Here is a 57671-nt window from a genome sequence, read left to right as displayed (position 1 = left end):
ATTGACGTAGGGGACGACTGTATCGCTATTAAGGCGGGGACCGAGGATACGGAAGCCCGGGTTCCTTGCGAGAACATCACGATTACCAACTGCACGATGATTCACGGGCACGGAGGTGTTGTGATCGGGAGTGAAATGAGCGGCGGCGTGCGGAATGTCGTCATTTCGAATTGCGTGTTCAAGCAAACCGACCGCGGCATCCGCCTGAAATCCAGGCGCGGACGGGGCGGAGTCGTCGAGGATATTCGGGTGAGCAATATCGTTATGGAGGACGTCATTTGCCCGTTCATCCTGAACCTGTATTATTTTTGCGGACCGCGAGGCAAAGACCAATACGTATGGGACAAGCATCCGCATCCGGTTACAGAGGAGACACCATGCTTTCGCCGGATTCATTTCGCGAACATTACCGCGCGAAGGGTGCATGCCGCCGCCGGATTTCTGTATGGGCTGGCTGAGCAGTATGTTGCGGAGGTGACCTTTGATCAGATCGATATTTCGATGGCTGAGAACGCTACGCCCGGACAGCCGGCGATGATGGCGGGCATCAAGGATATGAGCAGCCGGGGCTTCTTCCTCGGGAACGTACGAGATATCCGCTTCCGGAACGTAACTGTGGAGAACCATGCAGGGCCGGCCTTTTATGTCGAAAATGGCGAACGGGTCACTGTGGAGAATTGCGAATCCCGGAATACGAAGCAAGCAGAGCGGTTGCTGGAGCAAGTCACCTTGCCTCCCCAGGAGAGCTTGGGAGGAACCGGAGATTGACCTGAAATACGGCTATGGTGAGATGCTGGGGTAGAGCTCATGCATATAAAATAAAAAGTTATGGAGGGAGCCATCTTGATTTCGGATAACAGAAACACAGGAGTAATCCGCAACCCGGTACTGCCGGGCTTTAACCCGGATCCCTGCATTATACGGGCCGGGGACACTTATTATATTGCCGTTTCCTCGTTTGAATGGCTGCCAGGCGTCAGGGTGTACGAGTCGGCCAACCTGGCGGAATGGGAGCATTGCACGGATATTTTGACGGACCAGGTTCAGCTGCAGGGTAATCCGAAGAATTGCAGCATCTGGGCGCCGCAGCTCAGCTATCATGACGGCTTGTTCTATCTCATGTATACGGATGTTAAGAGCACCAAGCGTCCTTTTAAGGATTGCCATAACTATTTAATTACCGCCCCCTCCATCCATGGGCCTTGGTCGGAGCCGGTTTATCTGAACAGCAGCGGCTTCGATCCGTCCCTGTACCATGACGAAGACGGCCGCAAGTGGCTGTTGAACGCCCTGTGGGATTACCGCATTACGGAAGGCAATAAATCGAGCGGTATCGTCATTCAAGAGTACGATTCGAAGCAGCGGAAGCTGATTGGAGCGCCGCAGAAGCTGTTTGACTGCACCCCGCTGAAAAAGACGGAGGCCCCGCATATTTATAAGCGTAACGGCTACTACTACCTCATTACGGCGGAAGGAGGCACAGGCAGCGGCCATGCGGTGACCGTCGCGCGTTCCAAGGAACTGCTCGGGCCGTACGAGGTCGATCCGCTTAACCCGATGCTGACCTCCAGCGGCAAGCCTGAAGCAGAGCTGCAATGCGCTGGCCATGGCAGCCTGGTGGAGACGCCCGAAGGCGAGTGGTACATGGCTCACCTGTGCACCCGTCCGCTGGAAGGCCAGTATGCCATCCTTGGCAGGGAAACGGCGCTTCAACAGGTGTATTGGGATGAGGAAGGATGGCTTCGGTTGACCTTCGGCGGCAATACGCCGCAAGTAGAAGTGCCGCTGCCTAAAGGAGCGGCCATCAAAGGCGGGATTCGGGCAGAAATTGTGGATGAGTTCAACGGTACTAAACTGCATCCGCGCTGGAATACTCTCCGAATCATGGCAGATGAAAGCTGGTGCTCGCTCTCCGAGCGCCCGGGCAGCTTGCGAATTCATGCAGGCGAATCCGCCCAGAGTTTGTTCAGCCACCATATCGTGGCCATCCGGCAGACGCATAAGTCCTTTCGTGCCGAGACGGCATTGGATCATGAGCCGACGCTGTATTTGCAAATGGCGGGATTGATGCTGTATCTGAATGAGGACAATTATTGGTACGCCTATGTGAGCCATGAAGAGGGACTAGGCAGGGTGCTGAGACTGCTGCGCTGCGAGCGGGATGAATTTACCCTTGAGCCCGTCATAATCGATTTAAAGGAAGGACCTGTTCGCTTGGCCGTGGAAGTATCCGGAGTCAACGGCCAGTTTTTTTACCGCGGAGAAGGGGCAGCAGCATGGCAGCCGGTTGGACAGCCGCAGAACATCAGCTTTCTGTCCGGCGGATTTACCGGTAATTTCATCGGCATCGCTGCCCACGATATGAATCAGTTTAAAGGCAGTTATGCCGATTTTCATTATTTCCGGTATGAAGGCCGGGACGAATAGACCGCCGAAAAGGCTCTGAGATGCAGCAAAGCTGTCAGAGGACAAGTCCTTTGACAGCTTTTTTAATCAAACTTGGACGGGGGAACGTTATAGTATTTTTTAAAAGCCTTCGAAAACGTAAACGGATCGGGGTAGCCAAGGAGGCTGGCAATTTCCTGAATCGTATATTTTTTTAAGTTTAGATAGTCCCTCGCCCGGTTCATCTTAATTTGGTAAATATATTGTCCCGGAGTAATACCCAATGTCTTTTTGAAATAAGTGATGAAATATTTCTCGGATATGCCGACAAGCTGGGCGAGCTCACTCATTTTAATCGATTTGTGCAGGTGGCTGTGAATATAACTGAATACCGGCTGCAGCACGTCCAAATTCCGCTCGGCTGTTCTTGGCCTTCTCCCGTTCAGAAATGTGCCGGTATATCGGTCTTGTCCATAGAGCTCAATGATTTTGGCGATGACAGCCATTAGACAAGCTTTTAAATATAGACGGTTCCCCGGCATGTTGTCTAACTGATTCGATTGCATGAAGGCTTTGCCGAACAGGATGGTTTCCTCCCGAATCAGCTGCTCCGGTATAATTCCCGAGAGCGGAAAGTCGCTCAGAATTCGCTGCTGGTTGCCTATTTCGAAGTCGAAATGCACGTAAATAAACCGGCACCCCTGATCGGTGGTAGAAGCCATATAAGGAATTCCCGGATAAAAAAAGACCACATCTCCTGCTCTGGCCTGATGTTCGATTCCATCGATACGAATCGTAACGATTCCGGATTGTATGAACCAAAGATCGTAGTCGATATGCGCCTTATGCTCGACCCACTTCCCGTCATGGGCCAGCGCAAAAACAGACTTCATTCGCAGCGAGATCAATTCCGACAGCTCATTGAGAATGCCCATGTCCTTCATTTTCATATTCATTGTCATCCCTTTACTATAAGACATATTTTAAATAATCATAGTATAACATTGAAGTTGCTGCTCATAAATAATCATACTATTTGACATAAACGTAAAACTATCTCATATTCTACTTTCGAAATCCGTCTCCTATAATGGGGTCATCACCCATAAGGAGGGTTTGTCATGATAGATTCTAAAGTATCACATCCGAAGATCGTCGTTATCGGGGCGGGAAGTTTATTTTTCGGGCGTCAATCGATTTGGCAGATGGTCGACTCTAAATACTTGAATCAAGGAACACTTGCTTTGGTAGATACGGACGAAGAAAAGCTGTCCAAGATGGTCAGGCTTGCTGAAATGGTGGCCAAGGAGAACCATGTGCCCCTTAAAGTGGAGGGCTCGACGAATCAGAGAGAGGTACTGAAGGATGCTGATTTTGTCGTCCTCAGCTTTGCTGAAAACACTGTAAAATACCGCGGCATCGATTGCCAGGTTGCTTTAAAATACGGAATTCGCATGTGCTCCGGGGATACGATCGGCCCAGGCGGGATCTTCAGAGCCATGAGAGAGCTGCCAGTCATAATGGAATGCGTTAAAGACATCGAGGAGCTTTGTCCCGATGCGTGGGTCATTAATTATATCAATCCTTCTGCCGTCCACGGCATCGCTTTAAGCCGGTATGCGCCTCAGCTGAAAACCTTCGCCCTTTGCGATAGCCACCATATGCCGCATAAGAAAGCTTATTATGCCATTCGGGCAGGCATCATTGAGGATATTAGCGAGTTCAATGAAGAGATTGATCAGAAATTTGATTTCCGCATTGCCGGCGTCAATCATTTCACCTGGCTGCTAAAAGCCGAGTATGATGGAAAGGATGTCATGCCTAAGATAGCTGAGTCGATGAGAATATCGGCGGGAACGGAAAACGATGGCGGGGATACAGGCGCAAAAGCGCTGTATAACGATGCCATCACGTATGAGCTCTATCACATTTTCGGGTATATTCCGACATGTACGGCCCACACGAAAGAATACGTCCGCTATTGGCAGGGACTGGGCAAGACGGAAGACACCATTCCGCCTTTATCGATTTGGGAAACGGAAGACCGGTATCAACGCCATGAGGAGATGTGGGAGCAAGTGGATAATTTCCTTTCCGGTAAACGTCCTATCGCTGACTATATGGCATCATTCGGGCCCGACCACGCCACGGATATTATCGAAAATATGGTGGGCAGCTTGGGCAAGCGGTTCTTTGTTAATACGCTCAATAACGGGGCGGTGACGAACATGAATGACGACGCTTTCCTAGAATTGTTATGTGAAGTGAATATGGACGGAATCAAACCCCTGCACGTGGGTGAGATGCCGCGGGGAATCCGGGGCATGCAGGAGCTCGTGCTGGATACGCACGAACTGACGGCGGAGGCTGTTGTAGAACGAAGCTTCACGAAATTGAGAAGAGCGATGCTAACTGATCCGCTGGTAAATTCCATACATGATGCAGATATGATGATTAAAGAGCTGCTGGAGTTGGAAAAGGAGATCATCCCGGGATATTGGTACGAGTAATTGGAGTAACGTGGGAATGTTCCTAAAATACCTGCATAAGCGGCTTAAAAAACTTCATTCAATTCCTGAAGCCGCGATGGTACGCTTGGAACAAGTTGTTGAAAAACGGATACCGTTTAGAAACGATTCCATGACGAAAGGCAGGAACAATCCCATGTTGAATGATACGGAACGGCAATGGCTGGATGGCGTCATCAGGAAACTGACACAGAAAATGGACGTGGTCAGCGAGCGTTCCCGGAACAAGATTCCTTATACGACGATTAACGGTGTGCACGACGATCGGGGCGCCCATAATCCTTCGGGCGATGACACAGACGGCATTTGCTGGTGGACCAACGGTTTCTGGGGAGGCATGCTGTGGCTTATGCACCATGAAACCGGCAACGAGAAGTACAAGGAGATCGCACAAATCTCCGAAGCCAAGCTGGATCGGTGCTTTCAAGAATTTTACGGTCTGCATCATGACGTTGGCTTTATGTGGCTGCCAACCAGCGTGGCGAATTACAAAGTGACGGGAAACGCGGAATCTCGAAAGCGGGCGCTCCATGCTGCGAATCTGCTGGCAGGCCGCTTCAATTTGGCAGGGGGCTTCATTCGCGCATGGAATGACCTGGAGGAAGGCGATACGAGGGGCTGGGCGATTATCGATTGCATGCTCAATATACCGCTCCTGTATTGGGCCACCGAAGAGACGGGGGATCCGCGATTCAGGCAAATCGCAATGAGGCACGCAGATACGTCTATGCAGGCCTTCGTTCGTCCTGACGGCTCTGTCAATCACATTGTCGAGTTCGATCCTTTTAAGGGGGGAGTCGTAAGGACGCACGGCGGCCAGGGCTACGGGGAAGGCTCTTCCTGGACGCGCGGGCAGACCTGGGCTTTGTACGGCTTCATGATGAGTTATATTCATACCGGAAAGGACGAGTATTTGCAGACGGCCAAGCGGGTTGCGCATTATTTTATGGCCAATATTCCAGAGGATGGCATCATCCCGGTCGATTTCAGACAGCCGGAGGAGCCAAGGCGGATGGACGATACGGCAGCAGCCATTGCGGCATGCGGATTCATCGAGATCGCCAAGGCCGTCGGCGGGCATGAAAGCCGCTCTTTTGTGGCGGCCGCGCTGAAGCTGCTAAGAACGCTCGATAAATCGCGGATCGATTGGTCGGCCGATACCGACCACTTCCTGCTAAATGGTTCCGGAGCCTATCATAGCGATACACATCATCAGGCGATTATTTACGGTGATTTTTACTTTATGGAAGCGATATTCAAGCTGAAGGGCAATGATCTTTATTTGTGGTAGATAAAATGTTGAAGCTATGCCGAGATGTTTATCGGCAGCGACAGGGTTGAAACGGTAACTGGACTAATAAGCCTAAAAGGCAAGGGGCTGTTGAATAAGTGCCTAAAATGAAAGCCAGATGGGAAATGCGATGTTTTCTGTCCGGCTTTATTTTACGCATTTATTTGAAGGAAAGTAGCTAGACGTATGCCTGCTATTTTCAGTAGATTGTGGGCTAATACTGCGTTCCAAACAATTGAATAATGGCAGCAACTTGAAAAATTTAGGTGGAGGAGGTATGGAGAGGATGATGCAAAGTTCAGAAGAAGCAAGGAGTGGAGGGTAAGGAGGGGTGCAGACTTGCTTGCGGAACTGAGCGACGTTATTCAGCGAAATATAGCCATTTTTGAAGGCTAACGGAACTGTAAGCCGTTAATGACTGCCATTCACGAAGTTTTGCCACCAAAATAGGCAAATAACGTCTCTGAGTTCCGTAAGGAGTACATTATTGCCAAAAATCATTGAAATAAGGCTGCTGATTTCCGTTACTGTCACCTAAGTCCAAGGCGATGCTTCAATCATAATCCAACATACTGCCGAGCCCTAGAAATAAAGCAATGCCTAAAGGTAGTATGAGACATCGACTCTGCCGCTCCGCGACTTGGGCGCGCGGGGGCTAGCCTCGCAACCCCACAGTCACACAGTCACACAGTTTCTCAACCCCGCAACCCCGCGGCCCCTACCACCAATAACAGCCCCATTCTGTCGTTTTGCCTTCGAGTTTTTATTCGGGAGCTTAAAGGAGATTTGGGAAAAAGCCCCGTCCCGCTATTCGATACTATTCAATGCTATTTGATGCCGCTCGATGACCCGCGCGGAATAAATTGGGTATCTACCTTGACCTTCGTCTTCACCGGCTGGGGGGATTCGATCGATTGAATCATCAGGTCAACGGCGAGTTGAGCCATCCGTTCTTTCTCGACATGGACGGTGGACAGCTCCGGCGATACGATCCGCGCTTCCGAAATATTATCGAATCCGACGACCGACACATCCTCTGGAATACGGTAGTTAAGCTCGCCTAACGTCTTGATGGCGCTGATAGCAATATAGTCACATTCGCAGAACAAGGCTGTCGGCATAGGTTTGCCAGAGGCCAGGTAGGCGGAGAGCTGACTTTTTAATTCATCCTGGGAGGATAGGATCGTGGGGGCTACGGCAAAGAAGCCGTCCCCGGCCACCTCCAGCTGGTGATCCCGAAGAGCGGCGAGGAAACCCCGCTTGCGGTCTTCGAAATTATGGATTCTCACGTTGGAGGCAATGTAGCCGATATTGCGATGTCCTAACCCGGCCAGATGAGCACCTGCCTGATAAGCACCCATGACATTATTGATTTCGATGAAGTGAACCGGAAGCGTCTCGTAGCAGGTATCGAGCACGACGAGCGGAGCAGTCAATTCATTAGCGATTGCCGCTATTTGTGCTTGACTCAGGTTCGTTCCAAGCAGAATGACGCCGTCGCTTCTTTTTTCCTCCACGATGGTTTTAATTTCCTCGACATAATGCTCCGGCTCTACCGAAGAGAACATGAGCGAATAACCGTAGCTCCGGCATCGTTCCTCGATGTATTGAATCAGCTCGCGAAAAAAAGGCTGTTGATAATATTGTTCAAGCACGATGCCGGAATTGGCGAATGCCAAAAAGAGTAACGTTTTGAGCGCCTGCTCGGGCGCTGCCGATTTGGATTTCGGGGAATATCCATGCTCTTTGGCGATTTGCAATATCCGCTCGCGTGTTTCCGCGCTGATGCCCTGTTTTCCGCTTAGCGCAAATGATACAGCCGCTTTGGAAACCCCGGCGATTTTGGCGATATCCTCCATTCTCACAGTTCAGAATCTCTCCATTCCCATTCAATTGTTTAGTAGGTTTAGTTTACACATCTCTAAAAAAATTATCAAGCTGAGGATAGTTGTTAACTTAAATGTTTAGTTAATTAAACTTAAAATAAACTAAAATTCAGTGAATATCGTTGACTAATTCCTAAACTGGTGGTAATTTTAACTCATAGCGATGAAAAATGACTAAACTTTACTCATCTAAGTTTAGTCAACGAACTTAAATTTGTTTAGTTTATTTAGTTCGACAATACCTGAGGAGTGAGCCGGATGAAGAAATTGAAATTGGGATATGCCCCTACACGTCGTTTTACGTTCAGTGCGGAGGATGCGTTCAAGTACAAAGTAATGATTAAGGAGAAGATCCAAAGCTTTGGAATGGACTTCGAGCTCGTAGATCTTGAAGGAATCAATGAGGAAGGGCTGCTGTACGACGATCATATCGCTGCGGACAGAATTGTAGAGCGGTTCAAACGCGAAAATGTCGATGCCGTCTTTTTTCCGCATTGTAATTTCGGGACAGAGGATACGGTGGCGAGGGTAGGCAAAGCGCTGGGCAAGCCAGTGCTGCTGTGGGGGCCGCGCGATGAAGCGCCGCTGGAGGACGGCATGCGCCTGCGCGATACGCAGTGCGGGCTGTTTGCGACCGGAAAGGTTCTGCGCCGTTTTAATGTGCCGTTTACGTATGTGACGAACAGCCGGGTCGATTCTCTGGTATTTGAGCGGGGATTTACGAATTTCGTAGCCGCGGCGAACGTGGTGAAGCAGTTCCGCAATCTGCGGATTTTGCAGATTGGCCCTAGACCGACATCGTTCTGGACGATGATGTGCAATGAAGGCGAATTGCTGGAACGGTTCGGCATCGAGCTTCATCCGATCACCCTGATCGACATTCAAAGAACATCGCAGCGGATCGAGAAAGGCAGCAGCTCAGAGCTGGCGGAGGCGATCGATTATATTAAAGCAAAGCTGGATTGGTCGGAGGTGACCGAGGAAGACGTTCGGCGGATTGCCGCTTTGAAGGTGGCGATGAAGCAGTACGCCGTGCAGAACGGATGCTCGGCCATTGCCATTCAATGCTGGTCGGCCTTGCAGGAGGCGATGGGCATCATGCCATGCCTTGCCAATGCCATTCTGACCGACGAGCAAATTCCAGTAACGTGCGAGACGGATATCCACGGGGCGATCACCTCGGTGATGGTGCAGGCTGCAACGATGAATCAGCTGCCGACTTTTTTTGCCGACCTGACGGTTCGTCATCCAGAGAATGAAAATGGGGAGCTATTGTTCCATTGCGGCAATTTTCCGGTATCGCTGTCTGTGGAGGAGCGGCCGAAGCTATCCCGGCATTTCCTGTTTGACGATCATGCCCCGGGGACGCATGAAGGCGAAATCAAAGGCGGCGGCATGACGCTGGCTAGATTCGATGGCGATCATGGGGAATATCAATTGTTCCTCGGCAAGGCTCGCGGCATTCAAGGGCCGTATACGCGCGGTTCTTACGTTTGGGTGGAAGTGAACGATTGGCCGTTATGGGAAGAAAAGCTGGTCAAAGGTCCTTATGTGCATCATTCGGTAGGTATACATGCCAACGTTATCCCGGCTTTATATGAGGCATGCAACTATATTCCCGGCTTGACGGCGGATCCCGTCGATCCGACAGAACAGCAAATCCAAGCCTGGCTGCGCGGTTCGAATTTATAAAACATCATGAAACAAGGAGGCGGCGGTGAAGATGGAAATTATTGAATTGAAAGCGAAGGCGGCGCAAATACGCATGGATCTGCTCCAGATGATTCATGGAGCCAAGGCGGGACATACCGGCGGATCGCTAAGCAACGCTGATATTTTGACGGCGCTTTATTATCGAGTCATGAACCTCGATCCGGCTCGTCCAAAATGGGAGGATCGCGATCGTTTTATAGCGAGCAAAGGTCATGCGGTGGAATCCTTATGGTGTATTTTGGCGGATAGAGGATTTTTCCCAAAAGAAGAATTAGAGACATTCTCACAGTTTGGAACGCGGTTAATCGGTCACCCGAATAATAAAGTGCCTGGGATTGAGATGAATACGGGAGCCCTGGGGCATGGCCTGGCGATCTCGGTGGGCATGGCACTGGCCTCCAAGCGAGACGGACGCGGCTACCGGGTATTCTGCCTGATGGGCGATGGGGAGCAAGCGGAAGGCTCCGTATGGGAGGCGGCAATGGCGGGAGCTCATTATAAGCTCGATAATTTGGTTGGCATCATTGACCGGAATGGGCTGCAAATCAGCGGCTCCACGGAAGAGGTTATGGGACTCGATCCGCTGGACGAGAAATGGGCGGCCTTTGGCTGGCACGTCATCTCAATCGACGGCAATGATATGGAGCAGCTCGTGGATACATTGGAGGCAGCTCCGACCGTTCCAGGAAAGCCAACGCTCATCATTGCCAATACCGTGAAGGCGAAAGGCATTTCCTTTGCCGAAAATGTGCCGCATTGGCATCACCACGTGCCAAGCGACGAGGAGCTTGCGCAGGCGTTGGCCGAGTTGTCCGCGGTTTTGGCTGGCTATCAACAGGAAGGGCAGGTTCGATAACAATGGGGAATAAAATTGCTAATCGTCAAGTCATTTGCGATACGCTGCTGGAGCTGGCGCAGAGCGATCGCGACATTATGGTGCTGGCCAGCGATTCCAGGGGCTCGGCGGCAATGGGGCCGTTCGCGCAGGACTATCCCGAGCAATTCGTGGAGGTCGGCATCGCGGAGCAGAACATCGTCGGCATATCGGCGGGGCTGGCCCACAGCGGGAAAAAGCCGTTCGTTACTTCGCCCGCCTGCTTCCTCTCGATGCGAAGCATCGAGCAGATTAAAGTGGACGTGGCTTATTCGGCAACGAATGTGAAGCTGATCGGAATCAGCGGCGGGATTAGCTACGGGGCGCTCGGGATGTCCCACCATTCCGTGCAGGATTTGGCGGTAACGCGAGCGATTCCCGGCCTTGCGGTCATTCTTCCGGCGGATCGTCATGAGACGAAACGGATGACCGAGGCGCTCGTGAATTATGAGGGCGGCGTCTATGTTCGCATCGGGCGAAATCCGGTAGAGGATGTTTACGAATCCGCGGATTATGACTTCGTCATCGGCAAAGCCGTTACGATGCGCGACGGCTCGGACATAACGCTGATCGCCGCAGGGGAAACGGTGCGGATTGCGCTGGATGCCGAGGTCAAGCTGAAGGAAGCCGGAGTTTCCTGCCGGGTGATCAATATGCATACGATCAAGCCGCTGGATGAAGAGGCGATCATTAAGGCAGCGAGGGAGACGGGCCGTATTATTACGGTGGAAGAGCATAGCGTACACGGCGGCCTTGGGGCTGCGGTAGCGGAGGTCGTCGTGCAGCATCATCCGGTGCCGCTTCGCCTGCTGGGCATTCCGGATGAACCTGCGATTGCCGGGAAAACGAAGGAAGTCTTCGAACATTACGGGATCAGTGCGGAGAACATCAAGAACCTGGCGCTGGATATGCTGGGACAATAGGAGCCAGGGGCGATGACGAACAAACAAGGATATTTGCTTACTATAGATCAGAGTACATCGGGAACGAAGGCGCTCATCATTGACTCGGCGGGGGCAATCATTGCCAAAAGCTCGGTGGAGCATAAGCAGTATTACCCCTCCCCAGGGTGGGTGGAGCATGATCCTATGGAAATTTACGAAAATGTGCTGCGCGCTTCCGAGGCCGTGCTTCAGCAGGCTGGCATCGAACCGAGCCGGCTTGCAGCCCTCACCCTGACGAATCAACGCGAAACGGCGGTGATGTGGGATCGGGCTACGGGGCTTCCGGTATGCAATGCCATTGTCTGGCAATGTCAGCGCACGGCAGAACGCTGCGAGGCGTTAAAGGCAGCGGGTTATGAAGAGATCGTAAGAGCGAAGACAGGGCTGATGCTTGATCCTTATTTCTCGGCGGCAAAATGGCGCTGGATACTGGAGCAGGTGCCTTATATCGACCGCCTGCTGGAAGAGGGACGTTTGCTGGCAGGCACGATGGACAGCTGGCTGCTCTGGAAGCTGAGCGGTGGAGCGGTTCATGCCACGGATTACACGAATGCGAGCCGAACTTCGCTGTTCAACATCCACGAGCTGCGCTGGGACACTGAGCTGTGCGAGCTGTTCGGCGTGCCGATCGAGCTTTTGCCTGAAGTGAAGTCATCCGATGCGGTATTCGGGGTAACGAATGCGAAGGATTCACAGCTGTTGTCCTACCCGATACCGATTGCCGGGATTATCGGCGATTCGCAGGCTGCTCTGTTCGGACAGCACTGCTTCGAGACAGGTATGGCCAAAGCGACTTATGGCACGGGGACATCTGTGCTGATGAATATCGGCGAGAAGCCAGTCGCCGCAGAGAATGGCCTGGTGCTCGCGATCGGCTGGAGCATCGGCGGGAAAGTAACCTACGCCCTGGAAGCCGTCATTCGTACATCGGGGGACACGATCAAGTGGGTTCGCGATAACTTGGGCTTGTTCCATACTTTTGCCGAGCTGGAGGAGCTGCTGCTTCAGACGCATCATAATGAAGGCGTTTACCTTGTTCCGGCCTTTGTCGGGCTGGGCGCGCCATACTGGGAGCCGCAGGCCAGGGCGATGATATCCGGAATGAGCCGGGGGACGGGCAGACCCCATATTATTCGGGCCGCGATCGAGAGCATTGCTTACCAGGTTCGGGACGCCATTGAGCTTATTGAAGAGGGGGCGGGAATTCCTCTTAAGATGCTCCGCACCGATGGGGGAGCTTCCGACAACACCACTCTCATACAATTTCAGGCGGACATGCTGGGCTGCGGGGTATCCAAGTCGGATGTTGCTGAACTATCGGCTTTGGGCTCGGCTTATATGGGCGGGCTTGGCATTGGAATCTGGGGTTCGCTCAGTGAAATTGCCAAGCAAATGCGAAAATACGAGATTTACATGCCTTTAATGGATCAGTCGCAGCGGGCGCAAAATTACGAGGGATGGAAGAGGGCGGTGGGAGTTGTGCTGCAAGACAGTGCCGCAGCTGACCGTTCGCCTATCGCCGAAGCTTCTGAAGCCGGTTCTAAAAAAAGCATACCATGCTCTTAAAAAGCAGCATACCTCCGCCCATTGCTCCATGATACAGTGAAAAGTGAAACCAAGTGACATGAAGAATGACCTCATGTTTCAAAGTGGTTTCACTGAAAGGAGCAAGCAAATGACAAGCATTATCAATCCTGTGATCCGAGGATTTAATCCGGACGCATCGATGATTCGCGTGGGGGAGGATTACTATCTTGCCACCTCTACCTTCGAGTGGTTTCCGGGTGTGCAAATTCATCATTCCAAAGATCTGGCGCATTGGCGGCCTTTGACGCGTCCGCTAAGCACCGTGTCTCAATTGGATCTGCTTGGAGCACCAAGTTCTGGAGGGATATGGGCGCCGGCGCTCACTTATGATCAAGGAACGTATTATTTAATGATTACGGACGTAAAAAGCCGTAAGGGTGTATTTAAGGATCTTCATAATTATTTATTGACGGCTACAGATATTAAGGGCCCCTGGTCAGAGCCGATATATTTAAATAGCAGCGGATTTGATCCGTATTTATTCCATGATGATGACGGACGGAAGTGGCTGCTGAATATGAAATGGGATTTTCGCAAGGGAAAAGATCGGTTTGCCGGCGTAGTCATGCAGGAGTATTCGCCTGAAGAAGAGCGCCTTGTCGGGCCGGTTCGTACGATCGCGACGGGGACGGATATCGGCGTCAGCGAGGGGCCGAATATGTTCAAACGAGACGGCTGGTATTACCTTCTGCTTGCCGAAGGAGGCACAGGCTGGAACCACGCAGCGACCCTGGCTCGTTCCCGCCGTATCGAAGGGCCTTACGAGTATGATCCAGAATATCCGCTCATCACAACGGTGAACGATCCGGACTATCCGCTGCAAAAGGCTGGGCACGCCGCGATTGTCGAGACGCAAAATGGAGAATGGTATATGTCCTTCATTTGCGCACGCACCCTGCCGGGACGCAGGCTGTGCCCGCTTGGCCGGGAGACAGGCATGCAGAAGCTGGAATGGACGGAGGACGGCTGGCTGCGGATCGCCGGAGGCGGACGTTTGCCGCAGCTCGAGGTAGAAATACCGGATCTTCCACTTCATCCTTTCCCGTCGCTTCCCGAGACGGATCATTTTGAGGCATCTGAGCTCGGCATTCAGTACCATACGCTCAGAGTTCCGGCGGACGAAGAATGGCTTAGTCTCACAGAGCGTCCGGGGTATTTGCGGATGCGCGGCCGCGAATCGCTATACTCCTGGTTCAGGCAGAGTATGGTGGCGAGACGGCTGGAGCACTTCGTATGCGAGGTGGAGACCTGTGTCGAGTTCGAGCCGGAGCATTTCAATCAAATGGCCGGATTAACCTTATACTACGATGACCGCGATCATTTCTATTTGCGGGTCAGCCATGATGAAGCGATTGGCAAGCATGTGGCGCTGACATTATCAGATCAAGGCAATTATGATGAGCCGGAAGGCGCTGTCGTCTCGGCGGAGGGCTGGAAACGGGTATATTTGAGAGCGAATATCGAATATGATGCGATTCAGTTCAGTTGTTCCCCTGACGGCATAAATTGGATCTATGTCGGCAGCCTGCAGGATTTGGGGCAGTTGGCCGATGAATATGAGGGAAAGCTTGGGTTCACGGGTACCTTCATCGGATTATGTGCTCAGGATTTGTCGGGAACGAAGCTGCATGCAGACTTCGATTACTTGCGCTATACGGGCAGGGAGTAATCTGGTTGAGGATTTCTACGCCAAGCTGGCTTTATTTGCATTACCCGGGTCCGACAAAAAATAGGATGCTAGACTAAAAAGCTGCCCTAAGTCTATACAGATTTTATAGACGAGGAGCAGCTTTTTCGTGTTAAAACAGCTCTACGGTTTGCCTGCAACGACGCCTTGAAGAAGCATAAATGGCATCAAGCAAGCCCATGGAATAGGCGGTTTCCTGCAGCGGGACGTAGCTGCCATCGCCGTAGGCAAGCTTCCGATAGAATTGGTCGATCAGTCTGGCATGGCCTTGCCCCCAATAGGATTTGCCGACGGCTGGCTGTTGATTCGCGCTGAATACATCGCTTTCGAGCCATTGAACATCCCCGCCGCTGACCAGCATAAGCTGGTTATCCATGTAGCGCAGCAAGCCTTTCTCCATATGCATTTCAATAAAAAAGGGACTGTTCTCGGAATGCCCGTTCGTAGCATAGAACATTCCGGCCTTGCCGTCCTTGTAATATAAAGTGGCTTCGGCGGTATCCTCGACCTCAATGATGTCCTGCAATACCCGCGTGTCGATATTTCCTTGAACCGCTTCAATCTCGCCTCCGAGATAGTACAGTAAATCCAGCATATGCACGGCCTGATTGATCAAGAGGCCGCCGCCTTCGGTTGCCCATTTGCCGCGCCAGGAGTCGGATCGGTAGTAGTCCGCCGTTCGCCTCCAGGTCAGGAACCCTTTAATGCCGAGCATTCGTCCAAGCGTACCCTCCGCAATCAGCTGCTTCGCTTTTTCGATGGACGGGTTCAATCGATTTTGCAAAATCGCGCAGCAGGCCACGCCGGAAGCTTTCACAGCATCCGCTACCTTGCGTGCTTCAGCGACGTTCATGGCCACGGGCTTTTCCAGTACGATATGCTTCCCGGCCTCGGCCGCCTGAATGGCCATTTCTGCATGCAAATGATGCGGGGTGCATATATGCAGGCTGTGAACCGCCGGGTCGGACAAGACCTGTTTAAAATCGGTATATACCCGGCAATCCTCCTTGCCAGCCAGCGTCTCGGCGCGCTCCTTGACAATATCGCATGCGCCGAATATCTCGGAGGCTTCCGATTGCCTGATGGCTGCGGCATGTACTGGGCCGATTGCGCCACAGCCGACAATGACGGCATTCAGCTGGTTCATCTTAGGAGAATCCGAACTTGTGCAAATTGTTATAGCTGATTTTCAAACTATCGAACGCGTCTGTCGGCCCGTCATCCCGTTCGATTAAATACCATTTGACTCCTGCCTCCTCGCAAGCTTGCAGAATTTCCGGCCAATGGAGATTGCCCTCCATAATCTCGGTCATGATCTGCTGCGAATCGATGATCGTCAAATCCTTCAGGTGGATGGCCTCGACTCTGTTCTTCAGCCTGCGAATCCAGGCGCTGGGGTCGCCGCCGCCCACCTGTACCCAGTAGGTGTCCAGTGTAAATAGGAAGTTCTCCGGACTTGTCTGTTCAATGAGCACATCCATGCCGAGCTTTCCGTTGTAGCTTTGAAATTCCCAATGATGGTTATGATAGCTGAACTTTAGTCCGTTTTGCGCCAATTCATCGGCGATCGCCGAGAATTTCTTGGCGAAGGCGATGTAGCCCTCGGCGCTATGATACTCGGCAGGTAATCCGCCCAGCCCCGCCAGCCCGCAGCCCAGCGTATGATGATCACGGATCACGCCATCCAGATCGTTGATGAATCGGTCATAAGGGATATGGGTGACCACAACTTTCAAACCATGGCCGCGGGCGATCGCCGCCAGCTCATCGACAGGGATATGCCAAATCGCGGATAACTGAATCGTCGTATAGCCCATTTCTTTAATTTTTCGCAGTGACTCATCAAACTCATTTGGCGTTCCGGCAAAATTCCGAACTGTATATAATTGCGCGCCTAGAATTTTCGTCATTGACGAAACCTCCTTTAATGTGCTGCCTTCAGTTTCCTATCCCAACTAATGCGTTCCCGACACGTCGACGACCTTTTGGACGACGTTCTTCTTTACCGTGGAGCTTTTAATTCTCTCCTGCAGCAGCTCATAGAAATGCTCGTGATCAAAGCGGTCAAGTTCTGCCCAGTCATCCGTCCAGGTTGAATAATGGATCGCATTCGAAATGAGCAGGCCGTGAATGCCATCCTCCCCTGGTGCAAGCAGCTTTTCACCCTGTAGAATCGCCTTTGCGAAGTTTTTAAATATGCCGATGTGCTGTTCACCACCGTCCCCCGAGACGGGAATTTCGCAGCGCCAGCATTCCGGCTTCCGGAACGGATCTACGTTCAGCCGATTATGCTCCCGTTCCGAAATGCGGTTCCGGTCAAACGTGATGCGATTGTTCTCGACGACGATTTTGCCCATATCTCCGGAAATCTCCAGCCGGTTTGTGCCTGGTGCCTCGCCCGTTGACGTGATATAGACGCCTGTTGCACCGTTTGGATATTCCAGATAAGCGGTCACATCATCCTCCACTTCGATGTCGTAATATTTGCCGAAGCTGCAGAAGGAGCGGATTCTGCGGGGCATGCCGAGCATCCAATGGAGCAAATCCAGGTTATGCGGGTTTTGGTTGATCAGCGTGCCGCCGCCCTCGCCTTCCCAAGTGGAGCGCCAGGAGCCGGAATCATGATAGGCCTGCGGACGGTACCAGTCCGTAATGATCCAGACGACTCGCTTAAGCTCGCCTAATTCGCCGCTTTGCACGAGTTCTCTCACTTTCTGGTACACGGGATTTGTCCGCTGATTGTACATGATGCCAAAAACTTTGTCCGACTGCTTCGCGGCCGCGTTCATCTCCAGCACCTGCTTCGTGTATACGCCGGCTGGCTTCTCGATGAGCACATGCAGGCCGCTGGCGAAGGCTTCAATCGCAAGCGAAGGATGATCATAATGAGGGACGGCGATTAAGACGGCATCGATCAGACCGCTTTCGTACAATTCCGTTGCATGTTCGAAGACGGCCACTCCCGGCAGATTCTCCTGCGCCCATGTCCTGCGCTCTAAGTTAATATCGCATACTGCGCCAAGCGTCATGCCCGGTACCTTGTGCTCCCGATGAATCCGCAAGCTGTGGGACATGCCCATATTGCCGATGCCGATGATGCCGAGGCGTACATTTTCCATGAGGATACCCTCCTTTAAATATTGTTCAGAATCGATATTAAGGATGAATGAGCTAATCTGAAGGTGTGAAGCCCGCTAGCTTCTAGCGTATCGGTCAGCGGAGCTTGCTCCAGCTCGGCCAAGCCTTGAAAACTGCCCAAATGCGGCTCCAGCGACAGGAAGCCTTCATATCCGCCAGCCTTCAAGCTTCTCAGCACATCCTCAACCCGCCCGTCTCCCATGCCTGCGGGAACATTGCTGCCATCGTCGAGTGCATCCTTGATATGCACATACCGGATATAAGGCTCCAGCAGCTCGAAGGCTGCCGGATATACCTCGCAGCCGCATTGCACAAAGTTGGCTGGATCGAAGGCGCTGGCGAAATGCGGAGACCGGCAGGCCTCCATCAGATCAAGGCAGCGCTCGGGACTGTCACCGTAGATGTCCTTTTCATTCTCGTGGAGAATCGTTAATCCGCTGCCCTCGGCGGCCTCGAGAATAGCGCCGACCCGCTCGATGACTTCGTTCCGGTACAGGGCAGGATCGCTGCCCTCCGGCATATAGAAGCTGAAAATGCGCACAAATGGACTATTCAATGTGTTAGCGGTTTCAAAAATCCGTTTGGCCATATCCAGATGAGCCCCAAAGTCTTCCGAAATGCTGATTTTGCCGATCGGTGAACCGATGGAGGAAACCTTGATCCCGTAATGGGCAAGCCTATGTTTGACCTCTACAATTTCTTTGTGTGACAGGATGGAGATGTTCTTTCCGTTCACGCCTCTTACCTCGATAAAATCGATGCCGAGTGCTTGTAATCCCTTCAATTGCGTCTCAAAATCCGCATCGATTTCATCAGCAAAGCCTGAAATCATAAATTTGGCCATTCTGATCTCACCTCTTCTTGGAGATTTCTACTTCAATTTATCATTAATATTTTCTAAGTTCTTCCCGATAATTGTTTGAAACTATGCGAATCTTGCTATATGTTTAGGGTGAGGTGATTTCGATGGAAGCAGGTCAGCAACGGAAATTTCATTATGCGGCTGCGGACAGTTCATTTTTTTATCACCATGCCAGAGACGAGCAGCCCAATCCGCTGGATTATAAACTCCATTATGAGAAGGGCTACGAAATATTTATGTTTATCAACGGTGCAGGCAGCTTTACGATTGAGGGCAGCAAATACGACTTGGAGCCCTACTCGATTCTAATGATGAATTCGAATGAGCTTCATGTCGTGAATATCGCTGAACACCTGCCGTATGAGCGGATCGTTTTAAGCATGGATGCCAATTTTCTGCCTCCCTTTATGGCTGGCGGAATCGATTTCTTTCGTACGATCAAATTCCGCAAGCTGGGGGAGGATAATCAGTTAAGCGCAGAGATCGTTAGAGCAAGCGGGCTGCTTGACTTGTTCGGTAAGCTGCGGCAGGCATTGGAGCAGAGGAGCACCGAGCATGAGATGGTTGCGAAATGCATCATTGTGCAGATTTTATCGGCAATCAATGATCTGGCAAAAGCGGATTTGCCGAGCAGCAGCAAGCTAAGGGATGACAAGGTCAGGGCTGTATTGGAGTATATTAATGCGAATTTGGAGGAGCAGCTTATGCTGGATGCGCTGTCGGAGAGATTTTTCGTCACGAAATATCATTTATGCCGTATTTTCAAGGAAACGACCGGATTTACGATTAATCAATATATCACTTATAAAAGAATCCAATTGGCCGATCAACTGATGATGCAGGGCTTTACGCCGACCCAGGCCTGCTTCATGTCTGGATTTAACGGCTATTCGAGCTTCTTCAAGGCCTACCGCAAGCTGACCGGAGGGACGCCGAGAAGCGGAAAGCCGCAATAACATACAGGTCAAACTAAAGAAACTGCACATGGGTCTTAAAAAACTGCATTCCGGTTGTGAACCATCATGTTAAAGTGGATTTAATGAGGTTCGGCCGTATCCCATTCCTGAAATTGTACGTTGAAATAGCATTGTAATTGTCGTTCTTATGGCACGCCGGAAGAACTCGTTGTTATATAATTAAAGTGAGCTTTAACACCCCAGCCCGCGCAGAAGGAGGAAGATGGCAATGAACATTAGGGTGTTGTTGGCTGATGATGAGCCGGTCATTTTGCGGGGATTGAAGAAGCTAATTTCGTGGGAAGAGCTTGGGCTGACAATCGTTGGGGAGGCCAATGACGGAAACGAGCTAAGACAGCTCATTCAGACATGTAACCCGGATTTAATCATTAGCGATATAAGTATGCCCGGCTGCAGCGGGATCGATATCATTCGGGAAATCCACGAAAAGAACCAACAAGTCAAAGTCGTATTTATTAGCGCTTATCAAGAGTTTGCCTATGCCAAGCAGGCGATTCAATACGGGGCGCTTGAATATTTGGTCAAGCCGGTAATTAAGGCCCATTTGGAAGAAGTGGTTACGAGAGCAGCAGCGTTAATCCGAGAGGAGACGGAGGGCGAGCGGGCAAAGGAAATGCTTGATCATTATGAACGGAAGAATCGCACCGTAACGATCGAGGAGCTGCTCGATGGCCTGACGGACGGCAACCGGAGAGCGGCAGCCGAGCTGATTCATTTGGGCGCTATCGCCGTCAGCAAGTATACAACAGTATGTCTACTGGAGACGGATGCGGATCTTAGCGGGGCTTCGCACTGGGAGGAACGGGAGCGCAAGCTGGTTCATTTTGCACTGAACAATATTATTAAGGAAACGATAGAAGAAGCTGCCGGAAATGCGCTTATGTTTCATAAAGAAGGGCAATTTGGCATTTTGGTTCAGCACGAAACTCCGAGGGAGCCGATTCAGCTAGCGGAGGATCTGCATGGGAAGATCAATAGCTATTTGAAGCTGAAGGTATCTATCGGTATCGGCGGCGCGGTCTCCGACACCGAGGAAGCAGAGCATTCGTACCGCACCGCATTGAAAGCGCTTAGAAGAAAGTATTTCGTCGGCTTGAATCGGGTCATTGAAAATGATCGATGGGATTCCGAATCTTCTAAATCTCCTAGATCTCTTGGCCATACCTTAATCGAACTGCAAGGATCTTTGGTCAAGGCATTGACCTCGCAGCAGAGAGAGCAGATTGGCGTACTAACGCAGCAATTACTCAGCTTAATTAAGCAGCAGGCCGGTGGAAGCAAGAACGTGGCGGTATCAAATGTTTATAACATGATTCTGGTGCTGGAACAGGAGATGTCCCATATCGGGGTTTCAATAGATCAAAGCTATCAGGAGTCTTCGGCGCTGCTTGACCGGTTATCCGCCCATTGCACGTATGAGGGCGTGGAGAGGGAAGTCGAAGCCCTCGTGCAGCAGATTTATGAGCAAATCGCCCGTAAACTGACAAATAAGGAAGCCGTGCAGCTAGGAGAGATTAAAGCTTATATCGAGGAGCATTACAAGGAGAACATTACACTGGACTCCATGGCCTCGATGATTTATATGAACCCCTACTATTTCAGCAGCTTCTTCAAGAAGCATACGGGGCAGAATTTCAAGCAGTATTTGACTGAGGTCCGCATGAAGCATGCAGTTCGTCTGCTGCTTGAGACCGACATGATGATTTACGAAATCTCCGACCGCGTAGGTTATAACAATGCCAGACATTTCAGCGACATGTTCAAGAAAATGTACGGCAAGCTGCCGCAGGAGTACAAGCAATCCGCTAAAGTCGAATAGGAGAACTGCATATGCGTTTATGGGGCCGCAAGTTTACTAGCATTTTCGTTAAATTTTCAGCGTCCTTTATTTTAGTCGGGCTTATTCCGCTGTTTGCCCTGAGCTTGTTTTCGGTGAATACATTCACCGGATATGTAGAGCGCTATACGACCGGCAATTTGCAGCAGATGGTATTGTATATGAGCTACAACCTGAATTCAGCATTTAACCAATACAACGAGGTATCCAAGCTGATGTACACTGGAAGGTATGAGGGGTATGTCGAGAGTTCAAGTCAAAACCAGACTTACAATGTCAATGAGCTGGAGCAGATCAACAGCATTCCGGTCGATTCATTTTTGAAGACGGTGTTGTATAGCGATACTTATATTAGCAGTGTTTATTTTGTCCGCGAGAGCGACGGGAAGCTCTATTACCAAGAGAAGGAGAACAAGGGACTGGCTGCGGAGCTTCTTCCACATGAAGAGTGGCGCGAGCAAATGAGCGGCAATCCTTCCAAATTGGCGATATTTCCTACGCATTCCGACGGCTATTTTCCGACCTCTGACCGGAAGGTATTTACGATCGGCCGTAATTTAATCGATATTTCCGGCCGTGTTACGGCAGAACCCAAAGTCGTAGGCACTTTATTCATTGATGTAGACACGGTTATTTTCGATCAGTTTCTGAAGGAGCTGAATTTAGGGGAGAAGGACGAACTGTATTTGCTCGATGGAGAAGGCAAAGTATATTTCAGCAATAAAGAGCCCGCATCGGCGGACGGAAAGCGGCTAGTGTCAGGGTCGGATCAAGGGATGATGGTCATGTCGGAGCCAATCCCGTTTCTTGAGGGCAGCTTGACGGCCCGTATTCATCGCGATTCGCTGTTTGAGCAGCTGTTTTCTGTGCGCATGACGATCTTTATCGCTATCGCTCTGTGCTCCATAGCCCTCATTATTATGGGAACCTGGTTCTCCAGGCGGCTGTCGGCTCCAATCCTGACTCTGATGAGGCAAATGAGCAAGGTCGAGTCTGGAAACCTGAATACTCAGGTCGAAATTCAGAGCAATGACGAGTTTGGCAGGCTCAGCTATAGCTTTAATCGAATGGTCGAGCGCCTGAAGGCGTATATCGATGAGGCTTATGTCGCCCAGATCAAGCAGAAGCAGACCGAGTTGAATGCACTAAAGAGCCAGATTCGTCCGCATTACCTGTATAACACGCTTGAGGTCATCCGAATGAATGCCGTGGACAAGGATCAGGATGAGGTGGCGGACATGATCCTCTCCCTCTCCAATCAATTGAAATACGTGATCGATTACGGCGAGGAGAAGGTTAGCCTTCTTAGCGAGCTGGAGCATTTGAAGGACTATTTCTACATTATTTCGGTTCGATACGACAAGCGCTTCGAGCTTCATTGCAGCATAGAGCCGGAGGTGGATTTGAACTGGCCAATATTGAAGCTGTCCCTCCAGCCTCTCGTGGAGAATGCCATTCAGCATGGGCTCAAGCAGAAAGGCAAAGGCACGGTAGGGCTGACCGTGGAGAAGCACGGCGACACGCTTATTGTTACTGTGTATGACGACGGAATTGGGATGGGCCGGGAGAAATTAGAGGGTATTCACATGGCTCTGAACGATCCAGAGGCTCCGGGGAAAAACGTCGGTCTGAAAAATGTGCATGAACGGATTAAATCGGTATTCGGCGAGCAATACGGCCTGACGATTAACAGCAGGGAGCATGTCGGCACATCCGTGCTTCTTGCTTTTCCGATTGCTGAGGAGACAGTCTAGCGTCTTTGGCGAATGAGAGGATAATCCTCTCGTTCGCTTTTGTTTTCTCTTCTTAAAATTGAGCATATGGCGCTTAAAAAAGTTCATTCTAATCCAAAAATGGGGATGCTATGCTGTTATCAAGGGAAACGCTTACAGATGATGCGCACATCCGTCACCCGTTTCCGTCTAGAGGCAAAAGGGAGGTTATCTCAAACTATGTTTAGAAAAACATTGCTGAAACTATCCGTACTATTATTAGTGGCGACAACGATACTGACCGCTTGCGGCGGCAACAATGCAGGCGGCAATCCCGCTAACACGACGGGGAATGGCGCTGCAGACGATGCGAAGAAAGAGGTTGCATTTACGATAGGTTATGCTTCCGGCGACCCGGCGACGAAAAAAGCGATTGCCGATACGGTCAAGAAGTTTATGGAAGTGAATCCTCATATCAAAATAAAGGATTTGAGCGAAACAACGTCATCGGCTTACCTGGATTGGTTGAAGACTAAAGATGCCGTCGGCGAATTCCCGGATCTCGTAGAAATGCGGGACACGGAGGTGTTCGCGGATGCTGGGAAAATTGTAGAGCTGCCGGCAGATTTGCTTGATCTGTTCGAGGCGCCGCCTGAAGTGGATGGCAAGGTGTGGAATGCTCCGATGCAGGTCAATGCGCCGCAAGGAATCATTTACAGCAAGAAAGCTTATGCCGATGCCGGCGTAACTGAATTGCCAAAAACCTATGACGAGTTTATCGAAATCCAGGAAAAGTTGAAAGCGACCGGAATTTCTCCGATCGTCGTAGGCGGCAAAGATATTTTCCATATGGGCTTCTGGGTAAATAAGTTCCTTATCGATGCTGTATACGCTGAAGATCCGGATTGGAACTCTAAGCGTACGGCGCAGCAGGCTAGCTTCACCGAGGACAAAGTAGTTCGAGCCATGACGGATTTTAAAGATCTGTTCCAAAAGTATGTCGATAAAGGCTGGTTGAGTACGGGAGATAACCAGACAGCTTCGATCCTCGTTAGCGGCAAAGCGGCGCAGTTGTACTCGGGAACCTGGATGTTCACGCAAATTGCAGAAGCGGATCCTAATTTTGAATTCGGGTTCTATGCTGTTCCTGACCGCGAAGGGAAAATAAATGTGATTGGGCTGCCATCTCCTGCCGGCTGGTCCATTTCGACGGAAGCGTCCCAGGATGCGGATAAGGTTGAAGCGATCAAGGAATTCATCCGATTCTTCTTTGAGCCGGAAAATTATTCGAACTATTTGGCAAGCATTAACGCGATTCCCTCAACTAAAGCAGAAGTGACTTATGAGACCAGCGAGCAAATGCAGGTTGCGCTCGATCTGATTGCTGATCCGACTGTAAATAAATCTTTGGCGATCAACAATTGGTGGGGCGACAATTTAATACCTCCGCAATTCCGGAACTGGTACTATAAGCTGCTCCAGGAGCTTGTTGTGAAGGACGGGGACGTTGCGGATTACATGAAGCAAGCCGATACGGAATATGACAATCAAGTGAAAGCGAACGCTATGTAAAAGCAAGATGCTGAGGAGCGGAACCTCTTCGGGGGTTCCCTTTCTTTTCATACGAGCGATTGAGGGAGGGAGAGGAGAAACTATGGCTACACCTACCATTAAAAAAAAGAAAACGTGGCAGCCTTACGCATTGTATTTCATCCTGCCATCATTTATATTGTACACCCTCTTCGTGATTGTTCCGACGCTAGGAAGTGTATATTACAGCTTCACCTCTTGGGATGGCATCAGCTCTGATGTTCGATTCATCGGATTGGCCAACTTCGTGGAAATTTGGAATAGTCCCAGGGTTCACAATGCATTAAAAAATACGATGGTATTAACGATTAGTCTTGTTATTCTTGAAAATATCGTCGCCATTCTCTTGGCGGTTTTCGTCGATAAAGTACGCTGGCTAAGTAAAATTTTCAGAAGCATATTTTATTTTCCGACCCTGCTAAGCGGCATCGTCATGGGGTTCGTCTGGGCCATGATGCTCAACTACAACTTCGGCGTCGTGAATCAAATGTTGGACAAACTCGGATTAGGCGCATTCGCCGTAGATTGGCTGGGCGATCCCAAATATGCCATGCTGGCCGTCATTTTATCTACCGTATGGAAGGGCGCAGGCTATTATATGATTATTTATCTCGCAGGTTTGCAGGGCATTCCGCAAGAGCTCAATGAAGCGGCAAGCATCGATGGAGCCAACGGCTGGCAGCAATTCCGTCATATCACCTTCCCGCTCCTGGCCGGATCGGTTACGGTATGTATGGTTCTAGCTATGATTAGCGCCCTGAAAATATTCGACCAAATCGCAGTCATGACCGACGGCGGTCCTGGTTTTGAAACCGAAACATTGACGTATCTCATCTATAAAGTAGGCTTCGGCGAATTGCGGCAAGGATTCGGCACCGCACTGGCGCTGGTACTGTTCTTCATCATATTGATCATTACCGTGTTCCAGGTGAAAGTCCTCCAGAAGAGGGAGGTTGAAATGTAATATGACACTGAAAACACGAAAAACACTCATAAATTTGAGCATATTCCTGATCACGCTGGTGATCGCCGTCATTTTCTTCTTTCCGATCTTCTTTAATATTATGTCGGCCTTTAAGAGCAACGCCGAAATTATGCGCGACGCGATCTCTTTTCCGCAATCGTTATATTTGGACAGCTTTAAATATTTGCTGACGGAAACGAACTATCCTTTAGCGATCGTAAACAGCTTGATTCTGACTGTCGTTTCCATCCTGTTCCAGGTGATTATTATCCCTATGGCAGGCTATGCGATCCAGCGCAGAAATACGAGATGGACTAGATTTATGTTCGTCTACTTCCTGGCCGGGATGATGATTCCGTTCCAGGCTTATATGATCCCTTTGTTCAAGGAATTGAAAATGCTCGGCCTGTACGGCAGCTTGGCAGGCCCCATCATGATTTATATCGCCGGGGCGGTCGGCTTCGGCAGCCTGCTGTACTCCAGCTTCGTCAAAGGTATTCCGCTTGAAATCGAAGAAGCGGCTGAAATCGACGGATGCTCCAAAGTAAGGACGTTCTGGATGATCGTATTCCCGCTTCTGGGGCCCGTTACGGCGAGCATGGTTGTGCTGAACGGACTCGGGATATGGAATGACTTCCTCATGCCGATGCTGGTACTTCCGTCTGGCCAGCCGAAGACGATGGTTGTGGAAATCTATCGTTACATCGGTGAATTCTCCTCCCGCTGGGATATGATTTTTGCGGGGACGACGATGTCGGTCGTACCGGTGCTCCTTGCCTTTATTTTTCTGCAAAAGTATTTCGTCAAAGGCATTGCCGCAGGCGCAACAAAAGGATAGGGGCGGGAAACATAGAATCATCGTTTAAATACAGCCGGGTATTTCTACTCCGGCTGTATTTCTTAACTAGCAAATAACTATGAATTACTGGGGGATACAGATGAACAAGACCGTAATCTATTCAGCACCCGAAGGAGCCGTTGGTTCGAAGGATTATCGCGTTCGTGCGCGGGCCAAGGATGGAGATTGGCAGGAGCTGTTTCTTTATGAGGTAAAAGTGGACATGCATCACGTTCGTAAGGCAGCGATGACCTATTTTGACCGCGAAGGCATCGTTGAAGTGGAAATTGAATGCTTGTTTACCGACATACGTTCCGTGGTCATCCGCCCGCTCTCTGCGCAAATAAAGGCAGACCACGAGAGCGGGATCATCCGTTTTGTGGTCGACCGTTCCGTGAAATTATCAGTGGAGATCAATGGCGAACGGTTTCGCAACCTGCATCTGTTTGCTGGAGAACCGGAACAGGATGCTCCCCAGCCGGATGATCCCGGTGTAGTCGTATTAGAGCGGCCGGGAAAAACGGCCGTTCATCGTGCCGCGGATATATGGAGATTGCTTAAGACGCCGCTAGACAGCTCGGGACAGGAGCCTGACATTCTATATTTTGCCCCGGGGCTGCATTATATCGAAGAGACGATACTGCGGATTCCGTCCGGGAAAACGGTCTATATTGCAGGCGGTGCTATCGTTGTGGGCTCGCTGGTTTGCGAACATGTACAGGATGTAACCATTAAAGGAAGAGGCGTTCTGTATTTATCCGAGTATCACAGATACTCTGCCTTCCGCGGCATCCGTATCGGGTTCTCGCGTAATATCGAGGTTGAGGGGTTAATTCTCATAGACCCTCCTCACTACAGTATTTATATCGGGAAGTCGAGGCAGATCCGGATCCGAAATTTTAAATCATTCAGCACAAGAGGCTGGTCGGATGGCATCGATATGATGGCCAGCTCGGATGTTGAGATCGATGATGTGTTCCTTCGTACCTCGGATGACTGTATTGCCATTTACGGAACCCGCTGGGATTATCGTGGAGGCACAAGCGGCGTAAAGGTCCGCAATTCGGTATTATGGGCCGATGTGGCGCACCCGATAATGATTGGCACGCATGGCGATTACGAAAAGGAGGGGGATACGATCGAAGATATCGTGTTCGAGAATTTGGATATTCTTGAACATCATGAGCCCCAAGAGAACTATTGGGGAGCGATGGCGATCAATGCGGGTGATAAGAATACTGTCCGCAACGTTCGATATGATGATATTCGCGTGGAGCCTTTTGAATTGGGACAATTGATCGATATTCGGGTGGTGCATAATCCCGATTATAACCCTGCGCCGGGCACACGCATTGAGAATATTACATTTCGCAATGTCAGCTACACAGGAGATAACGCCAAGCCGAACCGGATTTACGGATTTGATCAGGACAGAGTTGTCGATGGGGTGACATTTATTCGGTTACAAATAAACGGGCAGACGATACTTCAGGCCGAAGAGGGGCATTTTCATATCAATGAGCATGCCCGCAGCATTAAGTTTTTGGCTGAATAATGCAGATGGAAAAAAGAGACATAAAGACGTTTATCCAAGTCTTTATGTCTCTTTTTTAGTAAAGCCTGTTGGAACCGAAATGAATTATCTGGCCATCCAGCCTCCGTCTACGCAGAGAACATGGCCGTTCAAATAGTCGGATGCGGAGGAGGCGAGGAATACCGCCGAGCCTTTAAGGTCTTCCGGCGTTCCCCAGCGTCCGGCAGGAATCCGGTCCGTAATTGAAGCGTAGCGGTTCTCATCCGCGCGAATTTGCGCGGTATTATCCGTAACCATATAACCCGGAGCGATGCCATTAACCTGTACGCCGCCGCTAGCCCATTCGTTGGCAAAGGCTTTGGTCAGGCCGGCAACGGCATGCTTGCTGGCCGTATACCCTGGAACGTTGATGCCGCCTTGATAGGAGAGCATCGAGCAGATGTTGATGATTTTGCCGCTGCCTCTCTCCAGCATATGGCGCCCTGCAAGCTGCGACAACAGAAATACCGTATTGAGGTTCAGGTCAAGCACATCGGACCAATCCTTCGCGCTATGGTCTTTAGCCGGTGTGCGGCGTATAATACCGGCGTTGTTTACCAGGATATCAATCTGGCCTGTCAGCTTAAGCGCCTCGTTAAAGGTTGCCTCTAATTTGCTGTGATCGCTTAAATCGACTTGAACGACGGTCGCTTTTCTTCCAAGGCCTTTAATTTGATTCACGGTCTCTTCGCTGCGGCCAAGGGATACACAGACGACATCCGCTCCAGCTTCGGCAAGCCCGATGGCGATACCCTGTCCCAATCCGCCGGTAGTACCTGTTACCAGAGCGGTTTTGCCTGTTAAATCGAACAATTTCATGGGTTGGACTCTCCTTCATAAATGGTTAGAAGTTCTTATTGTTTCCGCACTCGATCGATACTCCCGCGCTGCTGTACTGGCGGGCAACCTCGGCCGGCAGTCCGCTGTCGGTAATGATGCAGGTCAGCTCATTGATGGAGGCGAACGTCCGCAGCGCGGTTTGCCCGAATTTATGATGGTTAATGACGGCGATGACTTCGCGGGCGGTTTCGATTAAAGCCCGTTTGAAGCCGATCAGGTCTCCGGTATAAATCGATAACCCATGTTCCGGGTGAATGCCTGTCGCCGAAATAAAAGCTTTTTGAATGTTCAACTGCTGAATATACGAAGTCGCTTCCGGCCCGGCCAGCATGTTGCGAACCCGGTAGCCGCCGGGGACGACGAGACGTATATTGTCCTTCGCGGCCAGTTCGCTGATGATATAGACATCATTCGTAATGACGGTTAACGGCTCATTGCTAAGACGGCGGGCAATCTCCAATGTCGTGCTCCCCCCGTCCAGCGCAATGATGTCGTTAGGTTCGATGTGCTGCAACGCTCTAAGGGCAATATCGGCTTTCTCATCCGCATGCTTCGCGAGCGGTTCCTTGGAAGGGAGGATGCCGAATTGATCGCTTTGCGCCAGAATGGCGCCGCCATGAACGCGAACAATCAAACCCTGCTCCTCGAGCCGGGTCAAATCCTCGCGAATCGTCTTGCCGGTTACCCCCAGCTTGTCGCTTAACTCCGCAACCGTCACCTCTTTATTCGTCAGCAGAACTTCCATGATTCTCTCATGCCGTCTAATCGGACTCATACCATCTCAACTCTTCCGTAAATATTTATCTCTCTATCTTAAATCCTTCATGGCTACGGCGTCCATATCGCTGTAGATTTTGTTGTCGCCAGCCATGCCCCAGATGAACGTATAATTGCTCGTTCCCACACCGCTATGAATGGACCAGCTAGGAGAGATGACTGCCTCTTCGTTTCTCATTACGATATGGCGGGTTTCTGTCGGTTCGCCCATCAGATGGATGACGACCGCATCTTCGGGAAGGTCGAAGTACATATAAGCTTCCATCCGGCGCGGGTGAACGTGCGCTGGCATTGTATTCCACATATTGCCTGTTTTAAGCTGTGTCATACCCATAACCAGCTGGGAGCTCTGAATACCGTCCGCATGGATAAAACGATGGATCGTCCGGTCGTTGGAGTTCTGAATTGAGCCAAGAGCGCTGGAGTCGGCTTCGCCGAGCGTCGTCTTCGCGGTTGGGAACTCTTTGTGCGCAGGCGCTGAATTCAGATAGAATTTGGCCGGTTTGCTGGCATCTTTACTGCGGAAAATAACTTCTTTCGAGCCCATTCCAACAAATAAGCAGTCTTTTGTATTGAGGTCATACTCTGTGCCGTCGACGATAATCGTCCCAGGGCCGCCTACGTTGATGGCGCCAAGCTCGCGGCGTTCCAGGAAGAAGGACACGCCCAGCTCCTTCAGGTCGGTCTCCAGCTTCACATCTTGCTTCACAGGATAAGCGCCGCCGATAATCAGGCGATCCTCATGAGTCAGGACAAGCTCCAGCTTGTCGGCCGTAAATAGGGTCGGGATGTGGAATTCCTTCCGAAGCCGGTCTGTGTCGAACTGCTTTACTTCATTGGGATGAGATGCATAACGTCTTTCCATTTTAAAAAAGCCTCCTCTTTTCGTTCACTTTGGTTTAAAATGTTCATATAGGTTCATATTAATCCGTTTGCGTTTATTTTGCAAGCGGTTTGGATCATTTGCCTCAAGAGAAGAAACGAAGTAATCCAGATAAACTAGGGACCAGGAGGAAGTCAACTTATGAGTCAGTATCAGCAAAGAATGAACGAAATTGTACGGAAGGTGGCGGCCAAAGCGCGGCACCAGCCGCTGTTAACTAGCGGTCTGTGGTTCCATGGCGATATTCGCGATAACTATTACTACGCATCTTATCTATTCGCGGCTGCCGTTAGCCCGGAGGAGGAGCCGGGGTTCGATCGTTCGGAGGGCAAGCAGTTGGCTGAAAAGGTACTCCAGCGGGTGCTCGAGCTGCAGCAGAATGATCCGGACAGCCCGATGTACGGGCATTGGCCGCTTAATCTGCATCCGGTTCCCGAGCAAGCCGGGCCTCACGAGCTGCCCGTTGAATTGATGGGAAGCCTGATGGTTTATTTCTATCATAACTACGCCCGGCATATGAGCAGCAAGCTGGCGGAGAGCTTTGAAGCAGCATTAAGAAATGTATATGAGAGCAATTTCTATCGCAGGCCGCTTGAACATTACGGTCATCATGAAGCGAAATTCACCGCGGCCAAGCTGATTTTTGGCCAAAGGTACAGTGATCAGGCTTTAGTTGAAGACGGGAGAAACTGTCTGCAGCGCACTTTTGAGCTTATACAGCGGGAGGGGATGGCGGAATACGGCTCGCTGCCGTGGTTTTGGCACTGGATACAGGCGTTCACCTGCGCTTTCGAGCTGGCGGAGCATGAGGAAATTAAGGCGGAGCTGGCCGAAATGCTGGATCATCTGTGGACATTAAGAGCGAGCCTGTATTTAAAAGGCGCCTGGGTCGGCGCACATTCCCGCGGCTGGCCTCATGACGCGCCAAGGGATGCGAACGTTCTGCATGATTATGTGCAGTTCGGCAACTTTACGCTCCCGGAAGAGATGCCGCGAACGGAATATGCCGGTCTTCTGTTCCGTGCTGCTCCGGAGAGCGCGCTGCGTATTGCGTTAGATCGAAAGCAGCCTTCCGAGGTGTGCCGTTCGCTCCTAAAAACGGTCGAGGGTCAGAGGCGAGTGCTGCACTCTTATGCATATATTACTGAACAATTTGCGGCAGGCGGGTTATGGGAGAGGGTCAAGGAATTCGACAACGAGCAGCTGCGCTGGCTGTTCAGTTTGCCGGTGCGCCTCGGCGGGTTAGGCAATCAGCTGTACTTTTTCCATCCTGGGGAAGGATATGATGAGTCCGGCCGCGATCCCCGCCATCAAAGCGAATGGACGGAGGTGCTCTATCATCAAAATGTGGTTATGGCGCTATATCCGCTGCCGGAATCGGTTCGCGGCGAAGTGATCGGCGTTATTCCCGAAGGGGAGTGGCTGCAGGAGCCAGATGCATTGTATGGTCAAGTGGAAGACACTTATTTCGCCGTATACTTGAGCGGGCCATATGAAATACGCCGGCAGGACGGTTATCAGCTTGTCGTGTGCCGCGGACGCAGGAGCGGAGTCGTGGTTGAAGCGGTGGGCGCTGCGGCGGCAAATGAACGCGGAATCTTTGATCTGGGAAAATTCGCCAGCGTGATGTCTCAAATTCAACCCCGATTTAAGATGGATAGAGAATTTCAGGTCGAATATACGGGAATGATCTGCGGCAAAGGGCTGAGTTTATATATAAAGGAAGAAGCCGGATCGGAAGCGTTGATTGACGGTCAGCCTGTTTGTTACGATCATTATCAATACAGGGCGCTGTAAACAGGAGGTCGCGCCTCAATTATCATTGACGAGGCTGTTTCATTTTTATATAATGATTGGTAATCAAAATGGATATTCAAGAACTTTGAAGAGGAATAATAGTTTGAATTCTGCCACCCAGAGAGCCGGTGCATGGTGCAAGCCGGTTGGAGAATGCAAATGAACTCGCCTCGGAGTTATGATGCAATGGGATTCTGCGCCTCGATTGGCAGGTGCTTGCCTTCCCGGAAACATCATCGTCTTGCCCGCGTTAAGGGTGCAAAGGGAGCGGATGGCAAAGCATGCCGGAAGCTAACTAGGGTGGTACCACGGGAATACTCCTCTCGTCCCTAGCGATGATACGCTATGGGTCGGGAGGTTTTTCTTTTGATGGCCTGTCTGCAATTAGAAAATACGTCAATCGGCGTTTTTATTCACTGAAGGGAGTTTAAGATCATGAGCAATAACAATCAATCTCACGATGTATACCGTGCCCAGGCGATTGAGCCGAAATGGCAGGCATACTGGGATGAGCATCAAACATTCAAAACTACGGAGGAGCCGGGCAAACCGAAATTTTATGCGCTGGATATGTTCCCCTATCCATCGGGGGCAGGCCTTCACGTAGGCCATCCGGAGGGATATACGGCGACGGATATCGTCTCGCGGTACAAGCGGATGCGCGGCTATAACGTGCTTCACCCGATGGGCTGGGACGCATTCGGCCTGCCTGCGGAGCAGCATGCCCTTGATACTGGCGAGCATCCGCGCGACATTACGGTCAAGAACATCAACAACTTCCGGCGCCAGATTAAGTCGCTTGGCTTCTCCTACGACTGGGATCGGGAGATCAGCACGACGGATCCGGAATATTATAAATGGACGCAATGGATCTTTATCCAGCTCTACAAGAAAGGTCTCGCTTACGTGGCTGAGGTGCCTGTCAACTGGTGCCCGGCGCTCGGAACCGTCCTGGCTAATGAAGAGGTTATCGACGGCAAGAGTGAACGCGGGGGCCACCCTGTTATCCGCAAGCCGATGCGGCAATGGGTACTGAAGATTACCGAATACGCCGAGCGACTGCTGGAGGATCTGGAGGAGCTCGACTGGTCGGAGAGCATCAAGGATATGCAGCGCAACTGGATCGGCAAGTCCGAAGGGGCTGAGGTCGTATTCCAGATCGAGGGAAGCGATGAGACATTGACGGTATTCACGACACGTCCAGACACTTTGTTTGGAGCGAGCTATGCCGTGCTTGCGCCAGAGCATGAGCTGGTGGAGATAATTACGACAGAAGCCCAGCGTGCCGCAGTGTCAGACTACCGGGAGCAGGCTGCCCGCAAGAGCGATCTGGAGCGTACGGATCTGGCGAAAGAAAAAACCGGTGTCTTTACCGGAGCCTATGCGATCAATCCGGTGAGCGGCGAGAAACTGCCGGTATGGATTGCGGATTATGTGCTGGCTGGTTATGGAACAGGCGCGATTATGGCTGTTCCTGGACACGACGAGCGCGACTATGAATTCGCAAAGCAGTTCGATCTGCCGATTATCGAGGTTGTCGAGGGCGGAAATATTGCGGAAGGAGCTTATTCAGGGGATGGCGCGCACGTCAATTCCGATTTCCTGAACGGTCTGCGCAACGAAGAAGCGATTAAGAAGATGATCGCTTGGCTGGAGGAGAACGGCAAAGGCCGCGGGAAAGTAAGCTACCGCCTGCGCGATTGGCTGTTCAGCCGCCAGCGCTATTGGGGGGAGCCGATTCCGATCCTGCATCTCGAGGACGGCACGATGAAGCCGGTGCCGGAAGATCAACTGCCGGTGCTTCTGCCGGAGGTTGATCATATCGAGCCTTCCGGTACGGGGGAGTCGCCGCTCGCTAACGTCACGGAGTGGGTAAATACAACAGATCCAGAGACGGGCCTTCCGGCGCGCCGCGAGACAAATACGATGCCGCAATGGGCAGGAAGCTGCTGGTATTATTTGCGGTACATTGATCCGCACAATGATAAGGAGCTGTGCTCCAAGGAGAAGCAGGAAGAGTGGCTGCCGGTTGACCTGTACATCGGCGGAGCCGAGCACGCGGTGCTACATTTGCTCTACGCCCGTTTTTGGCACAAGGTTCTATATGATCTGGGCGTTGTGTCTACGAAGGAGCCGTTCCACAAGCTGGTCAACCAAGGAATGATCCTCGGTACGAACAACGAGAAGATGAGTAAGTCCCGCGGCAACGTCATCAACCCGGACGTGATCGTGAACGAATACGGTGCTGATACGCTGCGCGTCTATGAGATGTTCATGGGTCCGCTGGAGGCGACCAAGCCATGGAATACAAGCGGAGTAGAAGGAACGCATCGGTTCCTGTCCCGGATCTGGCGCCTGTTCGTCGCCGAGGATGGCAGCCTGAACGCAAAAATCAACGATAGCGAAGGCGCGGATGATTTCAAACGCACTTGGCATAAAACGATCAAGAAAGTGACTGAAGATTTCGAGGCACTGCGCTTCAATACGGCGATCAGCCAGCTGATGATCTTCGTAAATGAGGCCTATAAAACCGACGTTATTCCGAAAGCCGCTGCGGCGAATTTCGTGCAAATGCTGTCCCCGCTGGCTCCGCATTTGGCGGAAGAGCTGTGGGAGCGCCTTGGCCATAACGAGAGCGTCACTTATGAGCCATGGCCGGTATATGACGAGGCTTGGACAGTCGATTCCGAGGTGGAAATCGTCGTGCAGGTGAACGGCAAAATCGTGGACCGCACCAAAGTAGCCAAGGATCTTGATCAGGCAGCGATGCAGGAACACAGTATGGCTTTGCCGAATGTGAAACAGGCTATTGAAGGAAAGGCTGTTCGCAAAGTTATCGCGGTTCCGGGCAAGCTCGTCAATATCGTGGTCGGCTAGAGCATTTCAGGTCTGTCTGACTCTAAATCACCATGGTCAGGGCTGACAGAGCTGTTTGCGGCAGGTTTGACGGCGTCGAAAAGAGCGGCCAGCTTGGCCAGATCAGCCTCGTGCTTCCGCTGCGTCGCCTCAATCAGACTTAGGAATACGCCCTCAAGGCGCTCCTCCAATATAGCGAGTCCTTCGGCAGTGACGCCGCCGGGAACGGCAACGCGGCGCTGCAGTTGCTCTGGCGTCAGGCCGCCTTCCGTTAAGAGCCGGCCTGTACCGAGCAGCATTTCCGCGCTGAGGCTTAGCGCTTCCGGCATGCTGATACCGGTCATTTGTGCTGCCGCTTTGGCCCATTGCTGTACAATGAAGCTCACGAAGGCAGGGCCGCAGCTTGATATGTCGGAGGCGATTCTCGTCTCCGACTCTTTGATTGGGGTCGGCCTGCTAATCGAGGACATGAGCTGCTCCAGCAGCAGCCGGTCCTCCGGCTGAACCCGCTCCCCATAAATGCAGAGCGAGGCGCCGCTATGTACGGAATGAGTTATGCTGGGGATGATTTTGGCGATTTTGGCAGGGACCTGCTCTTCCAGCACGGAGATCAGCACAGGGCTTGTAATGGAGATGAGCAGTTGCGTCTCGAGGAGTACACTGCGAATTTCCGCGATAACCTCTGGGAAGTGATGGGGCTTTACGCAAATAAATACGATATCGCTTCCTAGGGCAGCCTCGGCATTGCTGGCCGCGACGTGAAGGCCGGGATGCCGCAAAGCCAGCATTTCCGCTTTGGATTTGCTTCGGTTGCTGACATGCAGGTTATGCGGGTACAGTGCACCGGAACGCAGGAAAGCCTCAATGAGCAGGCTTCCCATCGATCCCGTTCCGATGAAAGCGACTTTCATCCTGTTTCCCCCTTTCGTGCTTAAGCACAAAAATATTCGTCGTTTATATATGTATGCATCTTGATGGGATCTTCATGACATTTTGGACAGATTCTTTTGAGATAGGAGCGATGAAATTGAAACGGGAGTACGTAATGACAGCGGTCGTATCAGCTGTGCTCGGGGCTGGTCTGATGCTGTTTGCCGTTGGCGGGAGCCGTCCTGCCGGCATTGAAGGCTGGGCACCGGTAAACCGCGAGGTTGCTGCCGCGATGGCCGGCGATAGCGGGCAGGGGGGAGCTTCGGCGGCTGCGGCACAAGCAGAGGCAGCCCCGGCTCAGGCCGCGGCAGGCCAGGGCAACCTGGCTGCGGGCAGCAGTGCTGCCGTGCCGGATTCGGCGGATAGCCTGAATCCTGGCCCGGATGGAGCCGGGCAGGCGGGCTTGCTTGAGCAAAGCGCCGCCCCTGCTGTGCCGCTGGCATCTGACAGCAGCGCAGCCGCGGTACCGCTGCAGCCGTCTGCCGAGCCCTCGCCGCAGGACGGGCTGGTGAGCATAAACACAGCGAACAGTTCGCAGCTTCAAACCATTCCGGGCATTGGCGAGAAGAAGGCGCAGGCGATCATAGACTACCGGAATCAACACGGCTCTTTTAATTCCTTGAGTGATTTGAAGAAGGTGAAGGGCATCGGGGAGAAAGTGTTCCAGAAATTAAAGCCTTATATCAAACTGTAAGAGGAGAATTAAAGCATGAGTCCAGATACACGCAAAGATTGGGATACGTATTTTATGGATATCGCATACATGGTATCCACGAGATCGCGCTGCAACCGGCGGCATGTGGGCGCCGTGCTTGTCCAGGGGAAGAAGCTGCTCGGAACGGCCTATAACGGCGCCCCGTCGGGAGTGCCTGACTGCTCGGAAGCGGGCTGCATGATCGCCGAGGAATACGAAATGGTGACGGTGGACGGTCAGGAACAGATGGTCAAGAAGCAGCGCTGCGTCCGCACGATCCATGCGGAGCAGAACCTGCTGCTGTTCACGGACCGGATCGACCGGGAGGGCTCCAGCGTCTATGTGACCGACGAGCCGTGCTGGACGTGCGCCAATATGCTGGCGAACAGCGGGATCACGGAAATTATTTATCACCGTCCTTATCCGAAGGACACGGGCAAGGTTTCGGCGATGATGGCCCAGAAGGGGATTACCTTCCGGCGCCTGGAATCATATCAGCCTCCGAAGGAAACGGATGGACGGGTTGAGGATTAGAGCATAAGAGCATAAGAGCATAAGAGCATAAGAGATGAAGGAAGAACCTCGTCTGCTGCGGCAGATGGGGTTCTTTTTTTGTGATGAGGAAGCTGGCAAGGCTTGGAACAAGTCTTTTTTAGAGAGGAGCTCGATGATGCGCCACAGGCCTTTAGTAATGGCAGTATGCAGTTGGATTGCCGGCAGCGCTCTGGCTTATTTGCACGAAGGTTCGGCCTTTTGGCTGTTTTGGGCGGGGACATGGCTTGTCCTGCCCTTGCTGGGCTTGATTTCCCGCTGCCCGTGGAAAAAGCTGCTTATATACGTACTGATGTTCTCGCTTGGGGCTGCTTATTGGTCGTACCATGATGGGAGAAATGTGAGCAGGCTGTCCGAGTGGTTGGCCGCAAGCGACTTGGGTACAGCTGCTGTCTCCGAATCAGGACAGACACAGGTGCAAGTTCGGGGAATGCTGCTGTCTCCAGTGGAAGTGGACGGCGACCGCGCGGATTTTACGCTTCGGATTGAATCGGTATCCTTTACGGGTCTGCAATCAGCTGTGAGATCTGAGGACGCGGGCGGTGAGAAGCTGAACGTGCAGCTGCGGCTGGCATCTATAGAGGAAGCTGCGGCCGCAAGTGGGTGGCGAAGAGGCCAGCGGCTTGAGCTGGAAGGCACATTGGAGAGGCCGAACGAGGCCCGTAATTTTGGCGGCTTCGACTATCGCAAGTATTTGCGGACGCAAAGGGTCCATTGGCTTCTCAAAGCGGCAGGCATTTCCTCCGTGAAGGTAGAGGCGGACGCCAAGATCAGCCCGTCTATGCTGCTCGGGAAGGTTGACGCTGCCCGAGGGGGGCTTGGCGAACGCATCGAGCGGCTGTTCCCGGACTGGCAGGCGGGTTATATGAAAGGACTATTGATCGGCCTGGCCAGCGAGCTGGAGCCCGAGAAGTACGCGCAGTTCTCCCAGCTTGGACTGACGCACATTCTGGCTATATCCGGCAGTCATGTCGCGATTAATGTAAGCTTGATTTTCGGAGTGCTGCGCCTGTGCCGGGTGACCAGAGAAAGTGCCTACCGGATCGTGTTCTTATTCATCCCCGTGTATGTGCTGATTACGGGATTTTCCCCTTCCGTGATCCGCTCGGGATTAATGACGATGATCGGGATCTATTTATTGCGGCGCGGCATCCTGAAGGACGGACTGAATGTCCTGTCCGCGGCCGCTCTATTGATGCTGTTATGGGAACCTTACTACATGCTGAACGTGAGCTTTCAGCTCTCTTTTATCGTGACGGCGGGGTTGATCGTATTCGTTCCCTTGCTCATGCCCTATCTGCGGTGGCTGCCCGCCAAGGCCGCCGGAGCCGCTGCGATAACGGTCGCTGCGCAACTCGTTTCCTTTCCGCTGACTATTTATTATTTCAACCAATTTTCGCTTCTATCTTTGGCAGCTAATATGCTGCTTGTCCCGATCATCGGGATGATCGCTCTGCCCGGCGGCACGGCGGCCCTGCTGTTAAGCGCATTGTGGCTGCCTCTTGGGGAATGGATCGCTTATCCGGTCCGGCTCCTGAACACGGCAACGTTCATCGTGACAGAATGGCTGAATGCGCGCAGCGGATTCATGACTTACTGGAAATCTCCTTCGTTAATGTGGATGGCCATATTCTATGCCGCTTGTTATTTGCTGCTGTATTTTAGGCACCGCAGCCGCGTTGTTCGTCAGGCTGACTTGGAAGGAAGCGATGACACGCAGCCGCTAGATCCACTAGCGAAGCAGCGGGCTTGGAGAGGCCGCCGCGGCGGTAAGTGGCTGAACGTGGCCAAGCTCCGCCCCGAACACCTGCTGCAAGTAGGGCTTGCTGGCTTGCTGCTCGTCCAATTATATTTAGGATATCAGCCTATGAATATGAAGGGCAAAGGACATGTCCAGTTTATCGATGTGGGACAAGGGGATTGCGCTTTGATTACTACGCCGGAAGGCCGGAATATTCTTGTGGACGGGGGAGGCACCGTTTCGTTCCGCAAACCGGAGGAGGCTTGGCGAAATCGTCGCGAGCCCTTTGAAGTAGGGGCCAAGACCGTTGTTCCTTTGTTGAAAAAACGCGGGATCAACCGGCTCGATGCGGTCATTCTAACGCATGGCGATCAGGATCATGCTGGAGGCTTGCAGGCGGTGCTCGAACAGTTTCCGGTGGACGCGCTGCTGATCAATGGATCGCTTAGCGATTCAAGTACGATCGCCAAGCTGATGGATACGGCGCTTCATAAGGGAATGCCGATTTATGCCGCCAGGCAAGGAATGGGGCTAAAGCTTGATGCAGCGACCGAGCTGCGGATTTTGTCACCCGAACCGGATGCATCTCCTCAGGGGCAGATTCTCTACAGTAAAAAGCAGAATCATGAATCGATCGTCTTTGTACTGCAGATGACTGGCGCGACGTTTCTATTTACGGGAGACATGGACGAAGCGGCGGAGTATCGGGTTCTGGAGGAGCTTGCCGGGGAGAGCCGAACTAGCAATCTAGCAAACCGTATATCTTCTATATTTATAGATGTAATGAAAATCGCCCATCACGGCAGCAAAACATCGACATCCGCGGAATGGCTTGAATACTGGCGTCCTGCAGCGGCTGTCATATCAGCCGGGGCTTCGAACAGCTACGGTCACCCGCATCCGTCCGTCGTAGAACGGATCGCCTCTTCGGGCAGCCGGATTTACCGCACGGATCAGCACGGCGAGGTGCAAATGGAAGTGGAAAACGGCCGTATTCGCGTGCGGTACAAGTTGGTTTCCCCGTGGTGACGGGCTTCGTTTTTTCTGGTATTCTTAGGTGAGATTCAGGCTGTTATAGGATAATGTAAGACTTTATTACTAAAAATTTCTAACAAAAAATAGTAACAACATTGCAACATATCGCCTGTCGATATCGTCTGTAAGGTTGCAAGGAAGGGGGAGCCTTTGTGGTGGAGCAGGAACTCATCAGAGCCGCTCAAACGGGCGATCGCGACGCTCTAATCACCCTATTGCGAGAAATAGAAAATCAAGTATACCGCACGGCCTATTATATTTTAAATGATGAACAGGATGCGCATGACGCAGCCCAGGAAGCGCTGATCCGGATTTATACGAAAATCGATACTTATGAGGAAAAGGCCCAATTCAAAACCTGGGTGCAGCGGATTGTGACAAATATCTGCATCGACAAGTTTCGCAGAAAAAAACCAACGGTATCGATCGAAGAGCACGAAATCGTGTTCGAAGGCAAGGATAATGTCGAGCGTGAAGTGATGTCCGGTTATATTGCGCAGGATATCCGCGAAGCGATCGATCAGCTTCCCGAGCATCATCGCTCCGTTGTGGTGCTGCGGTATTTGCAGGACTTTTCGTATAACGAAATCGCTGATAGCTTGAATTTGCCATTGAATACGGTGAAATCGTATTTATTCAGGGCAAGGCAGCAGCTTCAGCATTTACTCCAAGATTATCAGAAAGGTGGTGTATCAGGATGAAGTGCGCGGAGGTGGTGGAATGGATGCACCGGTATATCGACCATGATTTAAATGACGAGGAAACCTCTTTGCTGTTCGAGCATATTCGTGAATGCAGTGATTGTGCCGAGGAATTTGAGCTTCTGAACGAGTTGTCGGCAAAACTCAGCGAGCTTCCGGATGTAACCCCGCGCTTTAGCCTTGTTGACCGGATCTTGCCGCAGTTGGATGAGATTGACCGGGCCCGCCTTGAAGAGGGGAGTGCAGTGGAGGACGATGGCATTCTCGGATCGGTAGCCGCGTCGGCAGCGGCCAGCCCGAGCAGCCTGCGCAGCAGAAGCGATAGCAAGGCGGCGCAGCGCAGCCGCAGATTCCGGACGGGAATTTTCGGCACGGTTGCAGCGGCGGTCATATTGGGTATTTTCATCACGCAATATGAGCCGCGAACGATTCCCAATGCGGAATTATCGACGGCTAACGATAGCGCGGAATCCTTGAATCAACCATTTTCAGGCGATCCGTTTGCGGCGCAAAGCTCGGAGGAAGCCGAGAACCAAGCTTCCCCAGAAACGGCCGAGCATCCAGGTGCAGCTCAAAAAGCAAGCCCGGACAGTGCAGGAGATGCGGACTCCCTTACCGGTGACGGTCAGTCCTCATCGCCAGGAGCTTCTGCTCCAGAGAAGAGAGCCGATTTGAAGAACGATGGGGGAAATAAGGATACTTCCTCCGGAGCCGACGCAGATGCAAATATGGGATTCGGCGGGGGCGCCGGTCGTCCGACGGCTGATTATTCGGGCGGCGCTGACAGTCGCTCAGTTCAACATAACGGAGCAGCCGAGGGGGATCTGGACGAAGGAGCGCCGGCTGCAGGCAGTCCTGCGAATCACGGGGATGTGGCTGATCAGCGGATGGAAATGGCTCCAATGGCACCTGACATGCAGGGGTCTCCGCCAGACCGGCAAGCTCCGACTACTCCATACGGCATTGCTGCTATACCGGAAGAATGGGGTTCTCCAGATGGAGCGTACCAGGCTGTCCTGATGGGGAATCATCTGTCCATTTACGAGGTTAATGCTGAGGAGTACGTCCTCGTGAAGGAAGAACAGGTTAGCGGCACATGGCTTAAAGGAGAATGGTCCGGCGACAGCACGAATTTTACCTATGAGACGGATGTGGACGGCAGCGTTGTAAAGCATACCGTACAGGTTAAAGCGGCGGCGGATGCGGAAAATTCTTCCCAAAATAAATAAGAGCAGCACGATTTGAAGAGATATGGAATAGGTTATAAATATAAAAGACATAAAGAGAATCAGCCCTGAACGTCGTATGACCGCCGGCGGGAAAGTTTCTAGAGCTTTTCAGCCCGCGTTTATATAGATGCTTCGGGACAAAGGGACCTGTTCGCCTGACGGCGGAGGTCCCTTTGTTTGTCTATGCCGGCGGAAACGCCGCTGTAAGTCCGGGGTTCGGCAAATGCGTTTGGACGAAACCTGGATTTCACAGTATCATAGTATTACGAATGCATAAATGGCAGGAGCGAATATAGAAATACTGCCTGCCAGGGACTATTGGTGAGATGAGAGGGGAAGCCGAATGGATAGTAAAACGGCGATCAAGGATATAAAACAGGGGCGAGTCTCTCCTTTATATGTATGTTATGGGACGGAAAAATACCAAATCAACGAATTCATCGCCTTGCTTGAGAAGCATGTCGTCGATGAGGAGCAGCGCGATTTTGCTATGGCTGCCTTTGATTTGAGCGAAACGCCGATTGAAGCGGTCATCGAAGAAGCGGAGACTTTGCCGTTTCTGGTACCGCGGAAGCTGATCGTGGTCAAGGACGCTTCTGTATTCACGGCGGGTAGGGACGGGGGCAAGGTGGAGCACAGGCTGGATTCTTTAACAGCATACATGGCGAATCCAGCCGAGCACAGCGTGCTTGTCTTCGTCGTTCAAGGCGAGAAGCTCGATGAGCGCAAGAAGATCGTCAAGGCGATCAAGGCGGCGGGCACGGTGCTCTCGTTTATGCCAATGGGCAGCGGAGAACTGGCGGCATGGGCGGTCAAGCAGGCGGAGAAGCGAGGCTGCACCATGAGCCGGGAGGCGGCTGATGCACTAATCGCCGCCAGCGGCGTGCAAATGGCTGCATTGGCCGTAGAGCTGGAGAAGCTGTGTCTGTATGCGGGGAGCGGCGGCGTTATCGATGAGTCCGCCATAGCGCAGCTGGTAGCGCGTACGACGGAGCAAAACGTATTCACCATGGTGGAATGCATTGCGGGTCTCAAGCTCGAGCAGGCGCTGGACATCTTTTATGAGCTGCTGAAGCAGCGCGAGGAACCAATCAAAATCGCGGCGCTCATTGCCCGGCAATTTCGGATTATGCTGCAGGTAAAAGAACTCGGGCGGCAGAGCTATTCCCAACAGCAAATGGCTTCGCAGCTGGGGCTCCATCCTTATGCGGTGAAAATCGCCGGCGAGCAGGCACGGAGATTTGAGACGGCCAAGCTGCGCCAGGTATTGTCCGAGCTAGCGCAGCTGGATCACCAAATGAAGAGCGGGGGGATCGACAAGGTGCTCGGGATTGAGCTGTTTTTGCTGCGTCTGGGTGCATAATGGAGCAAATGTCGGGAACCATCTTATCTATAAAGCAGTACCAAAAAGACCTGAACAGTGATGTTCAGGTCTTCTTGAGCTTAAGTTTATAAATAACGGCGCTTACGCTTGGGACGTAAGGGCGTTCAATTTTTTAGCCAAGCGGGATTTCTTGCGGGCAGCAGCATTCTTGTGGATCAAGCCTTTAGTAACGGCTTTGTCCAATTTCTTAGCAGCTGCAGCGAAAGCTGTTTTAGCTACTTCTACTTCATTGTTGACCAGCGCAGTGTCGGCAGCTTTAACAGCAGTACGCAAAGCGGACTTTTGCGAAGCGTTCAGAGCACGGCGTTTGTCGTTAGTTTTTACGCGTTTGATAGCGGATTTAATGTTTGGCATTGCATTCACCTCCTGTAAAGCAAATATCATCCCAGATGATTCACAACTTAAAATATTTTATCACGCAGTAAGGCAAAATGCAATAAATTCATTGCAAAGAAAAGACCTGCATAATGTCTATCATCCTCCCGCACAATATAAGATGATAACGTAAAAGGGAGGTCTTCCTCAGATGAATCTGGATTTACGGAAATATTCGGTTCGTACGGATTTGGCAGTAGAGTCTAAAGAGCTTGCGGAGACGGTCCACGGCGGGCCGGTGACCGGGATTCATGAAGAAGTTGAAGAGCAAAACGGGATTAAAATCACTCGTCTGGACGTGAAGGACGAGCGGGCTTCACGCCAAATCGGCCGGCTGGTCGGCCATTACGTTACCCTGGAGGTTCCCGGTCTGCGCAGTCATGACAGCGAGCTGCAGGAAAGGGTGTCCGCCGCTTTTGCCAAGGAATTCATCGCCTTTCTGAGTAAAATCGGTATCGGCCCCGGTGCTACGATCCTCATTGTGGGTCTGGGCAACTGGAATGTTACGCCCGATGCGCTCGGACCGCTGGTTGTGGAGAATGTCATCGTGACCCGGCATTATTTCGAGCTGACGCCGGACCAGGTGGCCCCAGGATACCGCGAGGTCAGTGCGATCGCTCCGGGTGTGCTGGGCATCACGGGAATTGAATCCAGCGAAGTCGTACAAGGGATCGTCGACCGTACGAAACCCGACGTGATCATCGCCATTGATGCGCTGGCTTCCCGTTCCCTGGAGCGGGTCAACACGACGATTCAAATCGCCGATATCGGCATTCATCCGGGTTCGGGCATCGGCAATAAACGCAAAGGGCTAACGAAGGAAATTCTCGGCGTTCCCTGCATTGCGATTGGGGTTCCAACCGTATGCTATGCGTCGACGATCGTCAATAACGCGCTCGATATGATGATGTCCCATTTCAACGCAGAGAATGGAAGCGAACAGAGCAACACCAAGCGGATCATGGGGCTGCTGACAGAGCTTAACGAAGGCGAGCGATTGGGATTAGTGAAAGAGGTGCTTGAACCATTGGGCCATGATCTCATTGTGACGCCAAAGGAAATTGACGAGTTTATCGAAGACATCGCCAACGTTATTGCCACCGGACTGAATATTTCCTTGCATCAGGCCGTAGACAAGGATAATGTCGCTGCACATACTCATTAAAAGCTGATACGCAATAAAGGGAGATGCTTCATTTGGAAGACGGATCGAAATCTGCCCGTTCATCGGCGGATGGCCGGTTCCTTTCAAATGGGGTTTCCTTTTGTGTCCGGTTCTAATCCGATCCTATGAAGTTCGCAATCTAGCGGACTTTATTTTTTTGTGAGAGTAAGGGTTCTACTTGCCGGGATAGGTTCATAGATTTGGAGTATAGAAAGTGGTTTCGGCTAAAGGAGGGCTTCACAAAATGAGATGGTTTAGAACTTGGAATGTCGGCCGAATGCGACACAATCTGATGCGCATGCTTGCTATGGGACAGACATTTCTGCTGCTGTCGGTGTTGTCGGTCATTTTCTTCCTGCTGCTTGGCGTAGGGGGAATTGCGGAAAAACAGCTGAATACTTCTCCGGTCTCATCCATGAAAGGACTGGCTTCTTCATTATCAAGCCGGTTTTTTATCAGTATGGTGGGCATGGAATTGCCTCATATGGTGCCAGAAAAAGAAATGAGCTCATTTTCGGGTAAACAGATGACGAATTTCGTAGTCCAGCTGCTGACGGATGTGAATCCGTCCGATCCCAAGAGTCTGGTAGCCCGCGAAGTCCCAGGCCTCGGCGCAGATAGTCCGATACTGCTGCGCACAGGGTCGGGGAATAAGACGGTGCAGGCACCGGAGGATTATCGGCCAGGGGCTGGCGCGGACGGGAGCAGTCCGGATCATCCCGAGCCCGATCACGGCCAGGGGCCCGATGCGGAGCCGGTTCAGCCGTCAGCCCCTGAAGCGGACAGTAAGGGGGAGGACGAGCCGCCGATTCAGCCAGGCCATAAAAATATCGTCATGGTCTATCATTCACACCCGCAGGAATCGTTTAACCCGGTTCTTGGCATAGATTCAACCAATCCGAGCTCATCTAAAGATATGATGAATGTTGGCCTGGTCGGAGACGCACTGGCCAAGGCGCTGGAACGCAAGGGCGTGGCTACGCTCCATGCTTATGAGAATTACGCGGCAACTGTGCAAAATTACAGTTATAACTACTCTTATAAATACTCGAGGCAGACCGTCAAGGAAGCGATGTCCCAAAACGGGCAGCTGCAGTATTTTATCGATATCCACCGGGACTCGCAGCGGCATGATAAAACGACGACGACGATCGACGGGGTGTCTTACGCGCAGGTTTATTTCATTATCGGACATGGGAACGAAAATTGGCGGAAAAACGAGGCTTTTGCCAGCTCGATCCACGAGCGTCTGGAGAAGTCCTATCCCGGAATATCCAGGGGGATATGGGGCAAGACTTCTTCCCAAGGGAACGGGGAATATAATCAGTCGCTTTCGCCGCAAAGCGTACTAATCGAAATTGGCGGGATCGACAACACCCGGGAGGAACTGGAGCGAACCGCCGGCGTGCTGGCCGGGATCATCGCGGATATTTATTGGGAAGGCCAGGAAGCGGAGAAGGCCGGCTCGCTGACAAAGGGACAGCCGCCGCAGAAGGACGGGCAGAAGCAGGTCGCGTCGAAACATCCTGCGGGGTGAGAAATAGTAAGGGGGGATCTCATTGTCACGTACGACGAGAAAAGCATTGTTCTACGGATTGCTGCTCGTAGCGGGCATAACGTTTGGCATGCAGCTGGCGGAGACGGGGACGAACCGCATATATAGTCCTGTCTCTGCCGTAATCGGCCGGCAGTATGACCAACTTGATGTAGAAACCGGGCGGGTTCAGGCTGACCGGGAAGCGTTTTGGGAGAGGCGGCCTCAGGACAATGAGCCATCAAGGGCGGATGCTCCTCTCCCTGAAGTCCCGGAGCGTCTGCAAACTCCGGACAGCCTGCTGCTGCCCGCGCCCGAGCAAACGCCGGTAGACCGCTTCGCCGATAAGGCGGCGAACTTGCTGCAGCAGGTTTCTCAGCGAAGCATTTACTGGGTAGCCTCATTGTTTAATTCCGGCGATTAAATCATAAATATATTGGACAAACACCAATGCATGGGCAGGGATAAATTTGTTATAATGAAGTTATATTTGTTATTGAATTATATAACAAAGCGATTTCACTATAAGGGTGTATGTCCGGAGGTAGTATTCATTGAAGAAGGTAACGATGCAGCAAATCGCCGATCATCTCGGCGTATCCAAGTTTGTCGTCTCCAAAGCCTTGTCCGGCAAGGGAGGCGTTAACGAAATGACGAAGGAGCGGGTGATTCAGGCCGCGTCGCAGCTCGGTTATTTCAATCAAAAGAACGGCTATGTTAAGAACGTTAGGCCGGCCATGGGAACGGCGGTCATTCCCCCGGGGAAGCAATCGGTACTCGTACTGATGCCGAATATCCGCTCGCAGAACAAGGAATCCCTGTATTGGGGCAAAGTATTGGAAGGGATTTCGGACGAGCTTGAGGAGCAGAACCTTGGCATGATCATCGTTTCCGAGCCGAGAACGGAAGTAATGATGAATATCATCAACCCTGAAGGCATTCTCGGGATGATTGGCGTAGGCCAAATCGCTACGAGCCTGCTGCTGGAAGTCCATCGCACCGGCTTGCCGATGGTGCTTGTTGACCATGAGGATAATTTGATCCCCGCGGATTCAATTTTTGCAAACAACGTCGATGGAACCTACCGGATGGCGAACCATTTGATTGGGCTTGGCCATCGGCAGCTGCATTTTCTCGGCAATTTGAATTTCTCCAGAAGCTTTCGCGACAGATGGATCGGTTTTCGCAGCGCTTTGGAGGAGAATGGTCTTGATGTGCAGATGCATAACGACCCGATGCTATTTCTGGACAGCGTGGAGACCGGCGGATTCGGCCCGGGGTTGAAGGAATGGCTGCAGGCCAGAAAGCAGTCCAAACCGGCGGCTTTGCCAACCGCCTTGGTGTGTGCGAACGACTCGATTGCACTGCATACCATTGGCATCCTGAGGGAGCTGGACATTCGCGTGCCGGAGGATATTACCGTTACGGGCTTTGACAATATTGACGATGCCGCCCGCTTTGAGCCTGCGATTACGACGGTGAGTGTTCCGAAGGAGCAGCTTGGCAGACGCGCGGTCACGAAGCTGCTGGATCGGCTGGCCGATTCGAACCGGGCGGTGGAGAAGTGGCTCATTTCGGTAGAGCTGCTGTACCGGCAATCAGCCTCGAAGCCAGGAGCGGCAGCGCATGCATCCATTTGACCAGTAAGTTAAAGCCTTCAAGGGCTCGGGCAATGTAAAAGAAACCTCGCCGCAGGGCGAGGTTTCTGCTGTTTATTAAGATGATAGAATTTATACGTTTTCAGCCATGAAACGAATATTGCGATCGATAAGCCCAATTCTTTGTTCGACGCATGCATAAGAACGAAGCGGGTCTTCCGGCGTATGCAGAGCGTAATCGACCAATTGCCCGACCGTGGTCGTAGCCACATGAATGCGTGTATCGGAGGAGGCATAGTAAATATACACTTCCCCGTTCTCACGGGCGATAACTCCATTGCAAAATACAACGTTGGAGACGTCGCCGACCCGCTCTTCGCCATCCGGGGCAATCAGGTGTCCGCCTGGGCTGTGCGTAATGCGGTACGGCTGTTGCAAATCGGTAACGAATGCGTACAGCACATATCTTAGTCCCGCTGCTGTATTTCGCACCCCGTGCGCAATATGGAGCCACCCGGCATCCGTGCGGATCGGGGCGGGTCCCTGGCCGTTCTTCACTTCTTTAATGGTATGATACTGCCGTTCATCGACGATAATCTCCTCATCGATGACAGCCTGCTCGATCGATGCGGACAGTCCCCAGCCGATTCCGCCGCCGGAGCCGGCGTCGATGAATCCATCCTGCGGGCGGGTATAGAAGGCATATTTGCCGTCGATGAACTCGGGATGCAGCACTACGTTGCGCTGCTGCGGCGATTTCGTCTTCAAATCGGCCAGACGCTCCCAAGTCACGAGGTCTTTCGTGCGGGCAATGCCGCATTGGGCGATCGCGCTGGACAAATCTCCTTTTGGCGCGTTCGGGTCTTTACGCTCCGTGCAGAACAGGCCGTATATCCAGCCGTCCTCGTGCTTCACGAGACGCATGTCATAGACGTTGACATCGGGATCTTCGGTTTCCGGGAGGACGACTGGATGATCCCAGAACCGGAAGCCGTCTATGCCGCTTTCGCTCTCGGCGACGGCGAAAAAGGATTTGCGGTCGACTCCCTCTACCCGGGCGACCAGATAAAATTTGCCGTTGAGCTCGATGGCTCCCGGGTTAAAAACGCCGTTAACGCCAAGCCTTTCCGCGAAAAACGGGTTCGTTTCCGGGTTAAAATCATATTTCCAGATCAAGGGCGCATGCTCGGCAGTAAGCACCGGATAGCGATAGCGGTCATAAATGCCGTTGCCGAACGGAAGTTTCTCGTTGGGACGGGCGATCAGAGATTCATACTTCTTAGTTAATGCTGCTTTTCTTTCCGCAAATTGAATGTTCATACGAATTGCCTCCATTTTTTAAATTAGTGCATCCAAACGGGAGATCATTTCCAGGCAAGCTCTTCCGTTATGATAAGGACATTTCCAGGCGCTCACTTTGGGCTCCGTCTTAATGGGAGTGCCATCCTGGTGTACGGCCCAGTGCCACTCGCCATGCACGGGATCGGAGATGAATCGGCGAATGAATTGCCAGGAATTTTGGGCTGCCGCCATGAATTTCTTGTCTCCGGTAAGCTGGTAGGCATTATAGAAGCCAACCATTGCTTCCGCCTGCGGCCACCAATCCTTGTTGGTATCCGTCAGCCCTTGCTCATCGGCTTCATTCCATAGTCCGCCGTCTTGATCTACGCCTTCGGCAAGCGTCGCCTCGGCCATGGCGATGGCCGTTTGCTTGACTCGCTCCAGCAGGGCGCGGTCATGATCCAGCACTTCTGCCGCTTCCACGAGCAGCCAGCTGCCTTCGATATCATGGCCGTAGGAAATATGCGTGCTTTTTACATTCCACTCTTCGTCGAAAAATAGGTGAAAATGCGCATTTTCCGCATTGATGATATGATCCAGCGTGACGTGGATCAGCTCCTTGAGCTTCCGTTCCAGTGTATCCGATGGCCATACCCGGTACAGATTGGTGTAGGCCTCGAGCACGTGCAGATGGGTGTTCATCGACTTTTTCTCGTTCAGATCCTTGTTGCTTAAGGTCAGATCATCGGTAACCTGCCAATCGCGGGCGAGAGCCTCGATATAGCCTTGATGGATGGAATCGTAGCTGTGCTTTTCCAGCAGCTCAAACAGCCGAATGGCCTGCTGCACTGGCTCGGGACGACCTGAGGCCAGATGGTATTCCGACAGCGCGTAAATGACGAAGGCTTGGCCGTATACCTGTTTTTTGTCTTGAATCGGCTGGCCGGTGTATTCGACCATCCAGTACAGCCCCCCGAATTCATGGTCCATGAATTTGTCCTGCAGATAGCTGTACGCTCTGTCGGCGATACGCAAGTATCCGGCATCCGGATAAACGCGATGGGCTGCCGAGAATGTCCAGAGGATACGTGCATTCAGGACAAGGCTTTTTGCAGCCTGAGGGCGGATTGCTCCGGCATGATCCATTTCCCCGATGAATCCGCCATGATCCACATCTACAGTACGCTCCATCCAAAAGCGCAAAATGTTATTGTTCAGCTCATCTTCGATTTCCGCCAGCCAGGCGGCTGCATTTACTTGCTTGTTCAATGCCTATTCCCCATTTCTTGTCTTGGAAGTGTAATAATCGAAAATAACCGATTCGGCCTTTTTGCCATAAACGCAATAACCGTCATCCGCCGCCGCCTCATCACGCGAATAGAGCTTTGCTGGCCAATCCCACAGCATGAAGCCTCCGATCCACTCCCGACTGTCGCAAGCGCTGAACATTGCCTTATAGAATTTAACCTGCTCATCCTGATCTGCTGTACCGGCAAGCGTCCAGTCGTTAGGGATGGCGGCAGAACCGCTGCGGCTCGGGCAGCCGGCTTCCATAAAGAAAAATGGTTTGCCGTATGCCTGAACAACCTTCTCGATGCGATTCAACTGATTCTCCCAATCATTTGCCGGATAGTAGCCGCTGGAAGAGATGATATCCAGCGCATCCCACCAACCAACGTTATCCTCTTGATATTTATCGCAATTATAGGTAATCAGTCCGGTGTATACTCTACGGACTTCGGCAATCAACTGCCGCCATTCGGCCTCCCGGCGATCCGTTTGCACCATTTCGCAGCCGATGCATAGCATTTCGCAGCCCGTATCCTCGGCAATCTTGGCAAAGTGAAGGATGTAGGCGCTGTAAGAGCGGAACCAGTCCGACCATTTGGGCTCGCAAGGAACATCTTTATCAAAAAAATTGATATGCGCCCGCCAGGTTCCGTCCGCGCAGTTCACGATCGGCTTCAGGCATACGTTCAATCCTAAGCTTTTTGCTTCCCGGACAGCCCATTCTACTTCCTCATCTGTCACCGTTGGGGCGTCCCGATAAGGAATTTCGGTGGAATGAGCGGTAGCCTGGATGGCCGAGAAGGCAATGGCCGTCCAGTTTGCACCGGTTGCAGCAGCCATCTGTTTCATAGAATACTTGGCCTCATCATTTGCCCATGTTCCGCGAACGCCCATGAATCCCCAGGTCATTCCGGCAATGTAATCCGGCTTGTTCATCGTATCAGCCTCTCTTTGTTAGTAAGTGGTGGAACGTGCGAATCCATCGATTTGAAAAGATAATAAAGCATTTTGTTAGATTTGTTATTATAAATTTTATTATGTTATATAACTAATTTATAGATGTTTTCGTCAAATAAATCAACCGCAAATTGTGGCAAAAATAAAAAAATCCGCCCGGGGGCGGATTTTATTCAGCGTCAAGTGCTGGAAATTTCTCTGTCTTCGGCATCTATTTGTCTAGCCGATTGCCGATATATAATATTGCCCTGCACCATAACGCGTCCGAACTTGCGGTGCGGGTTTTCGATTTTATCCATGATGAATTTCACAGCCGATTTGGCCATTTGCTCGATGTCAACCTCGACTGTTGTAAGCTGGGGCGAGGTTAAAGTGGCGTAAATGTCGTTATCGAAGCCGACGACGGAGCAGTCCTCGGGGATGCTGTAACCGTTCAGCTTCAGCTTGTCTACCAGCAGATAAGCGATTTGGTCGCAATTGCAGACGAAGGCGGTCGGCAGCGGGTCCGGAAGCGCAATGTCGATGAATTTCCCTTTATCGTCCCGGTCGCTCAATATCAAGGAGTGATCCAGCTGCATCCCGTGCTCCAGCAAGGATTTATAGTAGCCGAGATACCGGTCCTGGATGCTGCTCGTTGAATAAATATTCCCGACATAGGCGATTCTGCGGTGACCGTTGCGGATCAAATAATTCGTCATCTCATAAGCCCCGTAGAAGTTGTCGGTAACAATGGAATCGATATCGGCATGCTCGTCATAGAAATCAAGAAATATTTTCGGGAGATCCATGTTTTGGACTGTCTCGATATACTCTTTACCGATTTGGCCAAGGACGATGATGCCGTCGACCTTATTTTCGCTATAGACCCGGGGGAAATTCAGCAGCTCCTCATCCTCGTTGCTCAGAATATTTAGAATGCCAAAATACCCGTATTGATCCAGAAGCAGCGAAATTTGCTGATATACGCGCAAATAGAACGAGTGGGACATCCCGGTGAACCGCTCGGGAATAAGCACGCCGATATTTTTCGATAAACCGTCTTTAATGGATTTGGCCGCAGAGTTGTAACGATAGCCCATTTCCCCGGCCAAAGCCTTGATCTTCTGCTTAAGCTCCTCGCTAACGCCTTCTTTATCGTTAAGTGCTTTGGATACCGTCACACTGCTGACACCGAGCTTATTTGCGATATCCCGCATTGTAATGTTGCTCTTCATGAAAATCACCTGCTTTCACGTCATACTAACCATAACTTTAATGCGACAGCCTACAGGTAGTATACATTTATATTTTTTAAAGATAAAGAAAAGTTTAAACAGAGTTGTAAATTTAGTTAATCGATAACCTAATAATTTAATTTTATACTAAAGCATGAATGGTTTCAGTATATCATCTGCAAAAAAATATGAAAAAAAGACAAAGGGACAAAAAAACATTGCTGTATCGGCGAAGATAAGTGACCTAAGCGCTAGAGAAGCAAAAAAAGCAAAATTAAATGATTGACGGGAAAGCGCATTCAGTATACCATCTGAATTGTAAGTTATCGATAACCTAATTTTATAGAGAGGGGTTGCAAGTGTGAAGAAGAGCAAATTGGTATTGGGGTTAATGGCTTTAATGCTCGTGCTTGGCATGCTGGCTGGCTGCAGTGGCAATGGCCGTGACGGGGAAGCCGGCGGCGGGGCGAACGGTGGCGGCGGCTCGACAGATGGAGGAGGCGCTGTTAAAGGTGAAATTACCGTAATCACGCAAAGAACAGATATTGTGGATACGGTTTTCAAGCAGTATGCTGCAGAATTCAACAAGGAATATCCCGATGTCAAGGTGAATTTCCAGGCTCTGTCCGATTATGAAGGGCAAATCACGGTGCGGATGAGCTCCGATGATTACGGGGATGTCCTTCTGCTGCCGACGAGCATTCCACTCGAGGATACGCCGCAGTTTTTTGAACCGCTTGGCGATTTGGAGGAAATGAGCAAACAATACATCGGTCTTGAAGAAAGAGCGGTTGACGGCAAAGCGTACGGCATTCCGATTGCCGTTAACTTTTCCGGTGTCCTGTACAACAAGAAGGTGTTTGCAGACGCTGGCGTGACGACGGCGCCCAGAACTCCGAACGAGTTCATGGCTGCTTTGCAAGCGATTAAAGAGAAGGGCGACGCGATCCCGCTGTATACGAACTACGCCGACAGCTGGCCGCTGACCCAATGGGAAGCCGTGCTTACGACTGTGGCGGGCGATGTGGACTACGTCAACGTAACTCAGCCGAACACGGATGATAACTTTGTGCCGGGACAGCCTCACTATGAGCTGTACAAAGTGATGTATGATGCGGTGGCGCAGGGCTTAATCGAGAAAGATCCGACGACGACGAACTGGGAAGCGTCCAAGTCCGATCTGGCTAACGGCAAAATCGGTGCGATGGTGCTTGGTTCATGGGCGATCGGACAAGTACAGGAGCTGGCAGACAATCCGGACGATATTGCCTACATGCCGTTCCCGACGAATGCCAAAGAAGTCATTATGCCGCTTGCGGACGACTATACGCTGGGGATCAGCAAGCACAGCAAGAACAAGGCTGCTGCGAGAGCATGGGTCGACTGGTTCATTAACGAATCCGGCTATCCTACTACGGAGGGCGGGGGCATGAGCCCTGTCGTCGGTGCGCCGCTGCCCGACACCCTGAAGCAATTTGAAGGTACGGACATTAAGTTTGAATTGCAGACGCCGGCACAGCCAGGCCAGGAGGGCTGGGTGGACAAGATCGATAAAGACGCCGAAATCGGTCTGTGGCAGCCGGACTTCAAGAAGCGGATCATTGAAGCCGCCATCGGTAACCGCAAGGAATCTTACGATGACATTATGAAGGAACTTAACGATGCATGGGTGAAATCCCGGGCAAAAGTAACGAAGTAAACGATCCGGACATCTTGCGGGTTGGAACCATTCGAAGAAAAACGCCTCTGCGCGTTTTTCTTCTCTATACCAAATCAAGACAGAGACAAGGCCTGGAGGTGTGAGTGGTGTTTGCAAACCTAAGCTACAAGACGCAAAGACGAATCATAATTATCGCTTTCTCGCTGATTCCGGTCGTCTTATTATTCACGTTTGCCTATCTCCCTGTATTCAACATGTTCAAATACAGCTTTACGAACTGGAACGGTTATAGCAAAAGCTTCGATTACGTCGGTTTTGAAAATTATCAAACGATTTTTACGAATCCAAAGTATTTTTCCGTGTTCAAGGTCAGTCTCTACTACTTCGGAGCGACTTTCGTACAGATGGGATTGGCTTTGTACTTTGCTACCATTCTTAGTTTCAATATCCGCTTCAAAAATTTCTTTAAAGGGGTGCTGTTTTTCCCTTATCTGCTCAATGGGGTCGCCATCGGATTTATTTTTCTGGTCTTCTTTCGGCCGGACGGTACCTTGGATACGCTGCTTCAGGTTATCGGGCTTGGGCATCTGTCGCAGGGTTGGCTTTTGAATCCAAACATCATTAATATTTCGCTTGCAGGCGCGTCCTTGTGGAGGTACATGGGCTTCAACTTCATTATTTTCCTTGGAGCGATTTCTTCCATCGGCAAGGACATTTATGAGGCTGCTGACATTGACGGCGCAAATCGCTGGCATCAATTCAGACATATCATTCTGCCCAGCATCAAGCGGATTTTGCAGCTCAACTTAATTTTGGCTATTAGCGGCGCGATCAGCGCCTTTGATATTCCATATATTATGACCGGGGGCTCCAACGGAAGTAATACCTTTGTTATTCAAACGGTTGACGTTGCATTTAAATACAGCAAGCTAGGCCTTGCTTCGGCCATGGCTGTCGTGCTGCTTATCATCGTCATTCTCGTGACGCTGCTTCAGCGGGTTCTGATTAAGGGGGATGATTGATCGTGTACAGACTCAAATATGCGGCAGGCAGTACGTTCAAATATATTACGCTCATTCTAGGCGCCTTCGCGGCTCTCATTCCGATCATTGTCGTATTTTTCTCATCCTTGAAAACAAATGCCGAATACGGGGCGACCAGCCCGCTGGATCCGCCGCAAAACTGGCTGAACTTCTCGAATTATACGAAAGCTTTCGTCGATGGGAAAATGCTGCTCGGCTTTGGCAATACGCTTTTTATTCTCACCATTTCCATTATAGGAGCCACGCTGATCGGATCGATGATCGCTTATGTGCTTAGCCGCTTTAAATTCCGGGGCAGCAAGCTGCTTATGGGGGCCTTCCTCTTGGCAACGTTGATTCCCAGCGTTACGACACAGGTGGCTACGTTCCGGATTATTGATACGCTTGACCTGGTCAATACCCGCTTTGCGCCGATTATTCTCTATTTGGGAACGGATATTATCGCGGTTTATATTTTTCTGCAATTTCTGGACACGATCTCGGAATCTCTGGATGAATCGGCGATGCTGGACGGGGCCTCCTATATTACGATTTTTTTCAAAATCGTGCTTCCGCTGCTTGCTCCGGCGATCGTGACGGTCATCATTGTCAAGGGCGTTAACATTTACAATGACTTCTATACGCCGTTTCTCTACATGCCGGGCGAGAATCTGCAAGTGATATCAACCGCCTTGTTCAAATTCAAAGGGCCCTACGGTTCGCAGTGGGAAGTCATCTGCGCGGCAATCATGATTACGATCATTCCTATTCTGGTCGCGTTTATCGCGCTGCAGAAATATATTTATAACGGCTTTGCGCAGGGTTCCGTGAAATAATTCATTGATGAATCATTGGAAGGAGACATACCACATGACAGAAGTGCGTATTATTGGAGACAAACTAACAAACATGCCTTGGCAGGAAAAACCGTCAGGTACAGCAGGCCCGGTGTGGAGACATAGCAATAACCCGGTGATTCAGCGAAATCCGGCCAAGGGGATCGCCCGTATTTTTAACAGCGCGGTGGTTCCTTTCGAAGGGCGGTTCGCCGGAGTGTTTCGTGCGGAAACGATTAACGGGCGCCCGCATCTTCATCTCGGATGGAGCGACGATGCGCTGAACTGGTCGATCGAAGAAGAGCGGATTGCTTTCGTCGACGAGGCAGGCAAGCCGTTTCAGCCGAACTATGCCTATGATCCGCGGGTGATCAAGGTAGACGGGACATACTATATTATTTGGTGCACTGATTTTTATGGAGCTGCCATTGGCGCCGCAAAGACGCAGGATTTCAAAACGTTCGTGCGCCTGGAGAATCCGTTTCTGCCATTCAATCGCAACGGAGTGCTCTTCCCGCGCAAAATCAACGGCAACTATGTGATGCTGTCCCGCCCTAGCGATAGCGGGCATACGCCATTTGGCGACGTATTCCTTAGTGAAAGCCCTGATTTTGTCTATTGGGGCAAGCATCGTCATGTCATGTCCAAGGGCGGGCAAGGCTGGTGGCAATCGGTGAAAATCGGCGGCGGACCGGCCCCGATCGAGACGACGGAAGGCTGGCTTATGTTCTATCATGGTGTTACCGGTACGTGCAACGGGCTCGTATACAGCATGGGCGCCGTCATTCTGGACCGGGATGAGCCTTCCAAAGTGAAGTATCGCTCGGCGAATTATGTGCTGACGCCGGAAGAGTGGTACGAGGAACTGGGTTTTGTCAACAATGTTGTGTTCCCGTGCGCCACTCTGCATGATGCCGAAACGGGCAGAATTGCC

General features: G+C 51.5%; 47 protein-coding genes and 1 other annotated feature (2 of these 48 running past the window's edge). Of the genes, 32 read left to right on the top strand and 15 right to left on the bottom strand.

Annotation, left to right across the window (positions count from 1 at the left end):
• Positions 1–768, top strand: partial view of a glycoside hydrolase family 28 protein gene (locus MKX50_RS17295; RefSeq protein WP_339157430.1) — the 3' portion only. Its footprint begins 600 nt before the window's first position; the window shows 768 of its 1368 coding nt (coding positions 601–1368); its start codon lies beyond the left edge, outside the window; it ends in the stop codon at positions 766–768.
• Between the two features lie 75 nt (positions 769–843).
• Positions 844–2427 (top strand): glycoside hydrolase family 43 protein, encoded by a 1584-nt coding sequence (locus MKX50_RS17290; protein ID WP_339157429.1) that lies wholly within the window; start codon positions 844–846, stop codon positions 2425–2427.
• Positions 2428–2489: 62 nt separating this feature from the next.
• Here MKX50_RS17290 and MKX50_RS17285 read toward each other — a convergent pair whose 3' ends face one another.
• The gene (locus MKX50_RS17285) at positions 2490–3335 is read right to left on the bottom strand and encodes an AraC family transcriptional regulator (protein ID WP_339157428.1); all 846 of its coding nucleotides are present in this window, start codon (positions 3333–3335) and stop codon (positions 2490–2492) included.
• Positions 3336–3506: 171 nt separating this feature from the next.
• Between MKX50_RS17285 and MKX50_RS17280 the strand changes: the two genes are divergently transcribed.
• Together MKX50_RS17280 and MKX50_RS17275 are read left to right on the top strand one after the other, a co-directional pair.
• On the top strand, positions 3507–4895 hold the full coding sequence (locus MKX50_RS17280; protein ID WP_339157427.1) for a glycoside hydrolase family 4: 1389 nt from the start codon (positions 3507–3509) through the stop codon (positions 4893–4895).
• Positions 4896–5049: 154 nt separating this feature from the next.
• Positions 5050–6204, top strand: coding sequence for a glycosyl hydrolase family 88 (locus MKX50_RS17275; RefSeq protein ID WP_339157426.1), 1155 nt, complete (start codon positions 5050–5052; stop codon positions 6202–6204).
• An 827-nt stretch (positions 6205–7031) separates the two neighbouring features.
• Here the strand turns inward: MKX50_RS17275 and MKX50_RS17270 are convergent.
• Positions 7032–8069: a LacI family DNA-binding transcriptional regulator gene (locus MKX50_RS17270; RefSeq protein ID WP_339157425.1), complete on the bottom strand. Its 1038-nt coding sequence runs from the start codon at positions 8067–8069 to the stop codon at positions 7032–7034.
• Positions 8070–8348: 279 nt separating this feature from the next.
• Here MKX50_RS17270 and MKX50_RS17265 point away from each other — a divergent pair, with 279 nt between their 5' ends.
• The 5 genes from MKX50_RS17265 (at position 8349) to MKX50_RS17245 (ending at position 14877) form a co-directional block, all read left to right on the top strand.
• Positions 8349–9782 carry an L-fucose/L-arabinose isomerase family protein gene (locus tag MKX50_RS17265; protein WP_339157424.1) on the top strand — a complete coding sequence of 478 codons (1434 nt, stop codon included), beginning with the start codon at positions 8349–8351 and terminating at the stop codon, positions 9780–9782.
• 31 nt (positions 9783–9813) lie between these two features.
• Positions 9814–10659 (top strand): transketolase, encoded by an 846-nt coding sequence (locus MKX50_RS17260; protein ID WP_339157423.1) that lies wholly within the window; start codon positions 9814–9816, stop codon positions 10657–10659.
• Positions 10660–10661: 2 nt separating this feature from the next.
• A complete protein-coding gene (locus MKX50_RS17255; protein ID WP_339157422.1) occupies positions 10662–11600 on the top strand; it encodes a transketolase C-terminal domain-containing protein in 939 nt (312 codons plus the stop codon).
• Positions 11601–11612: 12 nt separating this feature from the next.
• Positions 11613–13187 (top strand): glycerol kinase GlpK, encoded by a 1575-nt coding sequence (gene glpK / locus MKX50_RS17250; RefSeq protein WP_339157421.1) that lies wholly within the window; start codon positions 11613–11615, stop codon positions 13185–13187.
• Positions 13188–13296: 109 nt separating this feature from the next.
• Entirely contained in the window at positions 13297–14877 is a 1581-nt protein-coding gene (locus MKX50_RS17245) for a glycoside hydrolase family 43 protein (RefSeq protein WP_339157420.1), read from the top strand.
• Between the two features lie 130 nt (positions 14878–15007).
• On the opposite strand, the gene MKX50_RS17240 is transcribed toward MKX50_RS17245, so the two are convergent.
• From MKX50_RS17240 to MKX50_RS17225, 4 genes are read right to left on the bottom strand one after another with little or no spacing between them, the layout of a single operon-like run.
• Entirely contained in the window at positions 15008–16042 is a 1035-nt protein-coding gene (locus MKX50_RS17240) for a Gfo/Idh/MocA family oxidoreductase (protein ID WP_339157419.1), read from the bottom strand.
• Between the two features lies 1 nt (position 16043).
• Complete coding sequence (locus tag MKX50_RS17235) at positions 16044–16805, bottom strand: sugar phosphate isomerase/epimerase (RefSeq protein WP_339157418.1); 762 nt, start codon at positions 16803–16805, stop codon at positions 16044–16046.
• A 45-nt stretch (positions 16806–16850) separates the two neighbouring features.
• Positions 16851–18014, bottom strand: coding sequence for a Gfo/Idh/MocA family oxidoreductase (locus MKX50_RS17230; protein ID WP_339157417.1), 1164 nt, complete (start codon positions 18012–18014; stop codon positions 16851–16853).
• A gap of 14 nt (positions 18015–18028) precedes the next feature.
• Positions 18029–18877, bottom strand: coding sequence for a sugar phosphate isomerase/epimerase family protein (locus MKX50_RS17225; RefSeq protein ID WP_213590060.1), 849 nt, complete (start codon positions 18875–18877; stop codon positions 18029–18031).
• 122 nt (positions 18878–18999) lie between these two features.
• Between MKX50_RS17225 and MKX50_RS17220 the strand changes: the two genes are divergently transcribed.
• The 7 genes from MKX50_RS17220 to MKX50_RS17190 all read left to right on the top strand — a co-directional run bounded on the left by MKX50_RS17220 (position 19000) and on the right by MKX50_RS17190 (position 28368).
• The gene (locus tag MKX50_RS17220; RefSeq protein ID WP_339157416.1) at positions 19000–19851 is read left to right on the top strand and encodes an AraC family transcriptional regulator; all 852 of its coding nucleotides are present in this window, start codon (positions 19000–19002) and stop codon (positions 19849–19851) included.
• Between the two features lie 229 nt (positions 19852–20080).
• Positions 20081–21691: a response regulator gene (locus MKX50_RS17215; RefSeq protein ID WP_339157415.1), complete on the top strand. Its 1611-nt coding sequence runs from the start codon at positions 20081–20083 to the stop codon at positions 21689–21691.
• Between the two features lie 11 nt (positions 21692–21702).
• Entirely contained in the window at positions 21703–23463 is a 1761-nt protein-coding gene (locus MKX50_RS17210; RefSeq protein WP_213590065.1) for a sensor histidine kinase, read from the top strand.
• A 198-nt stretch (positions 23464–23661) separates the two neighbouring features.
• Positions 23662–24993, top strand: coding sequence for an extracellular solute-binding protein (locus tag MKX50_RS17205; RefSeq protein ID WP_339157414.1), 1332 nt, complete (start codon positions 23662–23664; stop codon positions 24991–24993).
• An 82-nt stretch (positions 24994–25075) separates the two neighbouring features.
• A complete protein-coding gene (locus MKX50_RS17200) occupies positions 25076–25975 on the top strand; it encodes a sugar ABC transporter permease (protein ID WP_213590067.1) in 900 nt (299 codons plus the stop codon).
• A gap of 1 nt (position 25976) precedes the next feature.
• Positions 25977–26813 carry a carbohydrate ABC transporter permease gene (locus tag MKX50_RS17195; protein WP_213590069.1) on the top strand — a complete coding sequence of 279 codons (837 nt, stop codon included), beginning with the start codon at positions 25977–25979 and terminating at the stop codon, positions 26811–26813.
• Between the two features lie 100 nt (positions 26814–26913).
• Entirely contained in the window at positions 26914–28368 is a 1455-nt protein-coding gene (locus MKX50_RS17190) for a glycosyl hydrolase family 28 protein (RefSeq protein ID WP_339157413.1), read from the top strand.
• Positions 28369–28452: 84 nt separating this feature from the next.
• Here the strand turns inward: MKX50_RS17190 and kduD are convergent, their stop codons facing one another.
• The 3 genes from kduD to kduI are packed head-to-tail and all read right to left on the bottom strand — an operon-like array spanning position 28453 to position 30868.
• The gene (kduD, locus tag MKX50_RS17185) at positions 28453–29205 is read right to left on the bottom strand and encodes a 2-dehydro-3-deoxy-D-gluconate 5-dehydrogenase KduD (protein WP_213590073.1); all 753 of its coding nucleotides are present in this window, start codon (positions 29203–29205) and stop codon (positions 28453–28455) included.
• Between the two features lie 25 nt (positions 29206–29230).
• On the bottom strand, positions 29231–30001 hold the full coding sequence (locus tag MKX50_RS17180) for a DeoR/GlpR family DNA-binding transcription regulator (protein ID WP_213590075.1): 771 nt from the start codon (positions 29999–30001) through the stop codon (positions 29231–29233).
• Between the two features lie 33 nt (positions 30002–30034).
• Positions 30035–30868, bottom strand: coding sequence for a 5-dehydro-4-deoxy-D-glucuronate isomerase (gene kduI / locus MKX50_RS17175; protein WP_213590077.1), 834 nt, complete (start codon positions 30866–30868; stop codon positions 30035–30037).
• A 159-nt stretch (positions 30869–31027) separates the two neighbouring features.
• Between kduI and MKX50_RS17170 the strand changes: the two genes are divergently transcribed.
• Positions 31028–32683: a hypothetical protein gene (locus MKX50_RS17170; RefSeq protein ID WP_339157412.1), complete on the top strand. Its 1656-nt coding sequence runs from the start codon at positions 31028–31030 to the stop codon at positions 32681–32683.
• 76 nt (positions 32684–32759) lie between these two features.
• Positions 32760–33017, top strand: a binding site (T-box leader).
• Between the two features lie 101 nt (positions 33018–33118).
• Positions 33119–35560 carry a leucine--tRNA ligase gene (gene leuS / locus MKX50_RS17165; RefSeq protein WP_213590080.1) on the top strand — a complete coding sequence of 814 codons (2442 nt, stop codon included), beginning with the start codon at positions 33119–33121 and terminating at the stop codon, positions 35558–35560.
• On the opposite strand, the gene comER is transcribed toward leuS, so the two are convergent.
• Complete coding sequence (gene comER, locus MKX50_RS17160) at positions 35557–36450, bottom strand: late competence protein ComER (protein ID WP_213590082.1); 894 nt, start codon at positions 36448–36450, stop codon at positions 35557–35559. The genes leuS and comER overlap by 4 nt on opposite strands.
• A gap of 110 nt (positions 36451–36560) precedes the next feature.
• On the opposite strand from comER, the gene MKX50_RS17155 reads away from it, so the two are divergent.
• The 6 genes from MKX50_RS17155 (at position 36561) to holA (ending at position 43784) form a co-directional block, all read left to right on the top strand.
• Complete coding sequence (locus MKX50_RS17155; protein ID WP_339157411.1) at positions 36561–37163, top strand: ComEA family DNA-binding protein; 603 nt, start codon at positions 36561–36563, stop codon at positions 37161–37163.
• Positions 37164–37178: 15 nt separating this feature from the next.
• Positions 37179–37697, top strand: a complete 519-nt coding sequence (locus tag MKX50_RS17150) for a cytidine/deoxycytidylate deaminase family protein (protein ID WP_213590086.1) — start codon at positions 37179–37181, stop codon at positions 37695–37697.
• Between the two features lie 34 nt (positions 37698–37731).
• On the top strand, positions 37732–40485 hold the full coding sequence (locus MKX50_RS17145) for a ComEC/Rec2 family competence protein (protein WP_339157410.1): 2754 nt from the start codon (positions 37732–37734) through the stop codon (positions 40483–40485).
• A 158-nt stretch (positions 40486–40643) separates the two neighbouring features.
• Positions 40644–41192, top strand: coding sequence for a sigma-70 family RNA polymerase sigma factor (locus tag MKX50_RS17140; RefSeq protein ID WP_213590088.1), 549 nt, complete (start codon positions 40644–40646; stop codon positions 41190–41192).
• A complete protein-coding gene (locus tag MKX50_RS17135; protein ID WP_339157409.1) occupies positions 41189–42421 on the top strand; it encodes a zf-HC2 domain-containing protein in 1233 nt (410 codons plus the stop codon). The genes MKX50_RS17140 and MKX50_RS17135 overlap by 4 nt, the downstream gene beginning before the upstream one ends.
• Before the next feature lie 343 nt (positions 42422–42764).
• The gene (gene holA / locus MKX50_RS17130) at positions 42765–43784 is read left to right on the top strand and encodes a DNA polymerase III subunit delta (protein WP_339157408.1); all 1020 of its coding nucleotides are present in this window, start codon (positions 42765–42767) and stop codon (positions 43782–43784) included.
• Between the two features lie 102 nt (positions 43785–43886).
• Here the strand turns inward: holA and rpsT are convergent, their stop codons facing one another.
• Positions 43887–44159, bottom strand: coding sequence for a 30S ribosomal protein S20 (rpsT, locus tag MKX50_RS17125; protein WP_155610473.1), 273 nt, complete (start codon positions 44157–44159; stop codon positions 43887–43889).
• Positions 44160–44331: 172 nt separating this feature from the next.
• On the opposite strand from rpsT, the gene gpr reads away from it, so the two are divergent.
• From gpr to MKX50_RS17105, 4 genes are all read left to right on the top strand, one after another.
• On the top strand, positions 44332–45345 hold the full coding sequence (gene gpr, locus MKX50_RS17120; RefSeq protein WP_213590094.1) for a GPR endopeptidase: 1014 nt from the start codon (positions 44332–44334) through the stop codon (positions 45343–45345).
• 244 nt (positions 45346–45589) lie between these two features.
• Positions 45590–46882: a stage II sporulation protein P gene (locus MKX50_RS17115; protein ID WP_339157407.1), complete on the top strand. Its 1293-nt coding sequence runs from the start codon at positions 45590–45592 to the stop codon at positions 46880–46882.
• 22 nt (positions 46883–46904) lie between these two features.
• Positions 46905–47303: a hypothetical protein gene (locus tag MKX50_RS17110; RefSeq protein WP_339157406.1), complete on the top strand. Its 399-nt coding sequence runs from the start codon at positions 46905–46907 to the stop codon at positions 47301–47303.
• Between the two features lie 130 nt (positions 47304–47433).
• Positions 47434–48519 (top strand): LacI family DNA-binding transcriptional regulator, encoded by a 1086-nt coding sequence (locus MKX50_RS17105; RefSeq protein ID WP_213590100.1) that lies wholly within the window; start codon positions 47434–47436, stop codon positions 48517–48519.
• Positions 48520–48609: 90 nt separating this feature from the next.
• Here the strand turns inward: MKX50_RS17105 and MKX50_RS17100 are convergent, their stop codons facing one another.
• The 4 genes from MKX50_RS17100 to MKX50_RS17085 form a co-directional block, all read right to left on the bottom strand.
• A complete protein-coding gene (locus tag MKX50_RS17100) occupies positions 48610–49797 on the bottom strand; it encodes a glycosidase (protein WP_339157405.1) in 1188 nt (395 codons plus the stop codon).
• A gap of 18 nt (positions 49798–49815) precedes the next feature.
• Positions 49816–51027, bottom strand: coding sequence for an AGE family epimerase/isomerase (locus MKX50_RS17095; RefSeq protein WP_213590104.1), 1212 nt, complete (start codon positions 51025–51027; stop codon positions 49816–49818).
• Positions 51028–51030: 3 nt separating this feature from the next.
• Positions 51031–51984: a 1,4-beta-xylanase gene (locus tag MKX50_RS17090; RefSeq protein ID WP_339157404.1), complete on the bottom strand. Its 954-nt coding sequence runs from the start codon at positions 51982–51984 to the stop codon at positions 51031–51033.
• A 200-nt stretch (positions 51985–52184) separates the two neighbouring features.
• Positions 52185–53219 carry a substrate-binding domain-containing protein gene (locus tag MKX50_RS17085; protein ID WP_339157403.1) on the bottom strand — a complete coding sequence of 345 codons (1035 nt, stop codon included), beginning with the start codon at positions 53217–53219 and terminating at the stop codon, positions 52185–52187.
• 361 nt (positions 53220–53580) lie between these two features.
• Here MKX50_RS17085 and MKX50_RS17080 point away from each other — a divergent pair, with 361 nt between their 5' ends.
• From MKX50_RS17080 to MKX50_RS17065, 4 genes are all read left to right on the top strand, one after another.
• Positions 53581–54918 carry an ABC transporter substrate-binding protein gene (locus MKX50_RS17080; RefSeq protein WP_339157402.1) on the top strand — a complete coding sequence of 446 codons (1338 nt, stop codon included), beginning with the start codon at positions 53581–53583 and terminating at the stop codon, positions 54916–54918.
• Positions 54919–55025: 107 nt separating this feature from the next.
• Positions 55026–55901 (top strand): sugar ABC transporter permease, encoded by an 876-nt coding sequence (locus tag MKX50_RS17075; protein ID WP_019636320.1) that lies wholly within the window; start codon positions 55026–55028, stop codon positions 55899–55901.
• 2 nt (positions 55902–55903) lie between these two features.
• On the top strand, positions 55904–56737 hold the full coding sequence (locus MKX50_RS17070) for a carbohydrate ABC transporter permease (RefSeq protein WP_339157401.1): 834 nt from the start codon (positions 55904–55906) through the stop codon (positions 56735–56737).
• 34 nt (positions 56738–56771) lie between these two features.
• Positions 56772–57671: the 5' portion of a glycoside hydrolase family 130 protein gene (locus tag MKX50_RS17065; RefSeq protein WP_213590114.1), read on the top strand. It continues 123 nt past the right edge of the window; the window shows 900 of its 1023 coding nt (coding positions 1–900); its start codon is at positions 56772–56774; its stop codon lies off the right edge, out of view.

The sequence above is a fragment of the Paenibacillus sp. FSL W8-0186 genome, from assembly GCF_037969765.1.
Lineage (GTDB): Bacteria > Bacillota > Bacilli > Paenibacillales > Paenibacillaceae > Fontibacillus > Fontibacillus woosongensis.
This window is presented reverse-complemented; position numbering and strand designations above follow the sequence as displayed.

Excerpts from the sequence above, each read along its gene's own strand:
- MKX50_RS17230 (WP_339157417.1), bottom strand. The coding sequence starts at position 18,014 with ATGGAAAATGTACGCCTCGGCATCATCGGCATCGGCAATATGGGCATG.
- MKX50_RS17260 (WP_339157423.1), top strand. The coding sequence starts at position 9,814 with ATGGAAATTATTGAATTGAAAGCGAAGGCGGCGCAAATACGCATGGAT.
- MKX50_RS17265 (WP_339157424.1), top strand. The coding sequence starts at position 8,349 with ATGAAGAAATTGAAATTGGGATATGCCCCTACACGTCGTTTTACGTTC.
- MKX50_RS17240 (WP_339157419.1), bottom strand. The coding sequence starts at position 16,042 with ATGAACCAGCTGAATGCCGTCATTGTCGGCTGTGGCGCAATCGGCCCA.
- MKX50_RS17115 (WP_339157407.1), top strand. The coding sequence starts at position 45,590 with ATGAGATGGTTTAGAACTTGGAATGTCGGCCGAATGCGACACAATCTG.
- MKX50_RS17135 (WP_339157409.1), top strand. The coding sequence starts at position 41,189 with ATGAAGTGCGCGGAGGTGGTGGAATGGATGCACCGGTATATCGACCAT.
- MKX50_RS17155 (WP_339157411.1), top strand. The coding sequence starts at position 36,561 with ATGAAATTGAAACGGGAGTACGTAATGACAGCGGTCGTATCAGCTGTG.
- MKX50_RS17220 (WP_339157416.1), top strand. The coding sequence starts at position 19,000 with ATGGAAGCAGGTCAGCAACGGAAATTTCATTATGCGGCTGCGGACAGT.
- kduI (WP_213590077.1), bottom strand. The coding sequence starts at position 30,868 with ATGGAAAGACGTTATGCATCTCATCCCAATGAAGTAAAGCAGTTCGAC.
- MKX50_RS17145 (WP_339157410.1), top strand. The coding sequence starts at position 37,732 with ATGAAGGAAGAACCTCGTCTGCTGCGGCAGATGGGGTTCTTTTTTTGT.
- MKX50_RS17245 (WP_339157420.1), top strand. The coding sequence starts at position 13,297 with ATGACAAGCATTATCAATCCTGTGATCCGAGGATTTAATCCGGACGCA.
- MKX50_RS17205 (WP_339157414.1), top strand. The coding sequence starts at position 23,662 with ATGTTTAGAAAAACATTGCTGAAACTATCCGTACTATTATTAGTGGCG.
- MKX50_RS17225 (WP_213590060.1), bottom strand. The coding sequence starts at position 18,877 with ATGGCCAAATTTATGATTTCAGGCTTTGCTGATGAAATCGATGCGGAT.
- holA (WP_339157408.1), top strand. The coding sequence starts at position 42,765 with ATGGATAGTAAAACGGCGATCAAGGATATAAAACAGGGGCGAGTCTCT.
- MKX50_RS17195 (WP_213590069.1), top strand. The coding sequence starts at position 25,977 with ATGACACTGAAAACACGAAAAACACTCATAAATTTGAGCATATTCCTG.
- MKX50_RS17150 (WP_213590086.1), top strand. The coding sequence starts at position 37,179 with ATGAGTCCAGATACACGCAAAGATTGGGATACGTATTTTATGGATATC.
- MKX50_RS17100 (WP_339157405.1), bottom strand. The coding sequence starts at position 49,797 with ATGAACATTCAATTTGCGGAAAGAAAAGCAGCATTAACTAAGAAGTAT.
- MKX50_RS17180 (WP_213590075.1), bottom strand. The coding sequence starts at position 30,001 with ATGAGTCCGATTAGACGGCATGAGAGAATCATGGAAGTTCTGCTGACG.
- gpr (WP_213590094.1), top strand. The coding sequence starts at position 44,332 with ATGAATCTGGATTTACGGAAATATTCGGTTCGTACGGATTTGGCAGTA.
- MKX50_RS17190 (WP_339157413.1), top strand. The coding sequence starts at position 26,914 with ATGAACAAGACCGTAATCTATTCAGCACCCGAAGGAGCCGTTGGTTCG.
- MKX50_RS17275 (WP_339157426.1), top strand. The coding sequence starts at position 5,050 with ATGTTGAATGATACGGAACGGCAATGGCTGGATGGCGTCATCAGGAAA.
- glpK (WP_339157421.1), top strand. The coding sequence starts at position 11,613 with ATGACGAACAAACAAGGATATTTGCTTACTATAGATCAGAGTACATCG.
- MKX50_RS17285 (WP_339157428.1), bottom strand. The coding sequence starts at position 3,335 with ATGAAAATGAAGGACATGGGCATTCTCAATGAGCTGTCGGAATTGATC.
- MKX50_RS17085 (WP_339157403.1), bottom strand. The coding sequence starts at position 53,219 with ATGAAGAGCAACATTACAATGCGGGATATCGCAAATAAGCTCGGTGTC.
- MKX50_RS17255 (WP_339157422.1), top strand. The coding sequence starts at position 10,662 with ATGGGGAATAAAATTGCTAATCGTCAAGTCATTTGCGATACGCTGCTG.
- MKX50_RS17210 (WP_213590065.1), top strand. The coding sequence starts at position 21,703 with ATGCGTTTATGGGGCCGCAAGTTTACTAGCATTTTCGTTAAATTTTCA.
- MKX50_RS17215 (WP_339157415.1), top strand. The coding sequence starts at position 20,081 with ATGAACATTAGGGTGTTGTTGGCTGATGATGAGCCGGTCATTTTGCGG.
- leuS (WP_213590080.1), top strand. The coding sequence starts at position 33,119 with ATGAGCAATAACAATCAATCTCACGATGTATACCGTGCCCAGGCGATT.
- rpsT (WP_155610473.1), bottom strand. The coding sequence starts at position 44,159 with ATGCCAAACATTAAATCCGCTATCAAACGCGTAAAAACTAACGACAAA.
- MKX50_RS17090 (WP_339157404.1), bottom strand. The coding sequence starts at position 51,984 with ATGAACAAGCCGGATTACATTGCCGGAATGACCTGGGGATTCATGGGC.
- MKX50_RS17280 (WP_339157427.1), top strand. The coding sequence starts at position 3,507 with ATGATAGATTCTAAAGTATCACATCCGAAGATCGTCGTTATCGGGGCG.
- MKX50_RS17200 (WP_213590067.1), top strand. The coding sequence starts at position 25,076 with ATGGCTACACCTACCATTAAAAAAAAGAAAACGTGGCAGCCTTACGCA.
- kduD (WP_213590073.1), bottom strand. The coding sequence starts at position 29,205 with ATGAAATTGTTCGATTTAACAGGCAAAACCGCTCTGGTAACAGGTACT.
- MKX50_RS17170 (WP_339157412.1), top strand. The coding sequence starts at position 31,028 with ATGAGTCAGTATCAGCAAAGAATGAACGAAATTGTACGGAAGGTGGCG.
- MKX50_RS17235 (WP_339157418.1), bottom strand. The coding sequence starts at position 16,805 with ATGACGAAAATTCTAGGCGCGCAATTATATACAGTTCGGAATTTTGCC.
- comER (WP_213590082.1), bottom strand. The coding sequence starts at position 36,450 with ATGAAAGTCGCTTTCATCGGAACGGGATCGATGGGAAGCCTGCTCATT.